The sequence below is a fragment of the Methanosarcina acetivorans C2A genome (assembly GCF_000007345.1).
GTDB classification, from domain to species: Archaea; Halobacteriota; Methanosarcinia; order Methanosarcinales; family Methanosarcinaceae; genus Methanosarcina; species Methanosarcina acetivorans.
The window spans coordinates 3,344,947-3,402,617 of sequence record NC_003552.1 but is presented as its reverse complement, the minus strand read 5'-3'; the positions used below and the strand labels follow the sequence as shown (position 1 = coordinate 3,402,617).

The 57,671-nt window shown below is 40.3% G+C and carries 39 protein-coding genes and 4 pseudogenes (2 of these 43 only partly in view); 22 read left to right on the top strand and 21 right to left on the bottom strand.

Going from position 1 to position 57,671, the window contains the following annotated elements; genetic code table 11:
- Window positions 1–1,097, bottom strand: the 5' portion of a protein-coding gene (locus tag MA_RS14275; protein ID WP_011022687.1) for a type III PLP-dependent enzyme. 76 nt of this gene lie to the left of the window's left edge; the window shows 1,097 of its 1,173 coding nt (coding positions 1–1,097); its start codon is at window positions 1,095–1,097; its stop codon lies off the left edge, out of view.
- 608 nt (window positions 1,098–1,705) lie between these two features.
- Window positions 1,706–2,473, bottom strand: a complete 768-nt coding sequence (locus MA_RS14270; RefSeq protein ID WP_011022686.1) for a hypothetical protein — start codon at window positions 2,471–2,473, stop codon at window positions 1,706–1,708.
- Window positions 2,474–2,951: 478 nt separating this feature from the next.
- Here MA_RS14270 and MA_RS14265 point away from each other — a divergent pair, with 478 nt between their 5' ends.
- The 5 genes from MA_RS14265 (at window position 2,952) to thiE (ending at window position 9,642) form a co-directional block, all read left to right on the top strand.
- On the top strand, window positions 2,952–4,199 hold the full coding sequence (locus MA_RS14265; RefSeq protein ID WP_011022685.1) for a hypothetical protein: 1,248 nt from the start codon (window positions 2,952–2,954) through the stop codon (window positions 4,197–4,199).
- Between the two features lie 319 nt (window positions 4,200–4,518).
- Complete coding sequence (locus MA_RS14260) at window positions 4,519–5,823, top strand: ISNCY-like element ISMac19 family transposase (protein WP_011020207.1); 1,305 nt, start codon at window positions 4,519–4,521, stop codon at window positions 5,821–5,823.
- A 325-nt stretch (window positions 5,824–6,148) separates the two neighbouring features.
- Window positions 6,149–7,345 (top strand): PKD domain-containing protein, encoded by a 1,197-nt coding sequence (locus tag MA_RS14255; RefSeq protein WP_048065501.1) that lies wholly within the window; start codon window positions 6,149–6,151, stop codon window positions 7,343–7,345.
- A 554-nt stretch (window positions 7,346–7,899) separates the two neighbouring features.
- Window positions 7,900–8,685, top strand: a complete 786-nt coding sequence (gene thiM, locus MA_RS14250; RefSeq protein ID WP_011022683.1) for a hydroxyethylthiazole kinase — start codon at window positions 7,900–7,902, stop codon at window positions 8,683–8,685.
- A gap of 270 nt (window positions 8,686–8,955) precedes the next feature.
- Window positions 8,956–9,642 (top strand): thiamine phosphate synthase, encoded by a 687-nt coding sequence (thiE, locus tag MA_RS14245; RefSeq protein WP_011022682.1) that lies wholly within the window; start codon window positions 8,956–8,958, stop codon window positions 9,640–9,642.
- Between the two features lie 606 nt (window positions 9,643–10,248).
- Here the strand turns inward: thiE and cysE are convergent.
- The 3 genes from cysE to MA_RS14230 all read right to left on the bottom strand — a co-directional run bounded on the left by cysE (window position 10,249) and on the right by MA_RS14230 (window position 13,567).
- Window positions 10,249–11,211 carry a serine O-acetyltransferase gene (gene cysE, locus MA_RS29450; RefSeq protein WP_011022681.1) on the bottom strand — a complete coding sequence of 321 codons (963 nt, stop codon included), beginning with the start codon at window positions 11,209–11,211 and terminating at the stop codon, window positions 10,249–10,251.
- 243 nt (window positions 11,212–11,454) lie between these two features.
- The gene (gene cysK, locus MA_RS14235; protein WP_011022680.1) at window positions 11,455–12,381 is read right to left on the bottom strand and encodes a cysteine synthase A; all 927 of its coding nucleotides are present in this window, start codon (window positions 12,379–12,381) and stop codon (window positions 11,455–11,457) included.
- Window positions 12,382–13,201: 820 nt separating this feature from the next.
- Entirely contained in the window at window positions 13,202–13,567 is a 366-nt protein-coding gene (locus tag MA_RS14230) for a transcriptional regulator (protein ID WP_226990605.1), read from the bottom strand.
- Window positions 13,568–13,790: 223 nt separating this feature from the next.
- Between MA_RS14230 and nifS the strand changes: the two genes are divergently transcribed.
- The 6 genes from nifS (at window position 13,791) to MA_RS14200 (ending at window position 21,024) form a co-directional block, all read left to right on the top strand.
- Window positions 13,791–14,969: a cysteine desulfurase NifS gene (gene nifS / locus MA_RS14225; RefSeq protein WP_011022678.1), complete on the top strand. Its 1,179-nt coding sequence runs from the start codon at window positions 13,791–13,793 to the stop codon at window positions 14,967–14,969.
- 168 nt (window positions 14,970–15,137) lie between these two features.
- Window positions 15,138–15,524, top strand: coding sequence for a Fe-S cluster assembly scaffold protein NifU (gene nifU / locus MA_RS14220; RefSeq protein ID WP_011022677.1), 387 nt, complete (start codon window positions 15,138–15,140; stop codon window positions 15,522–15,524).
- Between the two features lie 208 nt (window positions 15,525–15,732).
- Window positions 15,733–16,647, top strand: a complete 915-nt coding sequence (gene nadA, locus MA_RS14215) for a quinolinate synthase NadA (protein WP_048066395.1) — start codon at window positions 15,733–15,735, stop codon at window positions 16,645–16,647.
- A gap of 295 nt (window positions 16,648–16,942) precedes the next feature.
- Complete coding sequence (locus tag MA_RS14210; protein WP_011022675.1) at window positions 16,943–18,268, top strand: O-acetylhomoserine aminocarboxypropyltransferase/cysteine synthase family protein; 1,326 nt, start codon at window positions 16,943–16,945, stop codon at window positions 18,266–18,268.
- A gap of 6 nt (window positions 18,269–18,274) precedes the next feature.
- On the top strand, window positions 18,275–19,897 hold the full coding sequence (locus MA_RS14205) for a homoserine O-acetyltransferase MetX (RefSeq protein ID WP_011022674.1): 1,623 nt from the start codon (window positions 18,275–18,277) through the stop codon (window positions 19,895–19,897).
- Between the two features lie 818 nt (window positions 19,898–20,715).
- Entirely contained in the window at window positions 20,716–21,024 is a 309-nt protein-coding gene (locus MA_RS14200; RefSeq protein WP_048065499.1) for a hypothetical protein, read from the top strand.
- A 99-nt stretch (window positions 21,025–21,123) separates the two neighbouring features.
- Here the strand turns inward: MA_RS14200 and MA_RS14195 are convergent, their stop codons facing one another.
- From MA_RS14195 to MA_RS14180, 4 genes are read right to left on the bottom strand one after another with little or no spacing between them, the layout of a single operon-like run.
- The gene (locus MA_RS14195; RefSeq protein ID WP_048065498.1) at window positions 21,124–23,580 is read right to left on the bottom strand and encodes a hypothetical protein; all 2,457 of its coding nucleotides are present in this window, start codon (window positions 23,578–23,580) and stop codon (window positions 21,124–21,126) included.
- The gene (locus MA_RS14190; protein WP_011022672.1) at window positions 23,561–25,240 is read right to left on the bottom strand and encodes a hypothetical protein; all 1,680 of its coding nucleotides are present in this window, start codon (window positions 25,238–25,240) and stop codon (window positions 23,561–23,563) included. The genes MA_RS14195 and MA_RS14190 overlap by 20 nt, the downstream gene beginning before the upstream one ends.
- Window positions 25,224–28,343 carry a tubulin-like doman-containing protein gene (locus MA_RS14185; RefSeq protein WP_011022671.1) on the bottom strand — a complete coding sequence of 1,040 codons (3,120 nt, stop codon included), beginning with the start codon at window positions 28,341–28,343 and terminating at the stop codon, window positions 25,224–25,226. Before MA_RS14185 ends, MA_RS14190 begins: the two co-directional genes overlap by 17 nt.
- Window positions 28,327–29,061, bottom strand: a complete 735-nt coding sequence (locus MA_RS14180; protein ID WP_048065497.1) for a hypothetical protein — start codon at window positions 29,059–29,061, stop codon at window positions 28,327–28,329. Before MA_RS14180 ends, MA_RS14185 begins: the two co-directional genes overlap by 17 nt.
- Before the next feature lie 940 nt (window positions 29,062–30,001).
- Here MA_RS14180 and MA_RS25635 point away from each other — a divergent pair.
- Both MA_RS25635 and MA_RS14175 read left to right on the top strand, forming a co-directional pair.
- Entirely contained in the window at window positions 30,002–30,283 is a 282-nt protein-coding gene (locus MA_RS25635; RefSeq protein ID WP_011022669.1) for a DUF3795 domain-containing protein, read from the top strand.
- Window positions 30,284–30,520: 237 nt separating this feature from the next.
- Entirely contained in the window at window positions 30,521–31,054 is a 534-nt protein-coding gene (locus MA_RS14175; protein ID WP_011022668.1) for a YIP1 family protein, read from the top strand.
- 7 nt (window positions 31,055–31,061) lie between these two features.
- On the opposite strand, the pseudogene MA_RS27145 reads toward MA_RS14175, so the two are convergent.
- The 3 genes and pseudogenes from MA_RS27145 to MA_RS14165 all read right to left on the bottom strand — a co-directional run.
- Window positions 31,062–31,183, bottom strand: a pseudogene (locus tag MA_RS27145) (IS5/IS1182 family transposase); the annotation flags it as partial.
- Window positions 31,184–31,244: 61 nt separating this feature from the next.
- Entirely contained in the window at window positions 31,245–31,517 is a 273-nt protein-coding gene (locus MA_RS14170) for a PKD domain-containing protein (RefSeq protein WP_011022667.1), read from the bottom strand.
- Between the two features lie 44 nt (window positions 31,518–31,561).
- Window positions 31,562–34,291: a PKD domain-containing protein gene (locus MA_RS14165; RefSeq protein WP_011022666.1), complete on the bottom strand. Its 2,730-nt coding sequence runs from the start codon at window positions 34,289–34,291 to the stop codon at window positions 31,562–31,564.
- Window positions 34,292–34,831: 540 nt separating this feature from the next.
- Here MA_RS14165 and MA_RS14160 point away from each other — a divergent pair.
- The gene (locus MA_RS14160; protein WP_226990603.1) at window positions 34,832–35,641 is read left to right on the top strand and encodes a TolB family protein; all 810 of its coding nucleotides are present in this window, start codon (window positions 34,832–34,834) and stop codon (window positions 35,639–35,641) included.
- Between the two features lie 410 nt (window positions 35,642–36,051).
- On the opposite strand, the gene MA_RS14155 is transcribed toward MA_RS14160, so the two are convergent.
- Both MA_RS14155 and MA_RS25630 read right to left on the bottom strand, forming a co-directional pair.
- Window positions 36,052–36,282, bottom strand: a complete 231-nt coding sequence (locus tag MA_RS14155) for a hypothetical protein (protein WP_011022664.1) — start codon at window positions 36,280–36,282, stop codon at window positions 36,052–36,054.
- Between the two features lie 253 nt (window positions 36,283–36,535).
- Window positions 36,536–37,528: pseudogene (locus MA_RS25630) on the bottom strand (transposase).
- Between the two features lie 286 nt (window positions 37,529–37,814).
- Here MA_RS25630 and MA_RS14135 point away from each other — a divergent pair.
- Together MA_RS14135 and MA_RS14130 are read left to right on the top strand one after the other, a co-directional pair.
- Entirely contained in the window at window positions 37,815–38,759 is a 945-nt protein-coding gene (locus tag MA_RS14135; RefSeq protein ID WP_011022661.1) for an IS5-like element ISMac22 family transposase, read from the top strand.
- Window positions 38,760–39,752: 993 nt separating this feature from the next.
- Window positions 39,753–40,145 (top strand): DUF2023 family protein, encoded by a 393-nt coding sequence (locus tag MA_RS14130; protein ID WP_226990602.1) that lies wholly within the window; start codon window positions 39,753–39,755, stop codon window positions 40,143–40,145.
- A gap of 1,066 nt (window positions 40,146–41,211) precedes the next feature.
- On the opposite strand, the gene MA_RS14125 is transcribed toward MA_RS14130, so the two are convergent.
- Window positions 41,212–41,655: a flavodoxin gene (locus tag MA_RS14125; RefSeq protein ID WP_011022659.1), complete on the bottom strand. Its 444-nt coding sequence runs from the start codon at window positions 41,653–41,655 to the stop codon at window positions 41,212–41,214.
- A gap of 377 nt (window positions 41,656–42,032) precedes the next feature.
- On the opposite strand from MA_RS14125, the gene MA_RS14120 reads away from it, so the two are divergent.
- The 5 genes and pseudogenes from MA_RS14120 (at window position 42,033) to MA_RS14105 (ending at window position 45,299) form a co-directional block, all read left to right on the top strand.
- Complete coding sequence (locus MA_RS14120; RefSeq protein ID WP_011022658.1) at window positions 42,033–42,617, top strand: protein-S-isoprenylcysteine O-methyltransferase; 585 nt, start codon at window positions 42,033–42,035, stop codon at window positions 42,615–42,617.
- Window positions 42,618–43,013: 396 nt separating this feature from the next.
- Window positions 43,014–43,496 (top strand): hypothetical protein, encoded by a 483-nt coding sequence (locus MA_RS28750; RefSeq protein WP_226990601.1) that lies wholly within the window; start codon window positions 43,014–43,016, stop codon window positions 43,494–43,496.
- A gap of 166 nt (window positions 43,497–43,662) precedes the next feature.
- A pseudogene (locus tag MA_RS29655) lies at window positions 43,663–43,806 on the top strand (transposase); the annotation flags it as partial.
- A 33-nt stretch (window positions 43,807–43,839) separates the two neighbouring features.
- Window positions 43,840–44,301, top strand: a complete 462-nt coding sequence (locus MA_RS28745; RefSeq protein ID WP_048065494.1) for a hypothetical protein — start codon at window positions 43,840–43,842, stop codon at window positions 44,299–44,301.
- A gap of 281 nt (window positions 44,302–44,582) precedes the next feature.
- Complete coding sequence (locus MA_RS14105; RefSeq protein ID WP_011022656.1) at window positions 44,583–45,299, top strand: type 1 glutamine amidotransferase; 717 nt, start codon at window positions 44,583–44,585, stop codon at window positions 45,297–45,299.
- A 20-nt stretch (window positions 45,300–45,319) separates the two neighbouring features.
- Here MA_RS14105 and mprF read toward each other — a convergent pair whose 3' ends face one another.
- From mprF to MA_RS14080, 4 genes are all read right to left on the bottom strand, one after another.
- Window positions 45,320–47,875: a bifunctional lysylphosphatidylglycerol flippase/synthetase MprF gene (gene mprF, locus MA_RS14100; RefSeq protein ID WP_011022655.1), complete on the bottom strand. Its 2,556-nt coding sequence runs from the start codon at window positions 47,873–47,875 to the stop codon at window positions 45,320–45,322.
- A gap of 263 nt (window positions 47,876–48,138) precedes the next feature.
- A complete protein-coding gene (locus MA_RS14095; protein WP_011022654.1) occupies window positions 48,139–49,659 on the bottom strand; it encodes an MATE family efflux transporter in 1,521 nt (506 codons plus the stop codon).
- A 1,261-nt stretch (window positions 49,660–50,920) separates the two neighbouring features.
- A complete protein-coding gene (locus MA_RS14085; protein ID WP_011022652.1) occupies window positions 50,921–52,459 on the bottom strand; it encodes an RNA-guided endonuclease InsQ/TnpB family protein in 1,539 nt (512 codons plus the stop codon).
- 311 nt (window positions 52,460–52,770) lie between these two features.
- Window positions 52,771–55,356 carry a U32 family peptidase gene (locus MA_RS14080; protein ID WP_011022651.1) on the bottom strand — a complete coding sequence of 862 codons (2,586 nt, stop codon included), beginning with the start codon at window positions 55,354–55,356 and terminating at the stop codon, window positions 52,771–52,773.
- 160 nt (window positions 55,357–55,516) lie between these two features.
- Here MA_RS14080 and MA_RS14075 point away from each other — a divergent pair.
- Window positions 55,517–55,633, top strand: a pseudogene (locus MA_RS14075) (response regulator); the annotation flags it as partial.
- Window positions 55,634–55,717: 84 nt separating this feature from the next.
- Here the strand turns inward: MA_RS14075 and MA_RS14070 are convergent.
- Window positions 55,718–56,533: an alpha/beta fold hydrolase gene (locus MA_RS14070; RefSeq protein ID WP_011022650.1), complete on the bottom strand. Its 816-nt coding sequence runs from the start codon at window positions 56,531–56,533 to the stop codon at window positions 55,718–55,720.
- Window positions 56,534–57,347: 814 nt separating this feature from the next.
- A protein-coding gene (ppcA, locus tag MA_RS14060; RefSeq protein ID WP_011022649.1) for a phosphoenolpyruvate carboxylase crosses the window boundary here: on the bottom strand, window positions 57,348–57,671 show its end. 1,257 nt of this gene lie beyond the right edge of the window; 324 of the gene's 1,581 nt are visible here — the last part of the coding sequence; its start codon lies off the right edge, out of view; it ends in the stop codon at window positions 57,348–57,350.

Here is a 57,671-nt window from a genome sequence, read left to right as displayed (position 1 = left end):
GTGAAAATGTAGGCGCGGTTTCCTTCTCTCATAGTATGGGGGAAGGAGTATTTATGGTGTTCATAGAGGATGTCCATGCTGTCGCAGGTTGGACCTGCAAGGATCACCTCTTCTGCACAACCTTTTTTGTCACAGAAAATCGGGTATTTGATGCACTCATCAAGGGTTTCAATAAGGCCACCGAACTTTCCGATATCAAGATAAACCCACTTGTACTGGTTGAACCTGGCCTTCTTGGAGATCATAACGACTTCACTTACGATTATGCCGGCATCGGCAACCAGAGATCTCCCCGGTTCGATAAGAATCTCGGGAAGTTCTTCTCCGAAGTCGTCGTGTAAAAAGCGGCGGATTTCCCTGGCATAGGTCTCAAGGTCGTTTGCCTGAGCCTGATATTTTGCGGGGAAGCCTCCCCCGAGGTTGATCATTTTCAGCTGAATTCCTTTTTCGGCTGCTGCTTCAAAAAGGTATTTGCACTTGGAGATTGCATTGTCCCACTGTCCGATATCTCTTTGCTGGGAACCTACGTGGAAAGAAAGCCCGTAGGGTTCAAGCCCTAGTTTTTCAGCTTTCAGAATAAGTTTGTATATAAGGTCAGGGTGAGACCCGAATTTTCTGGAAAGGGGCCAGTCTGCACCGTCGCTTTCGGTAAGGATCCTGAAAAAAACCCTTGAGCCGGGAGCTTCCCTGGATAATTTTTTTAAATCACTTTCTGAATCAGTAACAAAGAGCCTTACTCCTTTCTCATAGGCATAAGCTATATCCTTTTCTTTTTTGATGGTGTTTCCGTAGCTTATTCTTTCAGGCTCCACCCCGAGTCTCAGCACCTGATCAAGTTCGTAAATCGTCGCAACATCAAAATTGGAACCTTTGTCCTTCAGAGCAAGCACTACCCTATCCATAGGATTGGCCTTTACAGCATAGTGAATTTTTGCAAAAGGCATGTGCTCTACAAGTTCTTCATAACTTCTTTCTATTTTCTGAAGATCGATGACCAGAAATGGTGTTTCTTTATCCCGGGAGAATTTCTTGATTTTGTTAAAGTCTTCTCTTGGAATAAAATCCTCCAGCGGGAACTCATAAGACTCTTTTCTCATATCTACTCCCTTTTTTAACCTTAAATTCTTTGTAAGCAGGGTTGAAACTTTATTACTAACTGGGTAATAATTCTGTTGAGGTATATTTGGGCAGTTCTGTTTATAAATTTTTAGTGAAATCTGGATTTATTTCAGTTTTCAGATTTATAATTAATAATATGGATAATCCCTGAAATAAAACGAACCAAATTGGGTTTTATGTATATAAAACTAATTCTCGTTGAATATAAAGACTCAAAAAGCGCTAAAATCAAAGAATATTCATTATAAATAGTCCAATTTATAAAAAAAGATTCATTAAGCTTTATCAGGCAATTAAATCTCTCTATATTCTTTTTTTGCCTATTAAAAGTATTTGTTTTATCCCAAAATTATTTCGCTTTTTTAATTTCTTTTGTTGCAGCTATATGTCATACAGTGACTCGCTATTTTACTTCAACTTCCAATTTGTTTTATTTTACATGATCATTCCTCAATGCCAGAGTGGAATTGGAATTTATTCAATGTTTTACCTTTTGCGTCGTCTGTTGCAGTATAATGTATTGAAGTATCATGTATTGAACATTCAAACAGATTTTGTTCTGATAAATAATTTAAGGATACAACATTTAAAACTCAAAATTAGGCTCTCTGATAATAGAATTTAACAATTTCTTTGTGGATTCAATCTGTTCATCATTTCCATCTACTGCAAGCCAGATAGCGCCCTCAGCTCCACTTACTCCACCACCTGCAATCTGTTCTGCATTTGCACCAGTAAGAAGTGAAATTGCTTCGATTTCAGTGACAATTTCACCAGCTAAAGGTAATAAACGAGGTCCATGCGAACCTGGAGCATTTACTTTCCGTGCTAAATCATTTAAATCAGCATAAACACGTTTTTCAAGTCCACCAGGAAGTATCAGTCTGACACGTCGGCCTACAACTGCCTGAATAGATGCAACAGTAGTTCCGCCGTGGGGATCTCCGATGTAAATGCCTGCCTGTCCTTTTGGAAGGTTCAACGCATTAAAACCCTTTAAAATCACGTCTCCTTCCTTCAAATCATCCACAACGTTAAAAATAGTTTTTCCCTGCTTCCAGATACCATCCTTAATTACGACATCTCCTGGAAAACCAGTTTCATCTTTAATACGCCCGGAACTGGTTACGGGAACGCCAGGAGGAAGTACAACACCCCTGAAGAATTTTTTTCTTGAAAAATTTTCTGCTTGACCTATGGAAGACAATATTTCTTCAGCCACGTAACCATTTGTAGTTCCAGCAATTATAACAATGGTTCCGGATGCAAGAGATTCATTTACTGCTGGATGCTTTACCAGAGCTTTTGCTATTAATCTTTTTCCTGCTGCCGGGGTCATTAAAAACTGTTCCATTTATTTTCACCTCCAATCCTTGAGTCAGTTCCAAAATCTAGTGATAAAAGTAATGTAACATCATTACACAAAATAAATTATTTTGTAACTTGGGAACGATATTAAGACACAACACAATAGAATCCTGAATCCTTTTCTCAGTCAATCAAGCGTGAACGGTACATTATATTTGACAAGATAGGCTCATAATTAAGTTTTTTATGAATGAATTTTTGCACTTTTATACACGAAGTAAATTTGCTCCGTGAACTTCTTTAGTCGAGAAGCAAAAAACACTGAGAACGCTAATTAGTTTTGTAAGTAACATCAACCGAATATTATGGAATGACCAAATTTCACACCATGCCACTATTTACCTTTCTAAAAAAACCCTATTCGATTAACTGTTTTCCTGTAATTATAAATATCATCTAATTTTATAATAATCACTGGATAACTTACATACACAATCAGATAGGGAAATGGGGGGTAGAAATAGATGAAAAATAAGGATAATTTATCCTTAACACTTTTAGCTTCAACAGTCCTGCTTTGTTCCTTAATTATAGGCTCATCTGCAGCACAGACATCTGGTGAAGAAAACGCTTCGGATAATGGCCCATCGGCAAATAATGAGTTTCCGTATCCGCGCGGTACAGCCCCGCCATACGGGATGATGGGATGGGAGACCGGTACTCAATTTTTGACGGATAACGCTACGCTTGTCCACCTCGGATGGAGCACTTCCATAACGCCACAACAGTTTGTCGATAACATTCACAGAGGCAAAGAGCTGGGAATTCCGAAATATTTGGTAGCGACGAGCGGCCCGCAAATGACTTCTGAGAGTTTCTGGAAATCGGTCAAGGATATGGGCGTTACTGATGATGATTTCTATGGGGTTTATTTCCCTGATGAGGAAGGAAATCCTGCAACACTTATCACAATGAACACAGCTATGAAGAAATACTTCCCCAATGCGGTTGCCGGAGATTATTTAGGGGATATGCAGACCGGGCCTGAAGATGATGAATTTATTCCGGGCCTAGATGTTAGTTACTTCACCACCTACACGAAATTTCATCCTGAACGCCCGCATGCCTGGGTATATGGAAATCTTATTGCCAATGCCCCTGACTGGAAAAATAAGGGAAAAACAGTATATGTAACAACGGAAGCTTTCGGTCAGGCTGCTGAGGTGAATGCTCTGGACCCGGACCTGAACACTACGCAGAAAGTGGCTGACCGCCATGAAAGTCAGATTGTGATGGGAATTTTGGGCGGGGCGCAGGGTGTTTTCTCATATGCTTACAAATACGCAGAAGATACTCCCAGCTATACCGGATGGGCCAGCTTTAAGCCAAAATACGAACAGGTCTGGCCCTGGATTATGGAAGGAAACCGGACACTCCTGGAAACAAACGTAACCAGCGGCAGGACAGGTATAACTTCGGACCCGGGGGGGAGAATCGATGCGGTTACTGCTTATATGTTCACGGATACGGACGGCAGAAAATTGGTTGCATCATCGAGTATGCTCGATTTTACCGAAGCAAACGGCATGGCAAATAATGCAACAATTACCGGCGTGCCAGACGGGACGTATGATGTCTTGTGGGAGAACAGAACCGTGAACGTTGCTGATGGAACCATTACAGATACCTGGCAACCATACGAGTACCACTTCTACCAGTTAAAGACGGAGGACACAAACAATACAAACAACACAGACAACATAAACGGATAACACAGACGGAACACCTGTACCGGATAGCTTTAACTTACCGGAAGTTCCGGTTTGTTGTTACCAGTGGTTCCGGTTTACTGTTCCCAGTTCTCCGGTTTTGCTTCTTGCACCGGGGGTCGGCGGATCACTATCTCTGCTGACTCTCAACTCTTTCTCTTCTGCTACTGATTATTTTCCCGGTTTTAGCTTTCAATAACAGATTATTTATCAATCTAAGGATTATGCGACTCAGTCCCAAAATCTAGTGATAAAAGTAAGTGTAACATCACTACACAAAATTATAATCCTATAATTATGTAATGATGTTACGGCAGAAGCAATGGTGACTATAAATCTTACACTTAATAACTTTTCTGAGCTCCATGCTCTCTTAGACGTTTTTGGTTGTTTTGGAAACGATTATGAATATACTACACGAGGAATTTTTCGTAGAAAAATTCCTCCCGTCTGTTCAATTTGTAATACTCCAATGGTTCATAATGGCTATAATCCCCATACCAAAGACGGTCTTGGGGAAATCAACATTGGTCGGTATAAATGCTCAAACTGTGGTAGTACACACGAAGAAGATTATAGTTTTTGGGAAGATATGAAGACTTTACTTTTTGATACATTCAATGATTTTTTCCAGTTACTCAGATACCATAACGTTTCATATGATGGAATTTCTGATCTAATGGATTTCATATATCCAAGATCAAGAAGCACGATTTTTAGAGCATTCTACAAAGAAATGGAACAGGAAACTATTCCATATTCAGAAAATATACATATGGTGCATTATGACGAACAACATCCAAAAGAAGGAAGATGTCAGAAATACCGTTTAACTTTACTGGATGCAAAAGCTCAAAGAACGATAGCAGATGAACTTTTCAAAGATAAGAGTCCAGAAACCATCAAGAAATTTCTAAAGAAAAATCTTGATGCATCAGAGCCAGTGTTTATCGTTACGGATTTTGATAAGAGATACCCTGATATATTAAAGGAAATTTTTAGGGATAAGTTAGTCCATCAATATTGTTTGATGCATTTAAATAAGCTTATTGTTAATGATTTTCCAAAGAACACAACGATAGAACAGGAACTTTTGAAGTACAGGTTATTAAGTATATTTTATAATAGAGAGAATGAGATTAAATTTCTGCAAAAACTTCAATCTGAAGAACTCAACGTAATTAATAACAAAGAAAAGCATCAAGAATGGATTAAAAAAGCAAAAAAGGAATTTTGCCAGTATAGACATAAATTAAAGCTTGAAATCAGAAGAAAAAAGGAAAATCTTCCACGTAATAGTCTTGAAAAAGCAAAATATAACTTTGATAAATTAATGGAAAATATAAGAACATATGATGAAAAGGTTCAAAAACGATTGTGGATGATCAATAAACACTGGTTAAATCTTACTTTGTTCCATTATCTTCCAGGAGCGCCAGCGACAAATAACCCTATCGAAAGCTATTATTCAAAAAGTCTAAAAACGGATAACAAGAAGAAGTTTAGAACTGACAAAGGAATTGAAAATCGGATTAAACTTACTCAGATGAGAAGATTAAATTTACTTAAGAAACCACAAAAGTCATTTATGGAATTGTTCAGATTATTTTCTCCATTTAAGCTTTAGTAATATCTATTTTTGAGAGAGTAGTTCAGAATGACATAGCGGAGCGTGTCGATTTTAGTCAATAGGTTCAGTGAAAAATTACAGAAGTAAAAGAATTCTTTGGCAGAAACGCCAAAAAAATTGTTTCTCAAGGGTTATATTACAGTTTATTTAGGAAGTTAGCAGAGAAATTGAAGTTTAAAGGATGGAAAAAAATGAGAAATCACTAAATTATGGAATTGTGTCGATTATGCATATATTTTATAATAGCTAAATAAATAATATCCGCTGAAAGCTAAATCAGAAATCTGTTAGACCCTTTTAGTGACACTTGTGGGGATTGGATATGAAAAATAAAGCTCGGACAATATTTTTAGTTCTTTTAATTTTTGTTGCACTGGTGACAGTTGCATCGGCTGGAACGGAAACTCAGCTCACACAGGATGAGCGATTAACACAGCGCATGGCGATTTATGGTAGCTATGTTTTCTGGACAGAGCGTGCTGGGAATGATGTACATGCTTACGATCTAACTACCGGAAACCGAACGGATATTACCGGGAATTCGGCAGGAGGTAAAATTAATGCATACGGAGATAAGGTAGTATGGACCGGAGATAGTGAAACTGTTTATATGTACGACATTTCTACAGGAAATGAAACCCTGATAGCATCCGAACGTCGTGCCCCTGATATTTTCGGGAACTACATAGTCTATACTAATAACTATTATTATGGTCAGGATCACCAGAATGATGGGATTTATCTTTACGACCTCAATACTCACAATGAAACCAAAATCGCTGCGGTTTACAGCTTTCCTGCCATATACGGTAACAAAGTAGTTTGGTCGCCGGAGAACAGCAGCAATGCTTCTGATATCTACTTATATGACATATCTAATCAACAAACAGGCAAAATAACAACTACAAATAGCTCAATACCAGAATCCGAACTTGATATCTTCGGAAATGTCGTAGTATGGGCAGAATCAGGCAACGTATATATGCACGATATGGCTTCCAACAAAACAACTCAGGTTACCAGTAACGTAAGTGCATACCAGCCTTCAATCTACGGTAACTGGATTGTATATATGATAGGTGATCCTTATAGTGGGGGGAATAAAGACATCTATATGTATGAGATACCTGCTGCCAGGACAACCCGCATAACTAACAGTACCCATGCATTCAATCCGTCCGTCTACGGCGATAAAATCGTATATGCAGATTGTCGCAATAATCCGGAATTTTGTGAAGCAAGAGATATTTATCTGTATGATCTCTCAAACACATCGAATAATCTTGTCGCAAATTTCACCGGCAATGTTAGCACGGGAACTGCGCCTTTAAACGTCTCTTTTTCTGACACCAGTACGGGGACACCGGATACGTGGTTCTGGGGCTTCGGGGATGGCGAGATTTCAAACGAACAGAACCCGGCTCATACTTATTTATCAGCAGGAAACTATACAGCCTGTCTGACAGTAAGCAATGAAAACAGTACTGATTCGAAGTTAGCTACAATAAATGCAAAATAAGTATGATAGAAGGATAAATAAATATAAAATAAGTGTAATAAAAGATTCCAGCGGCAATATAAATATCAGATAGATATAATAAAAAAATCCTGCGACAGAAGTTGTGGAGGAAGCAGTCACAGTAACTTGGTGGTGATGCCTTTGGCTCCTGACAGATGGGCAGGTTCACCCTCATTAATTCATTTTTAACATATGTCTTTTTTCTATCTTTCTGCCAGTGTTTTAGAAATCTGTTCCCCGTATGGTTACGGCATGACAAAAGCAAGGAACACCGCAATCTATGGAGTAGAGTTTTTATACACGGAAAGAATCAAAAATCAGGAGCACTTTTAACTATGAGTCCTTAATGCTCTATTACGAGTCCTGCATGTTTAACTACAGGTCTCAGTGCTGCTCATGCTGCTCAATGCTGGTCAATGCTTATTACACTGATGCTTAATTACAAATCCTGACGATTAACCAGGAGTCCTATCCATTCTCCAGAGGCCTCCAGATGCAGGGCTTTCTGATTTTTATACTTAAGTACAATTTAAACTGTCTATTGAGGAATACTGATGAACGAGCCACTAAAAACAATAAGGGAAACAAAACCCCTGATTCATCACATCACCAACTGGGTAACTATTTACGAATGCGCAAATATGACAAGAGCTTTCGGCGCTCTTCCTGTAATGGCACATGCCCCTGAAGAATGTGCTGACATGACAAAGATCTCGTCGGCTCTCGTACTCAATATCGGAACCCTGACATCCGAAATCATAGATTCCATGCTGCTTTCCGCTGCCGCTGCAAACGAAAGGGATATCCCGGTGGTACTTGATGCGGTCGGCGTTGGGGCTACGAAATTCAGGGACGAAATGGCTGCAAAAATCCTTGCTTCGGTCCACATTGACATCATTAAAGGCAATTACTCTGAAATTGCAAAACTTGCAGGCGAAAACGCTGAAACAAAAGGAGTTGAAGCAACCTCGATTGATGCCGACCCTGCAAAAGTTGCAAAAGCATTCGCAAAAGCTGAATCCTGCGTTGTGGTAATGACAGGAAAAGAAGACATAATAAGTGACGGAGACAGGACCTTTATCGTGAAAAACGGGCATGAACTGATGGGATCAATTGTGGGGACCGGATGCATGGCTGCCTCTATAGTCGGTTTATTTGCTGCGGTCAATCGGGACTACTGTGATGCTGCCAAAGACGCTTTATGCTATTTCGGAGCCTCAGGAGAACTGGCAGCTGCAAAATCCAGCGGCCCCGGAAGTTTCAAGGTTCACCTCTATGACGAAGTGTTCAACCTGTCAGATGAGAAAGTAAAGAGTATGAAGAATTTCGAAGAAAAATGAATCTGAAAAAAGAACTTCCCCGGTTTGTTGAATCGGCCTGGATACTATTCAGGCGCCCTTCAAGCGCCTCCCTGCCAGTGACTCATCCAGTAAATCCTGAATGAAATCTCCCTATTATTTAGTTCCATGTCCAGGCAACCGGACCCCTATCTTTGAAGAAATGAAGACATAAATATCAGGCACTGAAAAGCCGATTATTACAATATTACCAATTTACCGGTTGGCTCCCAATTATTTCTAAAAGACGTACCCTGAATGGGCTGAAGTATTATGAACCAGAAAAATTCCAATCCGAAAAATCCTCCCCGGAAAATTTCCCTTTTAAAACAGATCGACTTTTACCTTGTAACTGACTCCGGACTCTCAAAGAAAGGAACTTTATCCGATGTGAGAGAAGCAGTTGACGCAGGCTGCAAGATTGTTCAGTACCGGGAGAAAAACAAAAGCACAAAAGAAATGATCGACGAAGCATCCGAAATTAAGAGAATCTGCGGGGATAGAGCAATATTTCTTGTAAATGACCGGATTGACGTTGCTCTGGCAGTTGATGCGGATGGAGTCCACATAGGCCAGGACGACATGCCTATTGAAATCGCAAAAAAACTCTTGGGCCCGGAAAAGATTATCGGCCTCACTGTCCACAACGTCGAAGAAGCACTAGAAGCCGAGAGAAATGGGGCTGATTATGTGGGCCTTGGCTCCATCTTCGATACCTCAACAAAAAAGGATGCAGGAAAGGGGATCGGTCCTGCCAGCATAAAGGAAGTAAAAAACGCAATAAAAATTCCAGTCGTCGCTATTGGAGGAATAAACAGGGAAAACTGCATACCTGTGGTTGAAAACGGAGCTGACAGCTTTGTTGCAATTTCTGCAGTAGTTTGCAGCGACGATGTAAAAAGGGAAACCAGGAAGTTTATTGAGATTATTCGGGAAATAAAAAATTCAGGCCGACAATAATCAGCAGTTTAAGGTTATTTTGTTCCCGGGTCTTCGGAACTCGAATCTTTCATTTTTCTCTTCCTGTGTCGTACAGAGTTGGAGCCGGCCTGTTAGCAGAGAAATACCTTTTTTTGGCCCCAAGGCCATTTCTCCTGAATATAGAACGCCTCCGTCAGCTTGCCTGACGGCTCTTCCTGGTTTTCTACTTATTTTTCTCTTCTTGGCATGAAATTACTTGATTTGAAAAGCGTTTTCATTACTTTGTGCCTGTTATTTGAAGAATTTCATGTTGGGTTTTGCATTTTGGAAAAGACCTCTCTCCTGCGTCTCTTTACTTTACCATTGTTTTAGTTAGCCCTCGTGAGCGTAGCTCATTTCTTCCCACGAATAGTCGTTTTAGCGAAACTCCTGATTTTTACCTGCAAACTAGTCCGCTTGAGCGCAGCGAAACGGACTGCGTACTGTTGCGATTACAGCGCAACTCCCAGAAAATCTCCGATTCCCTGCGATCCCGAGGCGCAATTCGGGCTGCAGAACTGCAACTCTGCCGGGACGAGAACGACAAGATACGGCGAATAAGGTTGTAAGGGTGATACAAATTGTAATCTCAATTTTGTGTCAGGCTTAATGGAATGCCTGCCTGCCGGCCCCATCCCATTTCCAGGGCTCGTCAAGGATATTGACAGTAACGTTTTCTATCCCTTTAATGCCCATGACCTTTCTCTTTACCTGATTTCTAAAATATTCGATCATGGGACAGGCACTCGTTGTCAATACAAGGTTTACATCTACATTTGTCCCGTTCACAGTGACTTCCTTGACAAAACCCAGGTTGACGATATCTATTCCAACTGCAGGATCGATCACGTCTTTTAGCAAGGAATAAATCTGCTCATCTTTTTTGACGGAGGGGTTTTCTGAGCTTACAAAGGATACCGGCACGGGAGTGGTGGATGCTTTTTCATGAGCCTGAAACCGTTCCTCCAACCTGCTCATGCGGTCAAGCACCTGACTTATTACGGTAAGCACGGGGTCAGGCAGTTTATTGTGGTCCAGCTGCTCTGAGGGTGCGGACGGCTGTGGCGTTCCTGCAATCCTGGCAGGGACGCCGACTACGGTGGCTTCGGGTGGAACTGAGCGAACCACAACCGAACCGGCACCTACTTTTGCCCCTCTTCCTATCGTAATCGGTCCGAGTACGATTGCACCTGAGCCGAGAACCGCATTATTTTCAACAGTGGGGTGTCGCTTTTTCTTCTCAAGGGCAGTCCCTCCGAGCACGACTCCCATGTATATGAGGACGTCATCCCCTACTTCGGCAGTTTCTCCTATTACCACTCCTGATCCGTGGTCAATAAATACCCGCTTCCCCAGCTTTGCTCCCGGATGGATTTCAATGCCCGTGAGCGCCCTTGAGATATGAGATGTCAAACGGGCGAGAAACAAGAGGTCTTTGTTCCAGAGCGAGTGGGCTACTCGGTGCATCCAGATAGCATGCAGCCCCGGATAGCAGCAGAGCACCTCGAGTGTTGACCTTGCAGCTGGGTCTTTTTCGAAAACTGTTTTTATATCTTCCCTGATTCCCATTTGAATCTTCCAGTATGGTTGAAAGTAAGTAGGTCAAATAGTTCAGTTGAGTAAAGAAGTTAATAAATCAATCAAGTAGTTCAGTCAAGTAAAGAAGTTAATAAATCAATCAAATAGTTCAGTCGAGTAAAGAAGTCAATAAATCAATTAAATAGTTCAGTCGAGTAAAGAAGTCAATAAATCAATCAAATAGTTTAGTCAAATAACCATTAATAGCTCAGTCAAACAGATCAGTCAAACAGATCAGCTAAACAGATCGGTGCTCAGATAACGCTCTCCGGTATCCGGCAGGATGACAACAATTGTCTTTCCGCTCATCTCTTTCCTGGATGCTACCTGCAGGGCTGCGCATGTAGCCGCTCCTGAAGATATGCCTGCAAGAATGCCTTCTTCCCTTGCCAGCCTTCTTCCCGTGGAAATAGCTTCATCTGCAGATACTTTGATAATTTCATCAACAAGACCAAGCTGAAGGACATCCGGGATAAAACCTGCACCTATTCCCTGGATCCTGTGTGGGCCCGGGCTTCCGCCGCTGAGTACGGGAGATTCGGTAGGTTCGACTGCAATAGCCCTGAAACCGGTTTTCCTTTTCTTGAGGACTCCGGCAATACCTGTGATTGTCCCTCCGGTCCCCACGCCTGCTACGAGAACATCCGCTTTCCCATCCGTATCTCTCCAGATCTCCTCGGCAGTTGTCCTGCGGTGGGCCTCAGGGTTTGCAGGGTTCTGAAATTGCTGGGGCATATAGTAAAGAGTGGGGTCTGCTGAAGCCATCTGTTCCGCTTTATTGACTGCCCCTTTCATCCCTTCGGGGCCCGGGGTCAGGACGAGTTCTGCGCCCAGAGCTTTCAGCAGCTTTCTTCGTTCTATGCTCATCGTCTCAGGCATAACAAGGATGAGTTTATAGCCACGGGCAGCACACACTCCTGCAAGGGCTATTCCGGTGTTCCCGCTTGTGGCTTCAACAATTGTGGTGCCTTCTTTGATTTTTCCCTCACGTTCGGCTTCCTCAAGCATTGCCAGTCCGATTCTGTCCTTTACACTCCCCATCGGGTTAAAGGACTCTACCTTAACCAGCACATCCGTATGAAGACCCTTCGTGATGTGGTTTAAACGGACAAGCGGTGTGTTTCCGATTGTCCATGTTATGTCTGAATAGATTTGACCCATCTCTTTCACCGTTTCATTTATCATTTTTCTGAAATTTGCCGTTCTCCACAGCTTATTTTGGCCTGAATTTATCCTCATCATAAACTGATAAAATGAGTGTACAGGAAATTCACAATTGTGAATTACATATGATCTTGGATATAAAGTTATCGCGCAAGCGGTGTAAGGCAATGAACCGAAAGGGAAAAAAGCAGGAATAAAAAAGGCATCTGGAATCATCACGAAGGGGACCGGAACGAAATGAAAGTTTAAAAATGGAGTGATAAAATGGACTTATGAAATGGACTTATTAAACAGACAGATGGAATGAACTTATGAAATGGACTTACTAAACAGACAGATGGTATGGATCTATGATATGAATTTATGAAGTGGACTTACTAAACAGACTGATTTAAGTGAACTTATTCAAAACCAGAATACTCATTTCTTTCAGTTTACTTATTAGTTTTCAGTTCATTTTTCGTTTTCAGTTCATTTTTCGTTTTCAGTTCACTTATTAGTTTTCAGTTCATTTTTCGTTTTCAGTTCACTTATTAGTTTTCAGTTCATTTTTCGTTTTCAGTTCACTTATTAGTTTTCAGTTCATTTTTCGTTTTCAGTTCACTTTTCGTTTTCAATTACTCTTCATACGTCTTCGGTTAAGTGAGGAATCGTGATAAATTGCCTCCATTCTCACAACAGTTGCTGATAATTTTAATGTGTTGTGGACTGGAACTGTGTGTCGATTTCATGTAAAAAGGCCAAAATTTAAGGCAGCCTTTTGGTGCAAAATCGATAGCTTTCAGGCAAGAAAATTTCTTAACCGATGACCAATGAATTACTCTTCAGTTTTCTTCTCTTCAACTGCCGGTTCTTCGGAAACGCAGGTGCTACTGCAGCTGCCTCCAATCCCTCTTGCACTTGTACAGATCTGGCAGATCCTCGGAACAAAGTCTTCGACTTTGTTGTCAATTAAGTCCTGAGCAAGTTTTTCGATCATTTCTTTCGTCTCACCCTGGAACTCAATCCTGTATCCCCCTTTTCCCGAAATATACTGGGAAACTGCCGACGGGGCAATCCCCAGCAGCTTTGCGGAAGCTGCCTGTGACTGTCCTTTATTTACAAGTTCGATTGCAAGACTGGCCCTTATTGCGGGGACCAGATCCCACACAATCTTCTGACACGGAGTTTCCATAATCATCATCACTTATTGAGGTTTTACAATTGAGAACAAATATAACCCATGTACATATATATTTATTATCAGTACGAAAAATAATAATAAGATTGTCCCGCAAGGCAATAATTTTAGGGTAACTGCTGCATTTAAGAGGTTTCGTTTTCTGCGGCAGGGTATTTTTCAGGATAAAACTTAAATAGTCACAATTGTTAATACATGTCACAATTGTGAAGGTGAAGATGTGACAATTGAAAACAGAACCGTTTACATGGATAACTCTGCTACGACTCCCGTAAGAAAAGAAGTGGTTGAGGAGATGCTCCCCTACCTTACTGAGAACTTCGGAAACCCTTCTTCCATCTATGAACTCGGGAAAATCTCAAAACATGCAGTGGAAAATGCAAGAAAAAGGGTTGCAGATGCCATAGGGGCTGAAGAAAATGAAATCTATTTCACATCCGGAGGCACCGAGTCCGACAACTGGACAGTAAAGGGGGTAGCTTTTGCAAATAAAAACAGAGGAAAACACATAATCACCTCATCAATCGAACACCACGCAGTCCTGCACGCCTGTGCCTGGCTTGAAGGGCAGGGGTTTGAGGTAACATATCTTCCGGTTGACCGGTATGGGATGGTCTCACCGGAGGAACTGAAGAATGCAATCCGGGACGATACGATTCTCATTTCCATAATGCTTGCAAACAATGAAATCGGGACAATTCAGCCTGTCGAAGAAATCGGAAAAATCTCAAGGGAAAACAGTATATATTTCCATACGGACGCTGTGCAGGCAATAGGCCATGTCCCTATAGATGTCAAAAAAATGAATGTTGACCTCCTATCCCTTTCAGGGCACAAATTTGGCGGACCAAAGGGCTGCGGAGCACTTTACATAAGGAAAGGGACAAAAATCGAGGCTTTTCTCCATGGAGGGGCTCAGGAAAGAAAACGCAGGGCAGGCACCGAGAACGTACCCTCCATCGTGGGCCTCGGAAAAGCTATAGGGCTTGCAACAGGCGAAATGGAGGAAACAAATAAACCCCTGCTGGAAATGAGAGAACGCTTGATTAAAGGCCTCCTGCAGATCCCGAAAACCCACCTGAACGGGCACCCAACAGAAAGGCTTGCAAACAACGTAAATGTCACTTTTGAATACATTGAGGGAGAGTCTCTCCTGCTGCTCCTGAACGCAAAGGGAATTTTTGCATCCACGGGAAGCGCGTGTAATTCTACTTCTCTTGAACCTTCGCACGTGCTTACAGCCTGCGGAGTTCCTCATGAAATCGTCCACGGTTCCCTGAGATTGAGCCTCGGAAGGATGAATACCCTGGAAGATGTGGACAGGGTACTTGAGGTTCTCCCCGAGATTGTTCAGAAGCTCAGAAATATGTCGCCATTGACCCCTCAGGAATACAGAGCTCTTTGAACAACCGGAAATGAATAAACGGGAATTTTTAAACAAAAAATTCTGGGATATCGGAACAAAAAATTCTGGGATATTTTAACAAAGATCGGGGATATTTTAACAAAAAGGAACCCGGATAAGTAAACGTTTTGGATTCAGAAATCAAAAAACAGTATTGGAGATAAATTCATGGATTACAGCGCTAAGGTGTTAGACCATTTTTCAAACCCGAGAAACATGGGGAGTATTGCGAACTGCGACGGAGTGGGAGAGGTCGGGAACGCAAAGTGCGGAGATATAATGAAGATCTTTCTCAAGGTCGAAGGGGACAGGATCGTTGACGTGAAGTTCCAGACCTTCGGATGCGGGGCTGCAATTGCATCAAGCAGCATGGCAACCGAACTTATCAAAGGAAAAATCCTGAAAGAAGCCTGGGAACTTTCGAATAAAGCAGTTGCAGAGGCACTTGACGGGCTCCCTCCGATAAAAATGCACTGTTCCATGCTTGCGGAAGAGGCAATCCATGAGGCAATTAACGACTATCTGCAGAAAAAAGGGCTTGAGCCCTGGGACTGAATGAGCCTAGGCTGGATTAAGAAATAGACTCACTTTGAAAAATCAGACCACTTTAGAAAACTAAGCCACTTTAAAAAACGAAGTAATTACAGAAAAAAAGTTACTTTGAAGATGAAATCACTTTAAAAAAGAAGTCGCTTTGAGAATTAAGTCACTTTAAAAATGAAATCACTTTGAAAACGGAAATATTATGGAAAACGGAGTTGTTATGGAAGACCGGTTAATTGCAGAAGAAATAAAAAAGCTCAAAGAAGAAAGAAACGCAATAATCCTTGCTCATTTTTACACCCGCGGGGAAGTACGGGAATTTGCGGATTTTGTTGGGGATTCCCTTTCCCTCTGCAGGGAAGCGGTGAATTCAAAAGCTGATGTCATAGTCTTTGCAGGTGTTCATTTTATGGCAGAGTCGGCATCGATTCTTTCTCCTGAAAAATCGGTTCTGTTGCCGGTTCCGGAGGCGGGCTGCCCGATGGCGGATATGGTTACCGTGGAGACTCTCAGGAAAGAAAAAGAAAAGCACCCGGATGCAGCCGTCGTCTGTTATGTGAACAGTTCAGCCGCCGTAAAAGCGGAGTCGGATATCTGCTGCACCTCTTCAAATGCAGTAAATGTGGTAAATTCAGTTGAGAACAGGGAGATTATTTTTGTCCCGGACAAAAACCTTGGAGCCTTTGTATCCCTTCATACCGACAAAAAAATACACCTCCGGCCCGGGTTTTGCCATGTCCATGAGAACATAGGGAAAGAGGATATCGAAGAATTAAAAAACCTCCATCCTGAAGCGGAATTTCTTGCACACCCCGAATGCAGGCCTGAAGTCATGAGTTTTGCAGACCATATCCTCAGTACCTCCGGAATTGTGAAGGAGGCGGGAAGATCAGAGTCCACAGAGTTTATAATCGGGACTGAAAAGGAAATTGTTCAGAGCCTGAAACGGAAATACCCGGATAGAAAATTCTACCCCGTATCAAAAAAGGCTGTTTGCTACAATATGAAAAAGGTCACTCTTGAGTCCATTCTGAACAGCCTCCAGAATATGGAATATGAAGTCCAGGTCCCGGAACATGTGAGAGCGAAAGCAAAAAAGGCACTTGACCGGATGCTTTCGGTTAGCGGAACTTAACAAAAGAGAGGAAGGTAAAAGAGAGGGAAGTTAAAGAGAGGAAAGTAAGAGAGGAAGATAAAGAGAGGAAGGGAATCACTCTCATATTTTTCAGTCCTGCTATCTTTTTTCCTGTAAACAGGTATTTATTTATACCTGGATCACAATTGTGACGTTGTGTTCGCAATTGTGAACATGAATGAAAAGCAGACTTGTCAGAATGGCAGAGTGGCTATGCTTCCGGCTGCAACCCGGAATTACGTGAGTTCGATTCTCACTTCTGACTTGAAAAACACGGTCTTGAGGTAAGATAAAAATGGGTAACAAAAATGAAAACCAAACTGGAGAAAAAGGGTTGAAGAGAAGAGCTCTTGAAAACCCGGGCATTTCAACCCTCGCGGTACATGCCGGAGCAAAACCTGACCCTGTCACGGGAGCAAGATCGGTTCCGATTTATCAGACCGCAGCTTATGTATTCGATGACACGGAACATGCAGCCGATCTTTTCGGGCTCAGGAAAGAAGGCAATATTTATACACGCCTGATGAACCCCACAACCGATGTCTTTGAGAAAAGAATCGCTGCCCTTGAAGGCGGCATAGGAGCCCTTGCGACTTCTTCAGGAATGGCTGCAATCACAACAGCCCTACTTACCTTTACAGGCCCAGGGGACGAAATCGTTTCAGGCGATAAAATCTACGGAGGGACCTATGAACTTTTCAATTACACATTTCCCAAACTTGGAAGGACCGTAAAATTCGTAGACTCGAGCAGCCCCGAAGAATTCAAAAAGGAAATCACAGGGAAAACAAAAGCCCTCTATGTGGAGTCAATCGGAAATCCCAAACTCGATGTTCCCGATTTTGAAAAACTCGCAGAAATAGCCCATACTGCAGAAATTCCCCTTGTCGTGGACAATACGGTAGCCCCCGTGATCCTGAGGCCTATCGAGCATGGGGCAGACATCGTGGTACATTCGGCAACGAAATACATAGGCGGGCACGGGACTTCGATAGGAGGAGTAATCATCGATTCCGGAAACTTTGACTGGAGTTCTGAGAAATTCCCTGAAATCTGCGACCCCGACCCCGGATACCACGGGCTGAAATATAAGGAAGCCTTCGGAAAGGCTGCTTTCATTGCAAAAGCAAGGGTGCAGTTCATGAGGGATATCGGAGCCTGCCTTTCTCCTTTTAACTCATTCCTGTTCACACTGGGACTTGAGACTCTCCCCCTGAGGGTGAAAAAACACTGCGACAATGCTCTTGCAGTTGCCAGGTTCCTCCAGGCCCACCCGAAAGTTGCCTGGGTCTCCTACCCCGGCCTTGAATCCCACAGGAGCCATGAGCTTGCAAAGAAATACCTGAAATCCGGCTACGGGGCAATAATCGGGTTCGGGATCAAAGGCGGGACAGAGGCGACAAAGAAGTTTGTTGAAAGCCTTGAGCTCTTTTCCCACCTTGCAAACATAGGAGATGCAAAAAGCCTCGTAATCCATCCAGCTTCAACAACCCATGAACAGCTTTCAGCAGAAGAGCAGAGAGCATGCGGAGTGACCGAGGACTTTATCAGGCTTTCCATAGGGATCGAGGATGAAAAAGACCTGATTTTCGATCTTGGACAGGCACTTTCTGAGGTATGAGATAGCATGGCGGTTTCTTCCGGGAATTCTTCCGTGAACTCTTCCAAAAAACTTTTTTCGGGAAAAAAAGGCCAGAGCATCGGGATAGTCCGCTCGATGAACTATAAAATCCCGGGGACCTTCGGCCTTGAGAGCGGAAAAACCCTTTCCGGCGTCAGGGTAGAGTACGAAATGTACGGGAAGATGAATGCCGATAAGAGCAACGTCATCCTGATCTGCCACGCCCTTACAGGCGATGCCCATGCTGCCGGGTTTCATGAGGGTGACAAAAAACCGGGCTGGTGGGAGATCGTAATCGGCCCCAATAAGGCATTTGACACTGAAAAATACTGCGTCATCTGCTCAAACATCCTGGGAGGCTGTAAAGGCTCTACAGGTCCTTCTTCCATAGACCCCGAAACCGGAAAACACTACGGCATCTCCTTTCCCGTAATTACGGTCAAGGACATGGTAAATGCCCAGAAAAAACTGATAGAGCACCTCGGAGTAAAACAACTTTTTGCGGTTGCAGGCGGTTCCATGGGGGGAATGCAGGTACTCCAGTGGACGGTCAGCTACCCCGAAATGGTAAGAAAAGCAATTGCAATAGCGACCACAGCCTCCACAACTCCGCAGCAAATCGCATTCGGAGCAATCGGCAGGAAAGCCATAACCGATGACCCGAAATGGAACGGCGGAGACTATTACGGAAAAGAGATACCTTCCCAGGGGCTTGCCCTCGCCCGAATGATAGGACACATTACATACCTGAGCGACGCTTCAATGCAGAATAAGTTCGGAAGGCTCCAGCAGGATACCGATAAATCAGGGATAAAAGGCACGACGGGTACGGAAGGAAAGAATTCATCCGAAATATCCTCTGAAATATCCTCAATATCCTCTGAGATCTCCTCCGAGCTCTCCTACGACTTTACCCCAAACTTCCAGGTCGAGAGCTACCTGAACTACAAAGGAGATAATTTCACAAAACGTTTTGATGCCAATTCTTACCTGTACATTACAAAAGCTGTGGACTACTTTGACCTTGCAAAGAACGGCTCCCTTATAGAGGGCTTTTCCGGAGTTACTGCAAAATACCTTGTAATTTCCATATCTTCAGACTGGCTCTATCCCCCTTACCAGTCCCAGGAAATCGTATCGGCTCTTACTGCAAACGGAGTCGATGCCAGATATGAAGAAATCAGATCCCAGCACGGGCACGATGCGTTCCTGCTTGAAGAAGGACAGCTGAGCTACCTGCTAAGGAGCTTCCTCTCGCACATCCTTGTCAGCGATGTCATGAACCGGAACTTCTATACGGTATCGAGAGACGAAACCATCGAACACTCCTCAAAGCTCATGGTAAAAGAATGCGTAAGCCACCTGCCGGTCATCTCAGAGGACGGAAAACTCGAAGGCATAGTCACATCCTGGGATATCACAAAAGCAGTGGCATGCAAAATCAACGAGCTGGACGAAATCATAACGCGGGATGTAAAGTACGTATATGAGGATGAAAAGATTGAACACGCATCCTCAATAATGGAAAAACACTCGATTTCCGCACTCCCCGTAATAGATTCCGAGCACCGTATAATAGGCATTGTTACAAGCGAAAGCATAAGTGCTCTTTTTGGCAAGTATGATTGAGAAAGAGTTTTAGATAAAGGGCAGTATGTGCCCTCTCTTCATCTCTGAACATTTCTTACCCGTCTTCTTTTTTCCCTTGTTTGCTTATGTTCTTTCTTTTTTAAGTATTGTGTTTAAGACTATCAAAAAGCTGGATATGAATACTACAGCGAGTACTGCCATGTTTAATAGGCGTCTATGATTGCAATGACAAAAGGACTGGTAATGGAATAAGTTCCGCTCGGGAGCACAAGATCCTTTCCGCTTCGCTCAAGAGGACTAAAAAATGGATGAACTGTAAACCCACATTCCGCAGTATTTTTTCAAAAATCAATATTTTCCCTGATAGCGTTTTTGAAACAAATCAAATTAATTTGGACTTTTAATGGAACTTGGTGAAAATTGAATGATATCGTTTTTTTGTCTCTATGATACACCATATAGCTGCTTTACCTCCTGCATAAAAGTCCAATAAATCCACTTTTTATTGAAAATCGATAGCAGGAAAAAATGTGAATATACGAAAATTTACTGCGGAAAGTGGGATAAATCTTCTGACCCATCAAACCTTATTAGCCATACCTAATTGTTCTGTCCACTCGACGAAGGAAAGCGGCCTGTCAAAAAAAGGGAAGAAGAGAATAAGTAACCTATATTCGGCAGGTCGACATTAGATTTTAAGTATTTTTAATGATGGCGTTTTTCAAACATTATGTGCATATATGTCGGGTTCGTAACTGGTTAACATATGGCCCAAATCTCACGACATATATAAACAATGAGCCGTTTTTGCAATAATGTCTAGTACATCGATTCCAAATTATGGGAAGAATTGGACTTTGAAATCAGCACTGGTTAATGTTTTTTCTATGAGAAAACCACAAGCGGACAAGAATAAACACGAATTGAAAATATTTGTGTTCACTTGTTTTTATTCATGGTTTATTGAGGATATATGGAATCGATGTACTAGTATCAGGAATAATGTGTTTTCTAGCAAAAACGCTATCAGTAAAAATATTATGAGAAAAACAAGTTACCTGCCGAAAGCAGGAAGTAAACAACTTCTGCTTACTTTTGCTGGTTTACTGCATTTTCAAGCTTCTGCTTTTATTTATTTTTCCTTAAATCTTTCTGCTTTTTGGTGAAGGGCCGCCAGGCAAGCTGACGGATGCGTTCTATTTACCTGCTAATCAAAAAACCAGTCTCAGGAAATCAGGGAGACAATGTGAGTTTTTATCCTTGTGTCAGGAAATCAAGGAGATGATGCGATTTTTTATCCGGTCTAAGAATACAGCTTCCTCTGAACTATTTGTATTATTGCCTTGAGAAGTCATCGCCAGATCTATCGAATCATTTTCAGATTTGTTTATCGAGGAGTTGTTCTCTCCATCAATTCCTGCAGGGTGAATATAGACAAAATAAGACATAAGAAGAATAGAAACTAAAATAATAGCAATAATAGCATAAGAAGCTATTTTGATTTTCTTGTCTCTTTTACTTTTTTTCATCTTTTTCATTGAACTTAAGTAGTTTGAATCCCGGATTATTTTATCCAGGTTCTCAGCTTCTTCTTCACTTAGCTTTGAAAGAAAGTCATTATTGCCTTTTCGCTCAACCAGATCTTCGATCAGAGCTTTTAGCAGGATTTTTCCTCTGGCTTTTGGTTTAGAAGGTGCTTCACTCGCAATATATTTTACAAAGTTAACCTTGTCGGAATCTTCTAAGTATTTTAGTGATTTTTCAACCTCATTCTTAAAAGAATCGTACTTAGAACTCTTTTTATAGCCCTGTGCAATCTCGTTGTCGGAATAATCAAAGAGTAAATTGAACAAATCTCTGTTATGTTCCTTGTATATAACTCTTAGAAGATCCTTAACGAGATTCTCAACATAGACATCGTTTGAAAGTGATATTTCATAAATCTCTTTCCTACATTCCGGCGATTTAATTTTGTGATAAATGTTTGTGAGAACTTTGCTGGTTGGATTGTTTATTTTAGAGTCTTCCTGAACCAATTTCTTAAACATTTCGACTTTGTCTCTATCATCAGAAGTTAGGCCCTTTGTTTTAGAGTTTTCTTGAATCAATCTCTTAAATATTTCAACTTTTTCTCTATCATCAAAATTATCTATAAATTTATCCGAACTATAATAATCGGATGGTGTCTTTAATATCTTTTTTACGATAAGACTTACGGAATCTGATGAATTTTTATTTATTTTTAAACCAGAAGTTTTATTTTTAACTGATTCTTCACCCAACTCTTTGTAGAAATCCCACGATTCTTTCGCATTAATTATTCGGTACTCTCCATTTTCTTTGATCTCAAAATCTGGATTTGGTTTGATTAGGCTAACAGAAACCTCAGAATTTGAAGGATATTGAGAAACATCAAGCATCAATGGATATCTGTGCCCCAGCAGAGTAACTAATTTGAGGACAAAGGAGAGACCGGCACTGAGATCAGTAATCTTAACAGATACTTTTTTGCCAGAATTGATCCTACCAGCAGTGTATATCAGAATATCATCTTTTATAACCCGATCTTCGATATTTTTGTAGTCATTTTCTTCCCATAACCCAACTAATTGATATTTATTCGAGTAAATAGTTTTAATCTCAGACTTAATCCGTCCATAGAACTTCTTCAAAAATTGGATTTCACAGTCAGTAATTTTGTGCTGTGATGGTAAATTATTGTGGACATGTATGAACACAACTCTTTCTTCTCTACCATTATCCGCCTTTACACTCAAACCGCACCCTAAAATAATTTTATCCTCTCTTGACTCCAGGTAAAAAGCACTTCTTTTTGTATCAAGCTGCTTTGCCAGTTCCGTGTATTGTTCAAAGTGCTCATTGCCTTTTAACAGCTGGCCTGTCGAGTTGTATACTCCGTAGTCCAAGTTATAGACATCGTTGGAAAATCTATGAAAGAGTTCAACTTTAAATCTGTCATCAACAGAGTATGATGGAGCCGTACTTTTTTCTGGATTCGAAACTTTATGCTTTAATGATTCTCCACCCAAATCATTATAAAAACCCCACGATTCTTCCACGTTATTTTTCCGGTACTTTCTATATTTTTCGATCTCAAAATCTGGATTTGGTTCGGTTAGACTAACAGAAACATCAAAATTAGAAGAATATTGAGAAACATCAAATGTTAATGGATATCTGTACCCCAGTATAGCAACTAATTTGAGGACAAAGGAGAGACCGACATTGAGCTCAGAGATCTTAACAGATACTTTTTTGCCTGAGTTAATCCTATCAGCAGTGTATTTTAGAGCATCGTCGCTTATCGCTCGATCTCTGATATTTATGTAGTCGTTTTCTTCCCATAGTCCAACTAATTGGTACATATTTGAGTAAAGATTTATAATCTCAGATTTGATATATTTATAAACGTTTTTTACTGAAGTGATATCTAAACTAATATCTTGTGGTGGTAAATTATTGTAGGTCTGTATGAATACTATTCTTTCTTCTCCACCACTATTCTCCTTTACATTCAAACTGCACCCAAAAATAATTTCATTATCTCTTAACTCCAGGTAGAACGCACTTCTTTTTTCGTAAAGCTGCTTAGCCAGTTCAGTATATTGTTCATAATATTCATTGCCTTTTAACAACTGGCCTGTTGAATTAAAAACAAAATTCTCTGGAGTTACATCAAGATCAAAAGCTGAATTTTTCAATCTCTCCAACTCTCCATGGATATATTTTTAGACTTTTTTGCTGCATTTCTGTATCCTCATCCTTTATGTGAGGCTCCATGGTTGCGTCCACGCTGACCGTGTACAGATAGATCGGCGTCCGATTTGACATATGTACAATTTCTTTGAATGTAGGAATCTCGCAGAACATATCATATACTTTATGCTCTATCGCCTTGGCTTCAGTTGAGTTTTCCAGAATATTTGAAAGATTTTCAAACTTGTCAGTCTTAGTAACTACAATCGCGTAAGATTTCTCATTCCCAAATTTATTTATTATGTCTGAGTAATTGCTGAAGAGTTTTATTAGATGGTTTTTGCCGTTATTGTTCTCATTATGGAAGTCAACAACATAATCTCCATCTACCAAAAAAATGATTTTCCCTGCACTTTCAAACCTTTTATATACACAAGCAAAAATGATTTTGTCTACATACTCTGCAAATTCATTTTGATGATAATCTTGCAGGTCCTGTATACCGTCCAAATCTCCCAGTTTTTTTTCCAATCCATCCAGTTTTTTATTCAGTAGAGAGATCAGGCTCTTTTTCGATTTAGTTATATCTTTTTCAGTGCGTCGTGTGTTATCATTACCATACATTTTCTTTATTTCTGAAGCGTCTGTATCCCCCAGAATTTTATTCAGTTTGGGAGTACCTACATATTGTCTCAGTATTTCGTCCACTTCAGAAGTAGTACCTGCATTTTCCAGTATTTTTTTCAGGTAAGAGGCATCTGAATAAAAGAGTTTGCGCAGTCCTTCAATTGTTTCCTTATACCGTACTTTGTCAAAATTATCTGTATGCTCTCCCCCGTAATCTACAAATGTAATTCCTACGGGTTTTAATCTATTTTTGCCTGACAATTTATACATTGCCAGGTCTGTCCGAAGGTTGCTTTTTGGAAGTTCTCCATTTTCTAAAGCGATAAGCATACTTTCAATCTTTAAATCCTCTTTATTCCCCTCCGACAGAATAAATTCATTTCTCTTGCCACTATAAAATGAAATAAACTGTTTGTAAATAGCAAGCAATAACAATGATTTTCCTGATCCCGAAGGACCATATATGAATACATCATAAGCCCTTATGCCACGAATGGTCGCTCTCAGAAGGAAAGAAAATGCAACTAAAGATCCAACCATAATTATAGTTTTAAAAAGCTTGTCTGTATCACTTGCACTGAACTGTGAAATTTCTTGAAAATACTCTAGATTGATAAAAGCAAGATACAATAAGGTTAATACACAAAAGTATGTGACGAATCTACGTGAATATATCGCAAGGTTGTCAAATCGATTGTTAAAGTAGGAGTAAAAACTTAAGTATCCACCTTCTAACATTCCAAGTATGAACCCATAGATACCATATATACTCAATAAGAATCCTCTTTCATAAAGGACATATGTAATTGATAAGAATACTGCAAGTAAAAAAATTCCTCCGGTCCTTGAGTTTCGCTCAAGAACCATTCCGATTGCACCGAAAATTAAGGACGATACTATGAAGCTGAGAATTAACTGTATAAGCCAGTGAGAATCTGATTTCCAGTAGAGCTCACTAATATCTAAAAAAATAATGGATAGGAGGACCCCAACTAAAACCAAAACCACTTCTAAGACCAAATTATTGCTTATTTTCAAGCCCCAAAGCCCCCTTTAATGACTTTATTTCATAAAGGTCTTTGATTTCCTTAAGCCCCTTTTGATCTATATTTTGTGCAATTCTTCCTGCGTTTTTTGAGCTTAAGAGGGCGTTTCGAGTTATATATTTTCCATCCTGAAGTTTCAGGACATGATGTAGTATATTTTCCTTATTTTTTGCATAAATTTCCCAGTAACCTCCTCCGGCCACCAGTGGATAAATGTTGTCAAGAAAACTTGATGCTGCAAAAAATGTCAGAACAATCTCCCAGGGTCTTGTATATTCATGAGCAGTACAACGGGAATCGTTGCGACTTCTCAGAGACATGTTCTTAAAGATAATGTCTTCCTCAATAGTACTTTTCATGAGTTCAGAACGTACATAGCTGGAAGTAGATGATACAACTACAGCAGCTTTATCAAAATTCCACTTCTCGGTCTCTGTAATTGGAATCGTTAAAGAATTTACGCCAAGATTTCTATTTTCAAACAAGTTGTAATATTTGGATTTTGCGAGGTTTATGAGTTTATTAAGTTCTGATGTCCCGTCTACGTCCTTGTCAAGGTTACTCATATTAGACCCTTCTTCCACAAGAGACAATATCTTGGGGTTGACACTTCCAAGTTTGGATTTGTATATTCCACTTGTCGTCTCAACATCTCTTTTTTGATTGATGTTCTCAAATAGTGTGTGGAATATATCATAATGCTGACCGTAATCTCTTCGGATTGAAAATGTTTCGTTCTTGGCGGCATCGACATTTTCAAGCATATTTAAAAGAAGATTCTTTTCTCTGAGTTCTACTTCCAGATCTTCTTTGGATTTATTTAGCTCTTGCTTCTTTTTGAAGTAACCAGCAGCATTTAAGTAAAGATCTCTTAGATATTCTCTCAAAGACTTTCTAATTATTACCCTGTCACCGGATTCGCATATTTCTTTCAGTTTTTCAATGTTAAGACTGTCATTATTTAGATCTCTGTATATTGGGTTATAGATTTGTTCTATAAGTTCAACTGCCTTTTTCATGAGTCCTAAAATCAAAAAATTATCAGGTATAATTATTTCAAAGGGAGGAGCGATAACAATTCCCCAATCCCTTTTATTTAAATTGATATATTCTTCTGCTTTTCCCTTTCCTTGAATATACCTGCTTTTTAGTGCCTGTTTGTTTCCCATTAAAAACGTTTTTACGCTGAACTTTTCAATTTCTTCGAGCATATAATCATAATAATAATAATCAGTAACTGCATCCATAAACTTATTTAAGCTATTAAAATCAAGTTTGATCTCACTTGAATAATTATCAATTTCTTCCCTAAGTTGTTTTCTGCCAGCAGATAAATACCAGTTATCTTTCTTTTTCTCTTTAACCTTTCCACTTTTTAATTTATTTATATAGTCATCTGATTTATTCTTCAATTCTTTTTCGAAAGTCGGGAGGGCTTTGATATTCTTTGTGATTTGTACATAGGATGCAAGGTCACTATCTATGTCATTTAATATCTGTTCAATTTTATCTTCAACATTGCTGGATAGAGAATCCAACTCACCTATCTTCTGCTCAGTCGCCTTTAGCTTCGTGTCCAGAGCTTGGATTTCCTGATTCCTGGCTTTCATCGATCCAACAAGAGAAGAGATTTCCAGTTTTCCCTTCAGGATATCAATCATTACGGACCTGCACTCTTCAGTCCCAACAAATGAAACCCGTTTGAATAAACTTGCAGTATTTTCCAGAGTCTCAAGAGCTGATGGAATCAAGGTAGATAATTTTTTATCGATTTCATCTTTGATTTTATATTGTTCGACACCTTGAGTACAATACTTGACTCGTGAAATATAGGATGTTAAGTCATTATATGTTTTGATCTGATCAAATTGAACATCCGAAACATTATATTGAATGAAGTCCTTTATTTTTACCACACTGTGATAGTTAAGCAGTTCTGCGATGTTGTTTGTCCATACCATTTCAATGTTTTTATACTCCTTTTTCATGACCTCAAATACTTCCTCAGTTGGAATGGACTCTCCACTGATATTAAAACTACTAAGGAGTTTTTCTATTTCCTCATTTACAGCTTTCCTGGCAGTAACGATCTCTCCCAATTCATCAACAATCTGGCTGTACTGCTTCTTTAATTTCCTAAGTTCTTCCACGGGATATTCGATTATATGCGAATCGGCAAAAATAAAAGATGAATAGAATTTTCTGGTATCACTGACTTGGAGATCACCTTTCTCTATATAAAAGAAGTTCAGAAGAATCTGCGGGAAGACTGAATCAAAGTCACGTACTTCTTTTAACTCCTGCTGCCCATTGGCATATTCCGTAGGGCCCAGGGATGTAAAAATTACATGATCGAAAAGTCCCTCCTCTTGAAGCACATTTAAGTATTCAAGCTCAGTAATAGAAATGGCAGCATTAAGCTGTTCTTTTACTCCTTCTTTTGTTGTCGGAAGCACTGCAAATAGATAGATTTTATTATCCCGTCCTTTTTTTATATATCTTGCAAGGTCTATGAACATTCCAGAGCCACTACCTCCCCCTATCCCTACTATCATGGCTACATCTCCTGGAGATGAAAATGACGGAAACCCATTCGATTGCCCTTCATTCAAAACTTTATATAGAATAGCTTTCGAAATAGCTCTTCTGCGATGAACACCACCCCCGAAATCATCCTTGAGGTAAGGATCAATATTTTTCAGATCCTTGAAAGTAATTCCATTTTCGGGATCGTGCAACCACCACGTATTTGCAGTAACAGATTGGGAATCTTTTATGCTTGCTAAAACTTTAGAACTGGTTAAATCGGCTACATGTTCAACACTTGCAAGGTATGGTAGAAAGTAGGACTGAAACAGGATGTTTCCTGTTCCATTCAACTTATTTACTTTCTCCATAATATCTGTTTCCAATTTTTTATCCTGAAAACGCTCACTGGCATCCGTATCCATAGTGAAAATCCGAAGCCTGTTCATACCCTTGGAGTATTCGTGAAGTAACCAATCATAACTGCATATTTCACGAGCAAGTTTTTTTCCACATCCTCCAAGACCCAAAATTGTTAGGTCTGTGGGACACTTAAAAGCTTCCGTCATTCAAGACCTCCTCTTCACTTCCATTTTTAATTCTAACACCGATTATAACACCGATTATAAGACCTATAATTGCGCCCAGGATAAGCCACCAGTATGAAGGCCATTTATCATTTTCAGTCAGATGGTCAGCAAGTGTTTTTGATTCTGTAACAAGCCCTTTATCATGAAGGTCCTGCAGATAGTTCTTGAAAAAAGGATCATCTATTTTATTCATCTGTTCTCGGAATGATTCAACTTCCGGGTTTGAGATTTCGAAGGGGCGTGTTTCCACGCTTTCGATCAGATCTCCATTACTATTTGTGAGTGTTATCCTATCATAAGCATAACCCGTACTTTGCTTATATGTTATGAGTGTTACTCTGCCATACTGTGTCTTTTCGGTTATTTGCGGGATTTGCCCATGAATATTAACAATAATCGATTTTGTGCTTTCATTAACTGGAAGATCAAATTTGTTATTATCACTTGTAATGTTCAAATTTGTGAAATTATATAAATGGAAATTACCAGTTTTAACCAGATCAGTGTCAAAAGAGATGTAATCTGCAGCTGATGGAATATTGCTTACTGTTAATGTGTAATTTATTACCTGACCCTCTAAAACTTGGCTTTGTGTTTGACCACTGATCTCAATGTTTGTTGCTGATGCCGTACTTCCAAGAAATAAAAGTAAGAACATTGACAAAAATAAGAAGTTTACGCCCTTGGATAATTTCATTCCTTATTGCACCACCGCTACATTATTTATTAATATCCTTTCTGCAAAACCTACATTATTTGTAAACATACTCTCTGTAAAACATATGATACATACTATTAAATGATTCTTATAATACTCTACTATTTAGAATTAATTTATACATATATCCCTCTATTTATAGCCAACACAGTAAATATTTTTTACATACACTAAAGAAATAGAGGGATAAAACAACAATATTTGAGTTACGAGGTAGTAAACTTAATTTTTAAAAGAAGAAAATTATCCAGTATATTATACTCAATGTAGAACAAGAATCCAAAGTCAATAAATATTAATTATATGTATATATATGTGTGTACCTACAATTTTATAAAAATTTAGAATAAGAATTAAGTTATGTGCCTCAAACTTAATTACTTCGAAAAGATAATTGGTTAATATATTTGCGAATATATTAAATATCTCAATAATATTCAATGATGATTCCAGGTAAATTTCATTAATTTTCATATATTCACATATTCACATATTATATGGTATAATAAATATATATACAACTACTAACGAGAAAAATGTCACCTGAAGAAGGTCTCAAATTAGGTCTTAATATCTCTGATCTAATTTGACAATTTTTTCATTAAAAATATCATCCAAATGAGTTTCTATTTCGAACTCTATTTTGTATTTCTGTAAGCACCAAAAGTTGATCTGCCGAAGTTAGGGAGTGAACACATTTTCTTGCTCTACCCTCTTACTCTTCTTATGTCGAATTTAACTGTATTCTTAATATGGCTATGTATTTTTTCGCATTCAAATCTCTAAAGGTGAATAAAACAGTAATGATATTCAAAGGGTTTTTTAAATGTGCTCAACATTTTGAATAACATAATCATTTACTCGCCTTAACTGCCGAAATTTGCATATAATATACTGAAGTTTATTAAGGAGGTATAAGATGATTTGTGTATGTGGAGCAAATTGTGGAGGATGTCCTCATCTGAATGACGAATGTGCCGGTTGTGATGCACTTGAAGGCAAGGTTTACTGGACTCAGTATATTGGCGCTGATGTTTGCCCTGTTTACGCTTGCGTTAAGGAAAAAGGTTATCAAAATTGCGGCGATTGTTCGCAAATTCCCTGCGAAATCTGGGTTTCTTTAAAGGATCCTTCCTCGAGTGAAGAGGAACATCAAAAATCAATTCAAGACCGGCTTTCCATATTGAAAGGATCAAGGTGAACTTCAGAGTAAAATCAAAAAACCTGACTTGTTCCCATTTCCTCCCCGTTTATATACCCGCGGAGAGTTGTGAGGCCATAGGTTTTTACAGTGAGACCTACGCATCAACGAGATGAGAAAAAGAGGCTTAGTAAGCATACCAGTGTAACTTTGTATCCGATTATATATTTGACAGAACTTGGTTAATTTTGTGATAACTTTATATTAAACTTATACATATTTCACAGTAGAATTGTTATGGAGTACATCAAAACCTGGAAAGAGGTTGTACTTAAACCAGCTGAATTTTACTGGAAAATGCCATCGGCCGGAGGATATGCCGAGCCACTAACTTTTGCAGCAATCAACTACGTCATTTCCTGGCTTTTATCTGTACTTGCCTCCTTCAGCATATTAACAATATACGGTTCCGAATCCAGCTATTCGGATTTAGGCGTTCTTTCCGCGCTTTTGGGAGCAGTCCTTCTTGCAATATTCACTTCTTTTATCCTCCAGGCTCTAGTAGCCAATTTTCTTTATAAGGCAATGGGAGGAACGGGAAATTTAGAAGGCACTTTAAGGCTATCGTTATATGCGAGTGCTGCATTGATATTTTCAGCGGTTCCTTTTATCACCCCGGTCGCTTTAATTTACGAGCTGTATCTCCTTATTGTAGATGGCATGATTGTGCATACTGTGAGTATGCACAAATCCATGATAATTATATGTCTGAGCTTTTTCCTACCGGCCGTGTTTGTCTGGATACTAACTGCCTTATCCAGCTTCGCATAATAAACGCCTATTCGAAAAGTCCTGCTGCTCTTAGTGCTATCCATGCGCATGCAAAATGAAGCATAGCAAGCTAATTCTCAATTTTATTTCCCATCTTATAATCAGTCTTATGAATGTGTTTCTCCAGGATCCGAATAGCATCATCTGTACCTTGAAGCTGCTTTCTGGGAAAGATCATAAGACTATACTGTCAAAGGATACAACCCTCTGTAACATTGCTACTGAAGTTTGCAACCGGAGTGCTTGGATCGGTAACAACTATGTAACCCGGCTTTATCGCTGTACTGTTCCCTGCGGCATTTTCTACAGTTAGACCTACTGTATAATTTCCTGGTTTCGTAAACGTGTGGGTCGTATTCATGGCATCCTTTGAATTGATACCATCGCCAAAATCCCAATACCAGGATGTAGGTGCTTCGACTTCACCTGTAGCTCTGCCTTTACTTGTAGCAGCAAATAACACCGTTAGAGGTGTTGTTCCAGAGTTACATTGGATGTAAATCCAGCTTATGGCTCTATGGGTCTAGCAGTGAGATCATACATATAGATATCACTAAAAAAAACACCATCAAGGGGTAATCTATGATGACTATACTTCCTATATACAATCCTGTCTCCGTAGATATCAGGTTCCGTTGCACTTCCACTGGCAGTGACTCGAGTCTCCTTCTGAGTGGAGAGATCGTACATGTAGATATCATACCCTTGCCGCCACACTATCTTATTACCATAAATAGCAGGATAGTATTGACTTGATTTATTGGTAGTAATCTGAGTCTTCTTGGAAGTGGATAAATCGTACATGTAGATATCGGTGGTGACATCTTCTCTCCACTCTTGCCACACTATCCTGTTACCATAGACGTTAGGAAATGTTGCTTCTCCATTGGAGGTTATTTGAGTTTCCTTGGAAGTGGAGAGATCGTACATGTAAATATCCGGACTTATGTATCGAAGATCATGCCAGACTATCAAGTTACCTTGCATATTAATATATTGAGGTATTCCTTTTGAAATTATCCGAGTTTCCTTAGAAGTGGATAGGTCGTGCACGTAAATACCTTCATTTCTAGTTCGATAATCCATCCACATTATCCTGTCACCATATATTTTAGGTCTCTGAGCGCGCCCGCTAGTGCTTATTTGAGTTTCTTTGGAAGTAGATATATTGTACATATAGATATCATACTGTCCATTACGATCATCTTGCCATACTATTCTATCACAGTAGAGTGAAGGATATGTCTGATTTGATTCATTAGCAGTAATCCTGGTTTCCCTGGAAGTGGAAAGATCGTACATGTAGATATCGTAGTTTCCGTTGCGAAGGTCTTGCCATACTATTCTATTACCATAGATATCAGGATAGGATGCTAATTCGCTGGTTGTAATCCGGATCTCATTTTCTGTAAGTACAATTATTGTATCAGTTTTTGAGGTAGTGCCGTAAGCATTTCTTACTGTCAGGTTAACAGTATGGATTCCTGGTGTTGTAAATGTATAAGCAGGATTTACATCGGTTGAGTCTGTTTTTCCATTATTGTCGAAGTCCCATACCCTTGACGTTGCATTTTGAGAAGTGTCATTAAACTGTACTGTCAGGGGAAGATAACCCTCGATAATATTACTACTAAAATTTGCATCGGGAGCTTTTGGATCGATAACGACTATGTAATTTGGCTTTGTCGCTGTACTATTACCCACAAAATTTCCTACGGTAAGATTTACTGTGTAAATACCTGGTTTTGTAAATGTGTGGATTGCATTCGTGGTGTGTTTTGAATAAATGCCTTCGCCAAAATCCCAATACCAGGAAATAGGTTCGTCGCCTTTACTTGTAGCTTTGCCAATAATTCTACCATAGAAAGACACCATTAGAGGTGCTTTTCCAGAGGTTACATTAGCATAAAAATCTGCCACTGGTGGTTGTGGGGGAGTTACAGTAATATAATTCGGTTTCGTTACCGCACTATTGCCTGCTTCATTTTCAACTGTTAAAGTAACGTTATACACCCCTGGCTTTGTAAACGTATGTGTTGCATTCATGGCATGTGTTGAGCAAATACCGTCACCAGTGTCCCAATGCCAGGAAGTTGGAACTCCACCAGTGCTAGTATCGGTGAATAATACCGTTAGAGGTGCTATCCCGGAAGTCACATTGGATGCAAACCCAGCTTGTGGTTCTATGGGTCCAGCAGTGAGATCATACACATAGACATCACTAAAATAACCATCACCAGGGGGCAATCTTTGACGATTATCCCTATACACTATCCTATCTCCGTAGATATCAGGTCCCATTGCACTTCCACTGGTGGTAATCTGAGTCTCCTTCTGAGTTGAAAGATTGTACATGTAAATATTGTATTTTCCGTTGCGGTGGTCCTGCCACACTATCCTATCACCATAGATAGCTGGAGACGAACCTAACGAGGACTGCCCACTGTAAGAGATCCGGCTTTCTTTCTCAGTTGAGAGGTTATACATGTAGACATCTCCTCTTCCCTTAGTAAAGTCTGAATTGCGACTATCCTGCCATACTATCCTGTCACCGTAGATCACGGGAGCATATGCTCTTCCGCCAGTGCTGATCATAGTTTCCTTCTTAGTGGAAAGGTCATAAATGCAAATACTATCTATGCTAATGGAATTGTTATTTCTATCTGTAATAGTTCCATTGTCCCCGTAACCCACCCATACTATTTTGTTTTCATATATCGAAGGGTTACTTGCAGATCCGCTTGTGGTTATCTGAGTTTTCATCTGAGTGGAAATGTTGTACATATAGACACCGGTCTTGTAGTTGCGCTCCTCAGCCCACACAATTCTATCACCGTAAATATCAGGAACACAATGGGACAAATTCTCTGCGATTAGCGAACTTGTAGAATTAAGTATATCATACACGTAAAGTCTGTACCTAACTGGGTTCTCATTATAATTACAAATACAGAATACAATTTTATTATCATAGATAGCAGGATGTGATGCATAATAATGTTCAGGCGTAGTAATTATAGTATCATTTCCGGTTTTTAAGTCATAAAGATGAATTTTGTCCCAATATGACCACACCACTTTATCACCGTAAATAGAAGTCTCTCCATTCACTCCAATATCCTCTGAGAGCCTGATTTCCTGGGCAGCTAACGTTACAGCCGAGTTTGAAACCAAAAATAAGAAAAATAATGCTATCAACACTAAAGGTATTGGATGCAACCTTTCCTTATTTGCCATTTATTTACCCTCACCGCCCCTCATTAAAAAAATATTATTACTGACCGTTTTTCAATAATTTTTACTCTTTCCTTTGAATTTTAACCTGTTATTGGCTGGATACTCGAAATATGACGATAATTTAGAGTTGTCAAAAACACAACTGCCAATTCAAACAAAAATGAAAAACACAATCAGTAACTGATAGTTGAAATGAAAATAATTACAAATAATGCCGGCCTAACATAGAGCCTATCCGGAAAGCAATAACTGGATGCTGAAAAAGTAAGTAGTTTCCTGTGTTCTTTTTTCTTTCTTTTTCCCCCATATTGCTAATGAGCAGTAATGTTGATGTAGTTTTCCAGTATTACATCCTTTATGGGGATTAATGTGGGAAACAAAATAATACATCTAGCACTGGCTTTGATTTTTCTAATAAGCTTTACATCAATAGCAAACGCTGGCAAAGAGACTATGATCATAGGTTCGAGACTAACACTGGGTACATCAATCTATGGCAACATTGTTACATTGGCTGAGACTGCTACTAACTCAGCGGGTATGTATAACCTGACTACTGGAAAGATAACCGGGCTAGGGCATGTGGGAACTAGTCCATCTATTCAGGGGGATAAAATTACATGGTGGGACGAAGAAAAGGTAATTGTGTATAACATTTCCACTGGCAAAGAAATTAACATAGAAGGCGCTAATACACCAGCGATCTACGGGGATAATCTTGTGTTTGTAAGGTCAAAATATGAGGACTGTCAGCCTGCCTCTTATCAAAATGCCCAGTATAACAGTTTATATTTATACAATCTCAGCACCCATAAAGAAGTTCAACTAACTCCATATAAGCATGCTCACTTTGGTTCTTCTATCTACGAAAATAAGATTGTATGGACACAGGCAAATCGGGTAAATTCAAGCGAGCGGAGTACAAACATTTCCATATACGACATACCCACAAAGAGAGTAAGTGACATCGGCAGAAGTGGTACAGCACAGGACGGTAAAATCTACGGAGACATTGTCGTGTGGGTAGAATCCCAAAACGGATCAATGAATATCTATATGCGAGATATTGCCAAGCATGAAACACGTCAGGTCACTTTTGATGGCAACTCGACCAGTCCAGATGTATATGGTGATAGAATAGTGTGGGAAAGTGCATACAGGGCAGGAAACAACCCGTCGGGTGATATTTATATGTACAATATCTTAACCAATGAGACAACTCGTATTACTAACAGCACTTATGCAAGAGAGCCTGCAATTTACGACGATAAAATTGTATACATAGATTCACGCAGTGATCCGGAATACCAGGAAGAAAGAAACATCTATTTGTATAACCTTTCAGCTTGAAACTTAAGGAAAAAGCCCTTTTCGTTATAGAACGGGGTATAAAATCAGAAAACCCCGGAAAAGCGATAATTGGCAGGTTTGGTTAACTAAATGAGAGATTCAATTCAGGGCTACCTGAAGTGTCTCTCCCGCCTGTTCTTATGCCGCGCCAGGTGTAGATGAGCTGGCCCGGCCTGGAGTAAAAAAAATGCAAATCGCACACCCATGATCTGTTAAACTATTTTTTACTCAAAAATAGCTGAGACTACCGCCATGCAAATAACAAAAGACAGGCTCACAAGAAGTATGGAAGATTGTAAGCCACTGTAGCTTTTATAAATACTTGATATGAAAAGTAAAGGCGACCTCAATCAAACCTTTCAATAACCTCTCAAGGCTAATGTACCCTTCAGTCAGATGTGATCCGTCTTTTATGCCCTTTCGCTTTTAGATATCGTGTTAAAAGTTATCACAAAGCTGGAAATAAATATCAGAGCGATTATTGCGTAATTTAAAGGGTTGTTTATAAACGTACTGGCAAAAGGACTGGCAATTGAATAATTCGCGGTACGCAGCCCGTGGTAAGCTGCTTCCAGAATCACTGCTATAAGCGAGAAAATAACTGCTGCTATAAAACTGCGGATGATAATGTCAGGATTCATTGTCTATCATCTTTTACAACTGCATTCTGAGATATAAATAAGTTTATTTCAGTCGAATAACCTGAGGGATTGTAAAGCACTTCCGCACTTCCAGCCATTATTTCCAGCCTGTGTAATAGGCATTAGTTATTTTTTATAAAAAATAGTGTAGGAGGATTAATTTGACAAATATATAGAGATCAAACCTAATAGTATAGGAGTTACGCAGTTGGGTCTTAACATATCGTTTTTAATAACTTACAAAATATCTGGATTAATTTACTGTGTACAGAGGATTATTTAAATATACAGTCACTGCAACTCTTCTAATTTTCATGGCACTTTCAAACCAGGATATTCCACATTTTACCCTCTGTAATTCCAGTCTAAGGAAGGCTCTTAATGAGAACATTATATGTGCTCTTTGTGACTCTTCCTTTCTTGCCTGACATTTTTCAACACCACAGAACTGTTTTATCCCTCTATGGTATTCCTCAATTTTCCATGACTTTTTTGCCAACTCTTCACGTTTTTGCTTCATCCATATCTTGCACATCTGTAACCCAGTGTTGCGTGTCTCCATCTTTTGAAACTATCCTAAAAACCTTTACAAATCCATATGCTCTGAGGTGAACCACAAGCCCTTTGGGAGGAATTTCTACTGTTTCAAGTGGCACATTTCCCTTGTTGTCAGGATTTACCAAACGGTTGCTTTTTAGCCTTGTAAGGAAGTGCCATTCTTTCTTCCTTATAGCTTTAAGGTTTTTCACACTTGCATACCATGTATCAAACAAAACGAATTCAGGATCAAAACCACGTTCTTCGGCTTTTCAAGCATATCGAGGAAATGGTCATTCTTTGTTTTGTCGTCGACATCAATGTTGTAAATTCGAAAATCGATAGGTATAACGGTTGAACCGTCTGTCCAAACTAAGGTAACTAGACCTATCCCTTTTACGGTACGATGATGTTTTCCACTCCACATACGACGAACAAAAACCATTTCTTTTGCGTATGGTTTATCTAATGTTGAATCGTCAGCAATTAGAAAGCCTCCTTCAGGCTTTACATGATTTTTTACTTCTTCCCATAACGCTTCCGTGTCCGGAGGTTGCCTTTGAAGGCAACGAGTGAAAGCGTCATGGGAAGGAGCATTAACTACGTTTGGATAACATCGAGCAGCTTCAGTGCAACTAAAAACGTTAGAAGCTGCAATGAGAAAATCAATGTAGATAATGTCGGAACACCTGGGTGGATTTATGTTCATAACTCCATACGTTTTTGGAGAATAAACAAGGAATAATTATATTTCTAATGACATGAAGTTTTCGGCATTTCAAGTGCGTAAGTCCTAAAGATAACAGGTGATAGTAACTACAGGACGGGGAGTGAACCAGCTATTTACGATAACATAATAGTGTGGCAGAATTTTGTCGATGATGAAAATCAAGATCAGAGAACCTACAATGTCTACATGTATAGAGAATTTCGATAAACTCCTCTTAGCTTGCACATTAAGAGGTATTTAAATCTCACTAAATTACCTTTCATTTATGAAAACCTTTACTGATTTTGCTCTTAAAGAAAAATACAAACACATTCAATTGGTTGGAGATAACCTTTCTGAACTTGAATCCTTAATCGGCTGGAAACGTTTTCGTTTGATTTTAGAACCTATGTATGTAAACAAAACCGCTTCAGGCGGCAGGCCTGAAGCTGATGTCATTGTAATGTTTAAGATGCTTGTTTTGCAGCAATGGCATGGTCTTTCTGATCCAGAGCTTGAGAAGCATTGTATTGACCGCCTCTCTTTCAGGAATTTTCTCGGCTTTCCTGATTATATCCCAGACAGTACCACTGTCTGGTTGTTCAGGAAGGGAATTATCGATAACGAGAAGGAAGAGGAAATCTGGGACGAGTTACAAAGTCAACTTGATTCTCATGGTTTGAAAATCAAAAAAGGAATGATCCAGGATGCTACTTTTATTCATTCAGATCCAGAACATGCTAAAGCTGACAAACCAAGAGGAAATGAAGCAAAAACAAGAAGAAGTAGAGATGGAACATGGACAAAGAAGGGAAGTAAGTTATATTTTGGCTACAAACTTCATAGCATAATAGACAGAGATTATGAACTGATCCGAAGATTCAAAACAACAACAGCGTTAGTTCATGATTCCCAAGTTGATTTGTCTGAGGAAAACGAAGTGGTTTACAGGGATACAGGATACTTTGGAGCAGAAGCAAAAGGTTTTGCCGCAACAATGAAAAGAGCAGTTAGAGGACATCCATTGGGAATAAGGGATATAATCCGAAACAAGAGGATTAGTTTAAAGAGAGTGCCAGGGGAAAGAGTTTATGCAGTAACGAAAAACGTATTTAGTTCAGGAACGGTTCTTGTTACCACTGTCGAAAGGGTGAATATGAAGATGTTGTTTACTGCTTTTTGTTATAATCTGCATCAACTGAGGACATTGAAAAGGAAAGGAGTATTTTAAGGATAGCGAAAGCTATCCTTGAAGTAAGAAAATAATGATCAAAAGAAGTCAAAAAGAGAGATCAGTAAGAGAAATTCTCAGGAAATGGTTGAGGGAAAATTCTTGCGAAGAAAAAAATAAGAGGTAAATCGAAATCCTCTAAAGAGAGAATAAAAACGGACGATTATGACATTATTACTATCGGTAATTACCGGACAGCCTGTGAAGGGCGGGGTGGCCGCACGCAATTTGATTTTGGCCTGTCCTACTTTTTAACTGTTTTTTGCTTTTACTTCTTTTTCTCGGGGTTTTGTATACTCCTATAAATAATTTCTTAATTTCACTATGGTCACAAATATTGGGGCTTGAAAAAAGTTTTTGGATATGCGAAAATATTAAATATGCCCGAAAATATTACTCATGATAACGATATATTTATGAATGCCGAACGGGAACTGGTGAATATATTTGAAACTACGTTCAATCTGCTTTAACCAAGCGTTAAAATCAAATTGCGGGCGGCCGCCCGCCCGATTATTTGGGGATAATTTACAGTGCCCTTTAACGAGGTTTCCTTGATCTAAGTTATTGAAACTTTGCTATCGGGCCCATGTCCGATTTCCAATCAATTTACAAAGAAATGACGATTTAGAGATTTAAATCGAAAACAAAAAGAGGCTAGGGTTCACTTCATCCCCGACTTGAGGGTCGGGGCATTCGTGACTCTCCGCACTCCCCTTGTAGTAAAAGTGATACAGATCCGTAGTAGAAGACCAGCCATGATTCGGAGACTATTTGTGAGCCTCCATTCCTGCTGGGGAAATACAGTTTTTGTTCAATAGATGGTGTTGCTCTGGAGGCGGTACAAACCCCCCATCTGGGAAAACATATTTTCTTAAAGAGAAAAGAAGAGAAAAGGAATGAGGGATTATGGTAAATGAATATCTGTAAGATCATCCCATTTCCTAAAAATATTGTACCTGGAAAGCTAACCGATTATTGAGGTGTATTCAATTGAATAAGTCAACAGAAAAATTACTAAAAAGAAGTTTAGACGGAAATATGCAGGTGTTCATGCATCATATTTATGAATTTCAAAAAGGCCTTCGTGATCTGATTTTGCATACGACTCATATTAGGTTTCTGAATGATATAACCGCAACACTTCAAAAAAAAGATATACCATATATCATCCATCCCGTTGGGGAAAAAAATATAAACGTGTTCTTTGGAAACGAGAAATGCATCCGAGTTATAAATAATATTGGGAATAAAAAGCTGTCACAGTATACTGATGAAGAAGATTTTATTCTCGGTATTATGCTGGGATATGATAGATTACAACAATGCGAACGTTATATCCAAAGAAAAAATGGTAGTTCAAAAGTCGAAGAACTCATAGGTTAAGCTAAGAGATATAGAATGTTCTTCATGTGTCATCTATTAAACGTTAGAGAATCTCTCATGTATTCGTTTTTATGTAATCAACATAACAATACTAATTTATGTCACCTCATCCCTAATTTATTCTTGAAGACTCTCTTTGGGATAAGTTTCCTTATGAGTGGTTAAGGCAAACTGCCAAAGAAACTGGTCTTTAATACGTGAATATAAAATTGATCCTACGCAAGCAGTCTCCAAACTAATATTAGTTCTACAATTGTGTATTAACCAATATCAAGTTTAAATATAGGCGAGCAATCATTCTGAAATACATCACCAAAAGTAACCCAATAGTATAATAAACTTTTCCAATTGTAGAACTGAGGTGACTTTTGATACAGCCTGCTACCGTCATCTTTTGAGTTTCAATTCCTCGACTCCGAAGGAGGCAGGGAGGGATAGTTTACTTCCTGTTTTGGTGTACGCTTATAGCGCACACCTGCCAGTAAGAAAAGAGAATATGAAAAAGAGGTAAATAATACCATAAGCTTCAGCAACAAATGACGATGTCTTAAAAAATGATTGACAGCAAAAAAGTGATTGGAATGGTTGCAGTGAACACCTTTAGCAACATCGCATCATTTTTAGGACTTATTTTCATTATCGCTTCATCAGCTTTTCTAAAAATTTACAAGTGTTGATATTGCTGCATTCCTTTCATCTTATTCAAGTTATTTTTGTTCATATTGACCTTAAGAGGCTGTCTTAAAATTCAAATCATTTCTACATTTGGATAGTACGCATTGTTGATCTTAAGGTCACTCAGTAAATTAATTATATCTAACATATTAGCTCGATGCATAATATCAAATGCATTAGACATCATGGTTAAAATTTAAACTTTAGACATTTAACGGTTCAATTCTACCGTTTTTTAGTCCAAATACATGAGTCCTATCCCAATTGTATAATTAAATTGAATTTTAAGACACGCTCTAAGAGAATTAAAGCTCTAACTTATGTCGAAGTAGAGGATTTGATAATTTTCTTGTTGCCACCAAACTATCAATCCTCTCATTCTAACAACAGGTCACACACTTACTGCTTGTGCGACTTCATTTGCCCATTCTTCTGCTTTGTCAAGCTGATAATCCACATCTCCATCAATCTTCAAACCTTCAACAATGATTTGTGCACCACAACTTTTCAACTTTTCTTCCAGGAGGTCCACTGCATTGCAAAATAGAGGAAAAGTGGAATCTCCCGGCCCAAAGCAAGCAGCTTTTTTACCCTTAAGGTCTACACCCTCCATCTCTTCTTCGAATGGAATAAAGTCATCCTGTAATTCTCCATCTCCCCACGTTGAACATCCTAAGAGGATTGTATCGTAGTTGGCCAAATCGGTTGGATGCAGATCTGTGACCTCCATCAGCTTGACCTTCCCATCATACTTTTCTAAAGTACCTTTGATCTCTTCAGCCAATATTTCAGTGTTTCCTGTTGAGCTACCATAAACAATAATTGTTTTCTCCATATTTTGCCTCGCTGTTTTAATCAAACTTTTGCAGATTAAAAAACGTCAAGATATTTTCTGTAATCCAAATATATTTTCATTTTACAAAAGTATTATGATAGTATAAAATGATTTCTGAATGCAAAAACAGATTTGTATATGAAAAAAAGATGGTCAAATTTTGTAATTACGAATGTATTTATAATTAGTGAATTAATTTCGAATACACGAAAAAATATATATGCATTTTTGCCATCTAAAATATGGCAGTTATAATGGGTATATCAAATTGGCAATAAGAATAGAATCCATACAAAATAATCCCAATGTTTTGATGTGGCGTACAACTATGCATGCCAAACGTATTACACATTTAAAAATTAGGAGATTATATGTAAATGAATGAAAACCTTTGGAAAATATGTTTTATTGTAATGTTCATAATTTGGGTTTTCGTCAGAAAGGTTTACGGAACTCGTGCCATGAAAAATAAATCAAAGAAAAAGGTAAGACCAAATTTTGAAAAGTCGTTAGTATTTCTTAATTTTATAGGAATGGTTTTTCTTCCTCTTACTGCTGTTTTTAGCTCATATTTAGATTCATTTAATATCAATTTACCAGATAGTATTAGATTATTTGCTTTGATAGTGACATTTCTAAATATTGGATTGTTCACTAAAATCCATAAGGACCTTGGGAATAACTGGTCTGCAATACTGGAAATCAAGGACGGTCATAAATTAGTGAAAGAAGGTATCTATAAAAATATAAGGCACCCAATGTATGCGCATCTCTGGTTATGGGTAATAACTCAGGGAATAATTCTTAGCAATTGGGTTGTTTTAATATTTGGAATAGTTGCCTGGGCAATTCTTTATTTCATAAGAGTTCCAAAAGAAGAAGAACTGTTGATTGAAGAGTTTGGGGATGAATACATAGAGTACATGGGGAAAACCGGGAGGCTATTTCCAAAAGTAGTGTGAACACTCCTTCCATTTAGGTTGAGGGGTATCTTAGCGTTTACTATACAGACTATAACCTCATTCTGAGAAAATTAATAGTAACATTATAGTTCCTATCGAGAATGAGTCCACAGAAAGGGTAGCTGTGCATTCTCTTGGATAGATCTTTTTTAACTATCTGTCCACAAGTTTATAAAGGCCCACAAAGAAATCACCTGCGCAATTTTGGACTTGTCACAGAATAACCTATACACAATTTCTATTGAATTTATTGATTTTCAAGATCAAGATCACAAATCGAAGTTATAATTGAATGATAAGTTGCGAGACTTTTTATTATTTTCTGGTCTTTAGATTTTTCCTTTCGATTGTACAAAACAGTAAAATTTTAATTATCTTTCGATAAATTTTTTATTTATGGTAAAAGGCAATATCCTAATAGATAAGTCACTGGCAAAAACAGTAGTTGATGGGAATATTATATTTCCTTTGCCAAAAGTTTTGGTTGAAAATCGATACTATCCTCTGTTCTCTATATTCTCCCCTACTCAGTGTGATAGTTGTGGAAGTAAATTACATGTGAACTCTCACCACACTCGTTTTATTTTGTCATGTTACGGCACTATACCTCTCAATGTTACATACTGGCTTTGTCCCACTTGTAAGAAACATTATCAGGATCAGGTTATTGGTGTTCAGGGTTCTGCAAATTACAGTTCTGAATATTATGATACACAAATGAATGTTAGATACGATGGACGATGCAGTCTACACAATTCTCGCCGAATAGGGGAAACATATACAGAAGGAGTAATAAGTGTCTGTGGAAGAGCTCCTTGTCCCACTTATTGTGGTTATACGAACAGAAACAAGCAAAACTTTCAAAGCAAGAACTTTTGAACCAAGAAGTTATAGCTTTGACGAAACATTGTATGTTGATGGGAATTGGATCAAGAACGGATGGAAAAAAAAGCTTGAAGAATTGATTGGAGCAAAGCTTACAAAGAAAGAATGGAAAAAGATGTGATATAAATCTGTTTACGTTGTCGCTACCAAAGAAAAGGTAATTTTAGATTTTGAAATAACTGCCAGATTACCAACAATTGAAGCTCTGATACCTCTTTTTATACGAATAAAGAACCGATTTTCTGAAGGTAAAATCAAAAAGATTGTTTCTGATGAGGATAAAGCGATCATTGGAGCCGTAAAAAGGGCCTTTCCTGAAGTGGCTCATTCTTTTTGCGTGTTTCACCAATTAAAAAATGTTAGTAAGAGATATTATGAGGAATTCAGTTCTATTGAAGAGATTCCAGATAATGATAAGATTACCTACAATGAGATATCTCAGTTGATACTTTCTGATACGGTCATCAGTGCTGTTGCGCACATTCAAAAAATACGAGAATTTAACTCTGATCTTGAACTTTCTGAAGCGTCTCATAAAGCGATTTCTTATGCCGAAGAGATTTTCATGAAAAATGTGAGCTTCTTGAAAAAAGGTTTTACGCCTGAGACAGATAATACAATGGAACAGATATTTTCTTTGATATGTGATATCGTAGACAAAGCAAGGTCATTCAAAACCAATAGTGGAATAACTAGTTTTTGTTATAATTTGTTTAATTATTTCAACAAGAGATGTTTTAGCACTGGAAAATGGAAAGGTTTCTCACCCTTAATGAGAGCAAGATTCCAACATGGATAAGGTTAGAATAGGGGAAAAATTAGTTTCTAAAGTTGATGGCTTATAGCCGTAGCTGTAGAATATTTCCACAAAAATAGGTTCATCATTGGAAAAAATTTTTTAAGTACCAGTCTGAATGGATCAACATTTTCAAAATAAGTGAATTGATTTGCTCAAATTAGGATGAAATTTTGTGATTTTCTTGAAATAGAAGAAAAACCAGAAAAAATTAAAAAGACTCAAAAATACAGATAAAACGGAAAACTCTAAAAGTTCATTCATCAAAGTTAAACTGATCACTCATGAAGCTCCAAGTCCTCCAGCACTCTGCCCTCAACACCCTCGGCACAATTGAAGAATACGCTAAAACTAGAAGCTACCCCCTTGAGTCAACCCGCTTTTACGAAACAAAAAACCCTCCCTCCCTCGACTCCTTCGACCTTCTCATAATCATGGGCGGTCCAATGGGAATCTACGACTATGCCGAAAACCCCTGGTTAAGAGATGAAAAATCCTTCATAAAACAGGCCATCGATGCAGGAAAGCCCGTGCTCGGGATCTGTCTCGGGGCTCAGTTGCTTGCTAACATCCTCGGCGCCCGCATCTACGAAAACGGACACCGGGAAATGGGCTGGTTTCCCGTAAAGGCAGTCAGGAAGGAGGAAAATAAACCAGAATTTCTCAAAGGGCTGCCGGAAGAGATCACTGTTTTTCACTGGCACTCCCGGACCTTTGACCTTCCAGAGGGAGCTGTACATCTTTTCCGGAGCGAGGGGTGCAAAAATCAGGGTTTCATATATGGCGGCAGAGTTGTGGCACTCCAGTTTCACCCGGAGGTGCATGAAGAAAGGGTTGAATCCATGATCCGGCGGTTCGGGGGAGAATCGGGAAACGGACCTTTTACCCAGAGGAAGGAAGAGATGGTCGGACAGGAGAAGTATCTGGTTGAGACAAAGAAATTCATGTTTGCAGTGCTGGACAAGTTTGAAAAAATAGCCGGAAAGGGAAGGCTGGAATAAAGAATTACGTTCTTGAACCCTCAGAAAAGATCTTTCATTCCCGAGATCAGGGCTGCAATATCTTTCAGGGCAAGGCTTTTCTTGAACCCTGTGGGGAGAGCGATATACTTCGGGCTCCAGACAGGATGGAATTTTTCTTTATAAGCCCGCAGGCCTTTGTAGTTATAAATATAGTCTCCGTTGGCAAAGATCAAAGCCCCTACTCTATGCCAGAGGGGGGCAAACTGTCTCGTTTCAAGGCCTGAAAGGGGAGCCATTCCGAGAGAAAAATGTTTGTATCCGTTTTCTTTTCCCCAGAGGATGAGTTTGACAAAAAGGTAGTCCATTGCCGGGGCGCTGGAGTTGTAGCGCATAAGGTCGATGCTGAACTCTTCCGCTGCTGCTCCTGGCCAGATGTTTGCAAAAGCCACGATTTCGGTTTCGTTCCTGACAATGCCAAGAGGGAAGTTACAGAGGTATTTCTCGTCAAAAAACCCGATTGAGAAACCCTTTTCTTTTCCGGTTTTCATTTCCAGCCAGGCATCCGAGACTTTTTTGAGTTCAGGGATAAGGGCGTTTACTCCTTCGGGGGGGATAATCTCAAACCAGTACCCTTTTTTTTCCACATTTTTCACGGCGTAGCGGAAGTCCTTGCCGGCTTTTCCTTCCAGCGTAAAGGAGTCAAGAGGGACTTTTGCTTCTTCCCCGATTTTGATCAGGGTCAGGCCTAGGTCGAGGTAAATGGGGATGTATTTTTCGCTTATCTCGTAGAAGACGGCTCTGCCTTGGTGCAGTTTGCTCATTTCATAAAAGTCCCAGATCAGTTCCTTTATCTGTTCACTCTTTCCTACAGGGTCTCCCATAGCAATCCAGCTCTTTCCCGAGACTCCGTACATCAAAAAAGCCTGTTTCCGGGCATCAAAAAGCAGGTATTTGTCTCCGCTAAGGGCGAGGTTTCCCCAGGTTTCCGGGCTTTCCCTGAGAATCGTTTTTGCAAGCTCAAGCTCTTCAGTTCCGGGAAGGTGGATGTCTTTGGAAAAAGGGCTCAGCATTTTCATAACTCCAAGGACCAGAAGTATGAAAAAGATTCCCACTACAGCCCTTAAAAAGCTCGAAGCCTGGGAATTTACCCCGAACTGCCACCAGAGTTCGTTTGAATACTCAACATTCCGGTAGGAAAACATCCCGAGCCAGATGAAGCTCACCAGCACCAGAATTATGGCAATTATATTTTCCCTGCCAAAGGACTGGTGCAGAAGTGAGGACTTCCTGTAGAAATGCTTCCTTGAGGGAAACAGGAGAACAAACATCGCAAAAAGTACTGCAGCCTCCTGGTAATTAAAATCCTTCAGGAGGGTAAAAATCCCTCCCAGTAAAAGGACTATAAGGGAAAGCATATAAGCCCCGTCGATCCTTTTCCAGAGCCCGTTTGCCAGAAGCAGGAGCAAAAAGCCTACTATGCTTCCGAAAAACCTTGAAGCTTCGATGAGAGGGAGAGGGATAAAGTATGGGAGTTCCCGCAGGTATTCGGGGTTTGAAGGAAGAGCCCCGGAAAAGAGGAGAGAGATTCCTCCCAGAAAGATCAGGACCGAAAAGATCTGGGGAGTTACCTCCGATAGACTGGAATAGGTAACTTTTCCGGCTTTTTTAAGGAACTCTTTCCTTGCTTCAAACTCGCAGAAAATAAGAGCCAGGAAGCCGAGCAGGAAAGGAAGGAAATAATAAACGGCTCTGAAGATCAAAAGAGGCTTTATCGTATCAACCGTACCGAAATAAGGCTTCAGTAGAAAGAGCATCACGGTCTCGAAAACGACAAGCCCACCGGGAACCGTGCTTATCAGCCCTGCCAGCTGGGCCAGCGCAAAGAACACAAGTACGTGAAGCAGGGTGAGCTGAGAATTTGAGGGCAGGAGGAAGTAGATTATGCTTCCTGAGAGCAGGTAATCAGCTGAGGATAAAGCAAGCTGCAGGAAAGCAATTTTAGGTTCGGGAAACCTGATCCTGTAGCCCTTAATCTCAAAATCCCGTTTCCGGAATGAGAAAAAGAAATATGCAGCAAAAAGAAGCATTAAAAGAATCCCGACTATATTCAATGGGATCGGAACCTCAGAGGAGTAAGCCGAAAACTTTACAGGATAAAATGTGAAAAGCAAGCCTGCAATGAAACAAAACCCGACCCAGAAAGTGGAGACGCAAAAAACTATAATTTCCCAGATCTCAGAAAAAGCCAGCCCGTACATCGAATACAGCCTGTAGCGGAGGGAACTTCCTGTCAGGAAATTAAACCCCGTGCTATAACTGATGGATGTGCTGATAAAAGAAGACCTGGCAGCCTGTTTGTAAGAAAGGGGATGGTTGATATGGCGGGTTGCAAGATAATCGTAGCCCGTTAAAACCGCATAGCTCAAAATAGTGAAAAAGACAGCAATTCCTATATGGCTCAGGGGAACGCTGGCAATACTTTTCAGAATATAACTCGAGCGCAGATGGTGCATCTGCTGGTCCAGAGTCCACAAAGCCAGGGCAAAGATGATTCCCGGTAAGAGGTAACTGACTACTTTAAGGGCTTTTTCCTGTGTACTGCCGTTTTGTTTCATCAGGATCGAATATCCTTTTACGTTAGAGATCAGAGTTCAGTATTTCAGTTCAAGACAGAGCTCAGGATTAAAATTTCTAATGTTGAACTATTCTTTTAAAGTTAATATATTTTTTTGTCAGTACGCTGCCTGTTCACTTCCCGAGTTGCTGCTCGGTAAACTTCCGGCATATGCAGAACAAACAGGTTTACTTTATCGGAGGAGAAAGGGAATTTCTGCCCTTTAGTTAAACCAGAAGGCAAAAAATAAAGTTGGGAATTGGTTCACGAGCTTTCCGCATTTTCAGCATGCTTGAAGGCGACAAACCCCGTACTTTCCTTACTACCTGCCTTCACACTGCTTCTGGATACCGAAGGTGCATACTTTGCCTCAGCCTTTGTACTGGCCCTTATATTGGCTTTTGCATTTGTTTTTAAATCTGCTGGTTTTCCTGTCACTGCTTTTGCACTTTCCCTGAGGAACCTGAACTCTTTTGAAAGCATAACCATGACCAGTATTACCATAAAATATTCCGCAACCGGAGATGCAGACCAGACGCCATCAAGCCCGAAGAATAGAGGGAGGATGAACAGCAGGGGAAAGAGGAAAATGAAGATCTTTCCGAGATTGATGAAGAGGGCTGCTCTGACCCTGTTTATTGACTGGTAATAGATGGAGGTTAGCAGTACGATGCCCTCAACAAGCAAAGAGAACATGCCAATATTCATGCCCCTTAGCGTGATTTCCAGAAGTTCGGGGTCATTCTGGCTGAAGAGCTGCACCAGAGTCTCCGGGAAAAGACAGATCAGCATAAAGCCGAAAACTCCGACGAGGATACACGAAAGCATTGTCAGTTTCAGGGTCTTTGAAACCCTTTCGTAACTTCCTGCCCCGTAATTGAAACCCATTATCGGTTGCACCCCAAGGGCTATTCCCTCAAAAAGCATGTAGAAAATTGAAAATACATACCCTATGATACCGTAGGCTGAGACCGCAAGCTCGGAACCGTATCTGAGCAGCATGTAGTTATGTGCAAAGAGTAAGAGAGCAAACGAAATCTGCATGGCAAATGAGGGGGTTCCGGCTTTAAAGATCTGCAGGACTGTCACGGGTTTGAAGCTCATTGACCTCAACCGGAGCTTAAGCTTTGCCTCGCTTCCGAAAAGGTAGCGCATAAGCAGGACTGCAGGCAGGACAAAGGAAAGTATTGTCGCAGCTGCTGCGCCCGGCATACCCATTCCCATGCGCATGACAAAAAAGTAATCAAGTACGATGTTTATGACCACCCCTGCAGCCATAATGTGCATACAGAGCCTGGGTTTCCCGTCATTCCTTACCAGGGGGTCGAGGGAGATTGCAAGAACCATAAAAACCGAACCTGCAAAGATGATACGGAGGTATTCCCGGGCAAAGAAGAGGGCAGGCCCATCGGTTCCGAGTAAACCTAGGGATGTTTCACAAAAAATCAGCCCGCCCACAGTAAAAATAGCTCCTGTAAGGAGGCTTAAGGGAAAAGCATTATGCACAATCTCGAAGGCTTCCTTTTTATTCCCTTTTCCAAGTTTCAGGGCCGTAAGACTGGACGAACCGATTCCGATAATTATACCTGCCCCGATTATGATAAGGTAAGGAGGGTAGGCAAGGGTAATTCCCGCAAGCCCCTGGTTTCCAACCGCATTTCCTATGAAGAAACCATCAATTATCTCCTGGATTCCGACAATGATGACGCCAACTACTGCCGGAAAAGTAAATTTCCAGAAAAGATTGAAAATATTCCCGGACCTCAATTCTTCATCGCTTACCATACCCTGACCCCCTCAGGCTGCAAAACTATTTTTTCGGGGACTTTCAGGAAGGTTTTTAGTTCTTTTAGGCAAAAAGAAAACCAAATTTTTTCTTTAAAGAATCTGCAGATCCTTTTTTCAATTTCCGGGGCTATTTTTGCTATTTTCAGATAAAAAGACCTGTTCGATAAGAGATTGGGTATTTGAGCGGGTATTTTATACTTTCTTGAATCCCTACATCCCTTTAAGGAGTTGTACTCCCTTAAAAACTCGGGATGAGAGTCTTCAGTCCTTACAAATAATTTAGATAAAGTCATCTTTCATCCTGATGAAGCTTCAGGAACATGCAAATTCAAAAGATAGCTGCTGTGTTGCAGTTTTAATCAGAATGTTACAGACTGGCAAAAATGCCGAATGACAAGCATTCAGAATAAACGACATACGGAATGACACTCAAACTGAATGTTATTTACACATATTCTAAGGCTGGTTTTGTGCCGCAGAGGTGCTGCATCAACCCGACCCGTTTACTAATCAGCCCGTTTTACGAAGCTTCATCATTTATACTGTAAAAGAGGATTCAATTGAAACTGAGAATCCTGCAGAATTATGCAACAAAGCAAGTAGGACCAACAAAGCAAGTAGAATCAACAAAGTAGACTCAATAATCAGATAGTCAGTCTGGTCAGCTAATTTTATATATAATACAATATTTAGATGATATTTATATATTTACAGCTTTTTTTGTTTTAGTGGGTCACTGGTTTCAGCCTAAAAAACGCAATCAATAACTTCTTTTTAAATAACTTATCATAAAAAATAAAAATTATTTTTCAGACCTTGCTGAGCTTTTGAGCAGGCAGCCCGTTATTAATCGGTTTATATCTCTACTTTGACAGAAGCATACAATTTGTAATGTATAAATGGGCTGGTTGCTTTTGTTTTTGGCAAACAGATACACATTATATATTGTGTTTGTAAATTCCTTGCTACTTTGTACATTTCTAAATATATGCCTTGACACGATGTGCTTTTTTAATCATATACTATATTGATTACCAGAATCTGTCAAATTTGAGTTATATTATTCCGGAGTAAGCAAATGGTATCTACAGGTCTTCCCTATCCATGAAAATAAGTAATTGAAAACACTGCGAACAGATTGTCTTTGAATAAACACGAAAACTTCAAACACACCGGAAAAAACACACTGGAAAATACTGAGAAAATGCAACGCACGAAATTAGAGAAAACATGAAAATTAACAAATATGAGCAAAGGCTTAAGCCAAAAACTGACATACTTCCCAGGCAAAATATGGAGAAGTTTTTTCGCTGGCTTTCCGTTTACTCAGGAGGGTACGGGCCAGGATTTTTTGAGGGGTATCAGGGCTCCCTTTCCCTGCATCTCTTTCTGCAGAGAATTGACCGTTGCCTTTGGGCGTCAGCGCAATATTAAAGGCAGCGTTGACATCGGCATGGTCAACATGCCCGCAGTGAGGGCATTCAAACTCCTTGCTGCGTCGGTTGCCTGTAAGTCCGCAGCGACTACACCTTTTGCTTGTCGCATGGGGATCAATATAGACTACCTCTACTCCCTGCAGCCTGGCTTTATATTCGATAAATTGCTGAAGCTGATGAAATGACCAGCTGTTCAGGGAGTATTCATTTGACCAGATGTGTTTTTTGGCTTTGTTTTCTCTTCTGGTTTTGGTTTTGTTTTTGGTTTCAATTTTGGTTTTGATTTCGGCTTTTATTTCATTTTCGGTTTTGATGACCTCCTTATTCATTTCCTCGCTTCGGCTTCTGCCTACGTTTTGATTTTTCTTTTTTTCTACGCTTTTCTTATTCCTGCCTTTTCCCACACTTTCGGCCTTGCCGTTGAGTTTCTTGACCCCTTTCAGGTTTTCGAGTTTTATCCCGCACCCGGAATACAGAGCAAGGTCCACAATCTTTCGGCTGATTTTATGGTTCAGGTCTTTTACAATATTCTTTTCTCTCTTTTTCACAGCTTTCAGGCGTTTGTATTTGCCTTTGGTGTAGAGCCGCTTTTTTATGTTTTCGTATTTCTTATGCGTATGATAGCGCATTTTGCCGAACTTCCAGACCTTTCCGGACTCCGGGTCAGCCACAACTGCAATATGCCCCTTGGTATTGAGGTCAACTCCTATGTAGCGCCCGGTACTATCGGGTTTTTCGTCCTGGAAGACAACCGCTACATAGGCATAGACGTTATCGATTTCTATCTGGGAGATTTTCTTGAAGTTGCTGGAAAAATGATAGTCCAGAAGAAGTTTGAGACAGGGTATCTCCAGGGTCTTTTCCTCCCTGTCAACATTGACAGCCTTCGAAGGGACAATCAGTTTCACATTTTTCATAGATTTGAGATCCCGGTTTCTGGAATATTTCCTGATGATCTGGCCGGAAATTGTTGACCTCAGGCCTATATGCCTGACATCCGCAGGGAAAAGTGAATCCTTACCCGAAAATGAATCCGCTCCGGGCAGGGAATCGGAAAAAGGATGAGTAGAAGAAGAAATTGAGGAGTCATTGGAGGATTTAGCTGAGGAAACAGAAAGAGGAAAAGAGGAGGGAGAAGCAGAAGAAGGGGAAAGAGCAGAGGAAAGCAGAGGAAAAGGAGAAGAAAGAGGAAGAGAAGAAGGAGAAAGTTGAGGACCAGAAGAACCGGTTCTTTGGATCGGAGGCGGTTCAAGAGTGCGATTTTGAGCCCTGTGTTCAATACAGAACTCAGCAACCTTGCGCGCCTTTCGGAGTTCTTCCGAAAAATCCCGATTATGCTTGATTTTATAGGTCAGTAGCATCCGGTGTACTGCTCCACTTTAACTGTCTCTAAGATATTGTTATCGATATGTTATCAATATGAATATTTTTTTAAAAACTACAAATTATATTAAGCTTCTATATACATAATTGTTATGGAGATATTTAAACATTTTGATAAAGTCTGCAAGCAGGAGTTATCAGAGATCCTCTACTTTTGAGCAGGTTTGAGTTTTCCCTGATTAACTATTTGATCTATTCCGAAACCCGGGAGGAAATGTTTTGTTCTTCTCATCCTGAGCCGCAACTCTGCCGAAACAGACAGCAGACTCCCGAATCGCAATTCGGGTGTTCAAACCCCTTTAAAATAATGCCCGGTCGTATACTCAACCCCTCTTGCAGATTTCAGCCTTGCCTCTTTTCCTGCAAGCGCCTGTTTATACGCTTCCGTAATCTCTCTTACCTCAGCTCCGGTGTTGAGTGAAAGGTCAAGCCTGAGCACATCCACGCCGTACCCTTTCATATTCTTGACGTACTTCAGCATGTCAAGGACTTTTGAATTATAGATCAGGGTCCGGGTACCAAAGCTCTTGACCGGGAACTCGGAGCCGTTCTGATCAACGAGAAGCACTTCACTTTCTTTTCTTAAGATTCTCCGGTCAACGAGGGGCTTTAAGAGGTCATTTTCCGTAATAAGCATCAATTCCCTGCCGTAAACCAGGATTTCGGTCTGTCCCGGGTTTTCGCAGGCTTGAAGAGCTTCACAGACATTTTTCATCTCGCTCAGGTTCAGTTCGCTTGAAAGGGTTGCCCTGTACGCACCTGCCTGGAAGAAGGTGCTGGCAGTAAAGGCGTTGAAGATATTGAGGTCTTTCTGAGCAACAAACGGTATGGAAAGCTCTTTTGCAAGCCGGGAGGCTCCGAGACTGGAACATGCGATAGTAAATCCGGAGTCCCTTATTTTTTCAAGAATGGGTTTCAGTTCTGTAAGTTCGATGTCATGGGTTATCCTGGGTACTCTGAAAACGAGTTCGATTTTTTCTGCTTTCAGGTCTTCAAGCTTCTCCTCGTTTTTGGGGGACATCAGCTCTTCGAATAATGAGACCGGGATATAAGCAATATCTGCACCGGCTTCGGCTGCCTGTATGAGAGAGGAAATTTTCTGCACTTCAACGCTCAGGAAGGCTTTCTTTAAAGCTGTGCCTCTTGTGCCTTTTGATCCTTCCCCTTTCCTTTTCATATCGGCTTCAATTTCACTCTCCGAATCACTTTCTAAAGAGCACAGGCTGTTAAAGGCTGCCAGATCAGGGTGTTTTTGTTCTTTTTTCTTCGACTTCAGGATTTTTTCCAGCAGGAGTTCTACAGCCTTTCGCCTCGTATTCTTCAGCACGCCGACGGGGATAAAGATATTTTCGTCAGTTTCGATCTCAATGGAGGCGGCTTCGAAAGGAGTGTCTCCAAGGCTTTCCATCGCTTTTTTTATCTGATCTACCGTTGTAGGAGCTTTCTCGGCTTCCTGAACGATATAGTCATCGGTAAATTCCACATACGCAGGTTCTTCTGTTCTGCTGACTTTTCCGTTTTCTGCACTTTTTTTGTTTTCTGCCCCGATTTCAACCGTAAACCGTTCTCCTTTTCGGGCTTTTGCTTTTAGGCTTACGGGAAGGGCTTTTAATTTTGTTTTCTGAAGGGTATCAAGGAGCTGGGTGTCAGTCGTGAGGTAGAGTTCGTCTCCCCGCTGGACGGCTCTGCCGGTCTTTGAGCTGATCTCAAGCCCGACTTTTTCGCCTTTTAGGGCACTTTTCACGTGCTCTCCTGAAATTGTGATAATGCCCGTTACTGCGGATCCGAGCATTCTTTCCCGCGTGAAGACGCTTATGCCGTCTTTTACCCGGATATTTTCTTCAAGCCGGACTGTGAGTTTTGTATTCCCTTTGGAACGGGAGAGGTCCAGGACTTTTCCGAGGAAGGCACCGTAGTTGGAGCTGTATTTGGGGTGGGACACGTCCTTTTCCCCGAGGATGAAGCCCCGAGTAAAACCCCTGTAAAAGAGTTTTGCAAGCTCGGCTTCTCTTGCTTCGAGTTCTTCCTTTGTCGGGTTAGCTCCGGGGTTGCAGATGGCATCTACTGCAGCTTTGTAGGCAGCAGCACTTGCGGTTACATACTCGGGTTTTTTCATCCTGCCTTCGATTTTCAGGCTTACGACCCCGGTCTTTACTATCTCCTCAAGCCCGGTGAGAGTGGAAAGTTCGGCACAGCTTATGGGGTAACTTCCTCCGATATGCCTTTCGTCAATTTCCCTGCCGTTTACAAGGAAACTGTACCTGCGCCGGCAGGGCTGGGCACAGGCACCCCTGTTTGCACTCCGGTCGTGCAGGAAACTGCTGAAGAGGCATTTGCCTGAATAGGAATAGCAGAGAGCGCCATGGACAAAGACTTCGATCCCCACTTTTGAGTGTTCCACAATATCTTTTACCTCGGCAGTGGTCAGTTCCCTGGAAACGATCACTCTATTTGCTCCAAGCTCTGTTGCAAAGTCCACGCCCTCTTTGTTGTGGATGGTCATCTGCGTGCTTGCGTGAAGGGCGAGGTCGGGATAGATCTCCTTCAAAAGCCTGAGGAGCCCGAGGTCCTGCAGGATAATTGCATCGACCCCGACTGCGTATGCCCTGTCAACGATTTCAAGCGTGTGCTGAAGCTCTTTTTGTTTGATCGGGATGTTGAGAGCAAGGTAAACAAGGACTCCGTGAGAATGGGCCAGATCAACGGCTGACTCCAGGTCCTCAACGGTGAAGTTTTTAGCACCCTGGCGGGCATTGAATTCGCCAACTCCGAGATAAACGGCATCTGCTCCTCCCTTGATTGCGCCGAGAAGGGCTTCGTTGTCGCCTACTGGGGAAAGGACTTCCGGGGGACAGAATTGATTATTGTCAGACATATTGGATCAGGGGTATTTTTTCGGGTAACTGTAGTTTCTGATGAATGGAAAATGTTGGGAGCTGAAAAGTATGGTAACTGTAAAGAAAAAGGGCTTACGCAAATCAGTTCAGAGCCGGTTTAAAACGTAAAGGTGCTTCTCGCATAAAAAATGGATGGTAAAGATTCCGGTTATTGCTCTTACAGCCCATGCCATGCGAGGGGACGAAGATAAGTTTCTTAAGACAGGATTCAGCGGTTACATTTCCAAATCCATTGACGTCCAGAGGTTCAAATAGGCTGTAGCGCAGTTTGCTGCATGAAATGAAACTGAAAGTGGGAGTATTTTTTGTTTTATGGGGCTCGTAAAATGTCAGATTTATTCATGTTCGTTTTTTAAGGAAATTCAGGATTTCCCTTGAATATTTTTCCGGGAAATAACGCTCTCCAGAGTGTTTTACCCTCTCAAAGACAATGAGCTCTGCTTCCGGAATCTGCTCTGCCATTGCAAGTGAAATCCCCGGAGGAGTGTACTCGTCTTCCGTACCGACCAGAAGCAGGGTTCTACCCTTTATTTCCGGCAGGCGTTCGTAGGTGCCATTCCATCTCAGGTTTGCATCTGCCTGTTCTCGTATTAGTGGGCTCATTGCCGAATTACCGGCAAAGTATTCAAACATAGTTTTGAGAAGACTGGCTTCAGGGGCATTAACGCTGTAGAATGCCGATGAGAAAATAAGCTTGTCAACCTTTTCCGGGTAATTGATGGCTAGTTCCTGGGCAATCGATGCCCCCATTGAGGTTCCGAAGACATTTGCTTTCGAAATTTCAAGTGCATCAAGCAGGCCTGCAGTATCACTTGCAAACAGTTCAAGGGAATAATTTTCCCCGGAATCCGAAGAGTACCCAACTCCTCTATTATCGAATGTGATTACCCTGTAATCCTGCGCCAGCTCCCATACAAAGGTTTTGTTCCAGGTATCCATTTTCCCGCCAAAGCCCATTATCAACAGAAGAGGCTCTCCTGATCCGAATTCCCTGTATCCGAGCTCGATTCCGTTAACAGAAACATACTTTACAGGAGAGGAATCAAGGGAAAATTCGGTGAACTCTTTAGAGGGTTTTTCCCCGTAAAAATCGGTACAGCCAGAGAAAAGAATTGTGAAGATAAGGATAAAGGGCAGGATCGTTTTAGGATTCATGAAATGTATTATAAGGCTACTTTAAGTATAAGTTTTCTATTTATTCGGGTTTTGTTTTTTAGCTGGTTTTTGTCTTTTCCAGGCTGTTATTTTTTGCCTTATAGCTGTTTTTCAAATCCCGAGTTTCGCTGCCCGAATTGCGATTCGGGAGCCTGCTGTCTGTTTCGGCAGAGTTGCGACTCTGCAGTGCGCTGTCTGTTTCGCTCCGCTCAAGCAGACTATTATTGGAAAAGTGAGTTTCGATCAAGCAGACTATTATTGGAAAAGTGAGTTTCGATCAAGCAGACTATTATTGGAAAAGTGAGTTTCGATCAAGCAGACTATTATTGGAAAAGTGAGTTTCGATCAAGCAGACTATTATTGGAAAAGTGAGTTTCGATCAAGCAGACTATTATTGGAAAAGTGAGTTTCGATCAAGCAGACTATTATTGGAAAAGTGAGTTTCGATCAAGCAGACTATTATTGGAAAAGTGAGTTTCGATCAAGCAGACTATTATTGGAAAAGTGAGTTTCGATCAAGCAGACTATTATTGGAAAAGTGAGTTTCGATCAAGAGGGCTAACTAAAAACAATGGTAAAATAAAGAGACGCAGGAGAGCTGTCTTTCCCAGGAAGACAAAAAAAGAAGAAAAAGAGCAGAAAAATCAAAGTTCATGCGGCAAATGGTAAAGAAAGAGTAAATTCTACTTGAAGTACACTCGTCCTAAAGCTCTTTTTTATTTCTTTTTTTGCAGGGCCGGCAGAAAAGCTGGCGGAGGCGTCCTGTGAAGAATTGATTTAAACCGGCTTCAAAGGGTAAAGGGAATTTTTACCCTCAACCCAGCGCCTTTCTTATTTTTCCCATTTTGGTAAGGGTCGAGCATACGAGCTGTGAAACCTCCTCGTCCATACAGTTCCCTGAGGTCCCAGCCTGCAGGAGTTCAGGCTGCATCATCTCGAGCAGGATGCGGTATGAAGGTTCGGGATGGGTTTCGAGACCAAGGGTCTCATGCAGGATCTCGATATCTTTACTGACCTCCTTGAAGCAGGCTCCGGAAAGGAAGCGAGAAGCCACATTGAGGTCTAGGTACCCGGTTGCAAAATTCAGGTCGCTGACAAGGGAGGGGAAATATTTCGTAAGCAGCCTTTCGCATGCCTC

Coding starts and splice junctions, on each gene's coding strand:
- MA_RS14270 (WP_011022686.1), bottom strand. CDS start 2,473: ATGGAACAGTTTTTAATGACCCCGGCAGCAGGAAAAAGATTAATAGCA.
- MA_RS14265 (WP_011022685.1), top strand. CDS start 2,952: ATGAAAAATAAGGATAATTTATCCTTAACACTTTTAGCTTCAACAGTC.
- MA_RS14260 (WP_011020207.1), top strand. CDS start 4,519: ATGGTGACTATAAATCTTACACTTAATAACTTTTCTGAGCTCCATGCT.
- MA_RS14255 (WP_048065501.1), top strand. CDS start 6,149: ATGAAAAATAAAGCTCGGACAATATTTTTAGTTCTTTTAATTTTTGTT.
- thiM (WP_011022683.1), top strand. CDS start 7,900: ATGAACGAGCCACTAAAAACAATAAGGGAAACAAAACCCCTGATTCAT.
- thiE (WP_011022682.1), top strand. CDS start 8,956: ATGAACCAGAAAAATTCCAATCCGAAAAATCCTCCCCGGAAAATTTCC.
- cysE (WP_011022681.1), bottom strand. CDS start 11,211: ATGGGAATCAGGGAAGATATAAAAACAGTTTTCGAAAAAGACCCAGCT.
- cysK (WP_011022680.1), bottom strand. CDS start 12,381: ATGGGTCAAATCTATTCAGACATAACATGGACAATCGGAAACACACCG.
- MA_RS14230 (WP_226990605.1), bottom strand. CDS start 13,567: ATGATGATTATGGAAACTCCGTGTCAGAAGATTGTGTGGGATCTGGTC.
- nifU (WP_011022677.1), top strand. CDS start 15,138: ATGGATTACAGCGCTAAGGTGTTAGACCATTTTTCAAACCCGAGAAAC.
- nadA (WP_048066395.1), top strand. CDS start 15,733: ATGGAAGACCGGTTAATTGCAGAAGAAATAAAAAAGCTCAAAGAAGAA.
- MA_RS14210 (WP_011022675.1), top strand. CDS start 16,943: ATGGGTAACAAAAATGAAAACCAAACTGGAGAAAAAGGGTTGAAGAGA.
- MA_RS14205 (WP_011022674.1), top strand. CDS start 18,275: ATGGCGGTTTCTTCCGGGAATTCTTCCGTGAACTCTTCCAAAAAACTT.
- MA_RS14185 (WP_011022671.1), bottom strand. CDS start 28,343: ATGACGGAAGCTTTTAAGTGTCCCACAGACCTAACAATTTTGGGTCTT.
- MA_RS14180 (WP_048065497.1), bottom strand. CDS start 29,061: ATGAAATTATCCAAGGGCGTAAACTTCTTATTTTTGTCAATGTTCTTA.
- MA_RS25635 (WP_011022669.1), top strand. CDS start 30,002: ATGATTTGTGTATGTGGAGCAAATTGTGGAGGATGTCCTCATCTGAAT.
- MA_RS14175 (WP_011022668.1), top strand. CDS start 30,521: ATGGAGTACATCAAAACCTGGAAAGAGGTTGTACTTAAACCAGCTGAA.
- MA_RS14165 (WP_011022666.1), bottom strand. CDS start 34,291: ATGGCAAATAAGGAAAGGTTGCATCCAATACCTTTAGTGTTGATAGCA.
- MA_RS14160 (WP_226990603.1), top strand. CDS start 34,832: ATGTATAACCTGACTACTGGAAAGATAACCGGGCTAGGGCATGTGGGA.
- MA_RS14155 (WP_011022664.1), bottom strand. CDS start 36,282: ATGAATCCTGACATTATCATCCGCAGTTTTATAGCAGCAGTTATTTTC.
- MA_RS14135 (WP_011022661.1), top strand. CDS start 37,815: ATGAAAACCTTTACTGATTTTGCTCTTAAAGAAAAATACAAACACATT.
- MA_RS14125 (WP_011022659.1), bottom strand. CDS start 41,655: ATGGAGAAAACAATTATTGTTTATGGTAGCTCAACAGGAAACACTGAA.
- MA_RS14120 (WP_011022658.1), top strand. CDS start 42,033: ATGAATGAAAACCTTTGGAAAATATGTTTTATTGTAATGTTCATAATT.
- MA_RS28750 (WP_226990601.1), top strand. CDS start 43,014: ATGGTAAAAGGCAATATCCTAATAGATAAGTCACTGGCAAAAACAGTA.
- MA_RS14105 (WP_011022656.1), top strand. CDS start 44,583: ATGAAGCTCCAAGTCCTCCAGCACTCTGCCCTCAACACCCTCGGCACA.
- mprF (WP_011022655.1), bottom strand. CDS start 47,875: ATGAAACAAAACGGCAGTACACAGGAAAAAGCCCTTAAAGTAGTCAGT.
- MA_RS14095 (WP_011022654.1), bottom strand. CDS start 49,659: ATGGTAAGCGATGAAGAATTGAGGTCCGGGAATATTTTCAATCTTTTC.
- MA_RS14085 (WP_011022652.1), bottom strand. CDS start 52,459: ATGCTACTGACCTATAAAATCAAGCATAATCGGGATTTTTCGGAAGAA.
- MA_RS14080 (WP_011022651.1), bottom strand. CDS start 55,356: ATGTCTGACAATAATCAATTCTGTCCCCCGGAAGTCCTTTCCCCAGTA.
- MA_RS14070 (WP_011022650.1), bottom strand. CDS start 56,533: ATGAATCCTAAAACGATCCTGCCCTTTATCCTTATCTTCACAATTCTT.